The organism is Anabaena sp. CCY 9402-a, assembly GCF_963920945.1.
GTDB lineage: Bacteria > Cyanobacteriota > Cyanobacteriia > Cyanobacteriales > Nostocaceae > Trichormus > Trichormus minutissimus.
The window spans coordinates 1-57671 of sequence record NZ_CAWUDL010000019.1 but is presented as its reverse complement, the minus strand read 5'-3'; the positions used below and the strand labels follow the sequence as shown (position 1 = coordinate 57671).

The following is a 57671-nucleotide window of genomic DNA, read 5'->3' as shown; positions in this document are numbered from 1 at the left end:
CAGCACTCAAAATTACACCCAACACATCACCACGCGCTTGGGAATTGGTAATTTCTGGTGTCAATAAACGGTTAATCAGCAAAAGCACAGAGCCTAACCCACCGACTACCAAGGGTAAGCGTCGCAAAACTCGATTAGGATCAGATTTAGTCATTGGTCATTAATCAATAGTAGAGACGCGATTAATCGCGTCTGTACAATAGCCATGAGTATTAGTAGTGAAACTAAAACTATTGGCTTTTGTACACTTTATTCTTCTCCGGGTTCAATTATCCGTTGAAACAGATAGCCAGTACCTCGTGCTGTGAGAATCAATTCGGGGTTACTGGGGTCATCTTCTAATTTTGCGCGTAAGCGGGAAATATGTACATCGACCACACGGGTATCTACGTGACGTTCTGGTGTATATCCCCAAACCTCTTGCAGAATTTCAGAACGGGAAAAGGCTTCTCCAGAACGGCTGACTAGCAATTCTAAGAGGCTGAATTCCATACCTGTCAATCTGATGCGCTCATCGCCTTTGTAGACTTGACGCTTGTTGGTATCGATTTTGATATTCCCAACATGAATCACTCCCGAACTGGGAATACCAGACGCGCCGGTTTTATCTACTCGTCGTAGCACTGAGCGAATCCGTGCTTCTAGCTCTTTGGGAGAGAATGGTTTAACTACGTAGTCATCAGCACCCAATTCTAAACCGGTGATGCGATCGGCTACGTCACCCAAGGCTGTTAACATAATAATAGGTACGTCTGATTCTTTACGTAACTCTTGACAGACACCATAACCATCTAGTTTTGGCATCATCACATCCAAAACTACCAAGTCAGGATCAGACTTACGAAAAGTTTCTAATGCTTCTTCTCCATCGCCGGCTGTGACTACATCGTAGCCGATCATCGAAAGGCGCGTTTCCAAAATCCGGCGAATGCTGGCTTCATCGTCTACTACCAGAATTTTTTCTTTATGACTTTCCAAGTTTCTCAACGCTCCTTAACTAAAATTTCTCATGATTAATTTTTAATACCATAATATTAAGATATCATTCCCTCAATTGATTTGGAAAAAGCTGCAAATCCTTCTATTAATGGGATTTTTAATTAGACCAGAAATTAAGGAAAAATTAACATATTTAATAATATTTAATATTTAACAATGGCAAAGCCTAAAACTTTTTACATTTGTAACGAATGTGGAGCAGAATCTCCCCAGTGGTTTGGTAAGTGTGCCGCTTGTGGTACTTACAACTCCCTAGAAGAACAGATTAGCATTCAATCTTCAGTAGATATACCCAGTGGGGGAGTAAGTGCTTGGCACGCAGCACAAGGCCATGGGAAAACTGGTAATAAGCCAAAACCAGCAAAACCAAGAGCTTCCTTAACCTTTGACCAAATTAGCGATCGCCAACTCACCCGTTGGGAGTCTGGTTATGAAGAATTGGATCGGGTGCTTGGTGGTGGAATAGTACCTGGTTCGATGGTGCTAATTGGTGGCGATCCGGGTATTGGTAAATCTACTTTGCTTTTACAAGTATCCAATAAATTGGCTCAGAGATACCGTATCCTTTATGTTTCTGGGGAAGAATCAGGACAACAAGTTAAGTTAAGAGCTTCTCGCTTAGGAGTGACAAACCTGCTCAATGTTGTTAGTGATGAAAATTCCGAAGAAGAAAAAGCAGTAGCATTGGCAGCAGTATCACCGGAAGGTATCGGTGCAGATTTATACGTCTTGCCAGAAACAGACTTAGAGGAAATTTTGAAAGAAGTAGATTCTCTCAAACCAAATGTAACCGTAATTGACAGTATTCAGACTGTATTCTTCCCGGCTTTAACCTCAGCACCTGGTTCAGTAGCGCAAGTCAGGGAATGTACGGCGGCGTTGATGAAAGTGGCAAAACACGAAGACATCACAATGTTAATAGTGGGACACGTCACCAAAGAAGGAGCGATCGCCGGTCCGAAAGTTTTAGAACACTTAGTAGATACGGTACTGTATTTTGAAGGCGATCGCTTCGCCTCCCATAGATTATTAAGGACAGTCAAAAACCGCTTCGGTGCAACCCACGAAATCGGCATCTTTGAAATGGTAGAACATGGGCTGCAACAAGTTCTCAACCCCAGCGAGTTATTTTTAGGCAACCGTGACGATCCCTCACCGGGTACAGCTATTGTCGTGGCGTGCGAAGGGACTCGTCCCATTGTCGTAGAATTGCAAGCCTTAGTTAGCCCCACTAGTTACCCCTCACCGCGTCGGGCTGGTACAGGTATAGATTATAACCGCTTAGTGCAGATTCTCGCCGTATTAGAAAAGCGGGTGGGGATACCCATGTCGAAACTAGATTCTTACGTTGCATCTGCTGGGGGTTTAAATGTGGGAGAACCAGCCGTAGATTTAGGAATTGCCATTGCCATTGTTGCCAGTTTCCGCGATCGCATCGTTGATCCAGGTACAGTATTAATCGGTGAAGTCGGCTTAGGCGGACAAGTGCGGGCTGTTTCCCAGATGGAACTGAGGTTAAAAGAAGCCGCTAAACTAGGATTTAAGCGAGCGATTATTCCTAAAGGTCAAAAATTCCCCGATTTTGACATCGAAGTTTTACAAGTCTCCAAAGTCATAGATGCAATTATTGCCGCCATTCCCCATCAAGAATTGACAGACGAAGATTTAGATCCAGATGAAGAATAGGTGACAGGTTACAGGTGACAGGTTACAGAAGTATGAAGAAATAATTTTTTCTTTCCCCTACACCCTTACACCCCTACACCCCCATACCCCTACTAAACATGACAGCCATCATCACCCCTAACTACCAAATCACTTGGGAAAAGCTACCCGATGATTACAAGCTACCTGATGAACCAGTGGACAACATCAACCAACCATTTCTCGCCGCAGCACTCACCCAAAGCCTGGAACTAGCGGGAAAACTGCCACTCAACGCGCTGTCACCTACAAATTATGGCATTTGCGCCACATTAAATGGTAAAACTATCGTTAAAGCCCCAGATTGGGCATATATTCCTAACATCAAAGTCAGTAGAGAAGAAGTAACCCGCAGTTACACCCCTCAATTAGAGGGAGACATCCCCGTAATTGTTATAGAATTTTTGTCTGATACAGATGGGAGCGAATATTCTAGTAAACCCACTTACCCCCCTGGTAAATGGTTTTTTTACGAGTGTGTCTTAAAAGTACCTAATTACGCCATTTTTGAACCCAATACAGGGGAGTTAGAGGTATATCGCCTAGATCAGAAGACAGGTAGATACAGCCCACAAACCCCCAACGAAAACCAACATTACTGGATAGCCGAAATGAATCTCTACCTTGGCGTATGGCAAGGTACGCGTGAAAATCGCACAGGTAATTGGTTACGCTGGTGGAATGAAACCGGACAACTATTATTATGGGGTTCAGAGTTAGTTGAACAAGAACGCCAACGCGCTGAACAAGAACGCCAACGCGCCGAAAGGCTAGCAGCACAACTACGCGCCGCCGGAATTGAGCCGCAAGATTAGACTTATCGCCTATTGTCGTGGATCTTCTGGTGGAGGATGAAAACCTGCTTTTATCCAAAGTTGTCGAGATTTTTGAATGAAGCGATCGCTACGACGTTGATCATTTAAATCTAATCTATTACAAGTTGCCCGACCTGTAGATGTAATACCAATAACTTTTGTAGCGTCTGCTGACCAAATAAAGTGTTCAGACCATTTTTGCTGACGGGGATTAAATAAGGCTACTTCCTGGTTAGTTTCTGCGTCAATTCCCACCGTAAAATTATAATGACGTTCGTTACAGCGACGACAAGCTAGAGCTAAATTATCCACATCATCAGAACCACCTAAAGATTGTGGATAAATATGATCGATTGTCAGAGGAGAAGTGCTTAATGATTCGGAATAATGGCAGTATTCACAACGGAAGCCAGCACGTTTACGGATAAACTCTTGGATATGATTAGGAATTGTCATGTCTGAGATGCAATGATGGCATTGATGTAGCTAAAAATTTCGTCTAATTCCCCAATCGCTTCTAGTTCAGCCGCTTCTTCTGGTGTGAGAGAGTCTGCTTTTTTTCTCTCTAGCAATTCTTGCATCCGCAAACCCAATTCGTCTGTAAATTTAAAAAGATTCAAATTATTGACTTTTTCGACTCGGATACCAGTCGTTAGCCAAGATGAAGGTTTAACTACTGCTGGTGTCATAATTTTATGGCGATTGAATATATTGCTATTGTAAGCTTCATCCCTAGCACCTTAAATCTTTCTGGCTACAAGAGTAAGTTTTGCCTATGCCAAAATAGAATATCAGTAAAACTACGGTTTGACCTATGGTGTGGAATCCAGGGCGGCAGTTATTTGGCGATCGCTACATAATCGAGAGAAAATTGGGTGAAGGTGGCATAGGCATTACCTACTTAGCAAAAAATCGATGCGGTGAATTGCGAGTTATCAAAACCCTCAGAGAACAAATCCTCAATCATCCCGCCTGGATAACCAAGCAAGAGAAATTACGCTATGACTTTCGTGACGAAGCTTTGCGACTCGCTTTGTGTCGCCATCCTCATATCGTGCAGGTAGAAAACGTCTTTGATGAGGATAAGTTGCCATGTATGGCAATGGAGTACATTGAAGGTCAAGATTTGGGTGAGCAAATCACCGCAACAGGAGCATTGTCAGAAGCAGAAGCACTGCAATACATCCGGCAAATTGGCGATGCTTTAACTTTAGTTCACGAAAAAGGCTTGCTGCATCGAGATTTAAAACCAAATAACATCATGATCCGTGCGAGTAAGCCAGAAGCCGTACTGATTGACTTTGGAATTGCTAGACAATTTATTCCCGGTGGAGTCCAACAACATACACAAAATCTTACCCCTGGTTATGCACCTCCTGAGCAGTATGTACCCGATGCGGAACGTGGAGAATATATTGATGTTTACGCCTTAGCCGCCACATTATATTCTTTGCTGACTGGAGATTTACCGATGCCAGCACCAGCTAGACTACAAAACTTTACCCTCAAACCACCAAAAGACTTTAATCCCAGTATCGGTGACAGGGTGAATGATGCAATTATGCGGGGTATGGCTTTAAATTACAAGTATCGTCCCCAGTCGGTGCAGGAGTGGTTGGATTTGTTGGGTGCAGGGACAGTAGCACCAACACAGTCAGTAAAATCTTCACTTCACCTACCTGCATCTTGGGAATGCGCCCACATCATCCCAGGTATTTCTGGAACAATAGCCCTTAGCCCCAAGGGAGATATCTTAGCCAGTGTAGCCGGTAAAGTTATTCACTTATTTTCATTAACTACAGGTGAACTTCTCCCCATCCTCACTGGTCATTCCGCCTCAGTTAATTCCGTAGCTATCAGCAGTGATGGGCAATTCTTGGCTAGTGGTAGTGAGGACAAGACTATCAAACTGTGGGATGTGGCAACAGGAACAGAAATTCATACCCTAACTGGTCATTCCTACTCGGTTAATTCCGTAGCTATCAGCAATGATGGGCAATTCTTGGCTAGTGGTAGTGAGGACAAGACTATCAAACTGTGGGATGTGGCAACAGGAACAGAAATTCATACCCTAACTGGTCATTCCTACTCGGTTAATTCCGTAGCTATCAGCAGTAATGGGCAATTCTTGGCTAGTGGTGGAGACAAGACTATCAAACTGTGGGATGTGGCAACAGGAACAGAAATTCGCACCTTCACTGGTCATTCCAGCAGTGTTTTTTCCGTAGCCATCAGCAGTAATGGGCAATTCTTGGCTAGTGGTAGTGGGGACGAGACTATTAAACTGTGGGATGTGGCAACAGGAACAGAAATTCGCACCCTCTCTCGTCATTCCAAACTGGTTCGTTCCGTAGTCATCAGCAGTAATGGGCAATTCTTGGCTAGTGGTAGTGGGGACGAGACTATTAAACTGTGGAATGTGGCAACAGGGAGAGAGATTTGCACCCTCACTGGTCATTCTAAAGTGGTTCGTTCCGTAACCATCAGCAGTGATGGGCAATTCTTGGTTAGTAGTAGTAGAGACAACACTATCAGACTGTGGGGACTATCAAAACACTGGCTACAAAAGATAAAAGTTAGAGAAATTCGCACCCTCACTGGTCATTACGGCTCGGTTGATTCCGTAGCCATCAGTAATGATGGGCAATTCTTAGCTAGTGGTAGTAGGGACAAGACTATCAAACTGTGGGATATGGCAACAGGAACAGAAATTCGCACCTTCACTGGTCATTCAAAATCGGTTGTTTCCGTAGCTATTAGCAGTAATGGGCAATTATTGGCTAGTGGTAGTGGGGACAAGACTATCAAACTGTGGGATATGGCAACAGGAACAGAAATTCACACCCTCACTGGTCATTCAAAATCGGTTTTTTCCGTAGTCATCAGCAGTGATGGTCAATTCTTGGCTAGTAGTAGTTATGACCAGACTATCAAACTGTGGAATGTGGCAACAGGAACGGAAATTCGCACCTTCACTGGTCATTCAAAATCGGTTGTTTCCGTAGCTATTAGCAGCGATGGGCAATTCTTGGCTAGTGGTGGGGACAAGACTATCAAACTGTGGGATATGGCAACAGGAACAGAAATTCGCACCCTCACTGGTCATTCCAACATGGTTAATTCCGTAGCTATTAGCAGCGATGGGCAATTCTTGGCTAGTGGTAGTTGGGATAAGACTATCAAACTGTGGGATATCGCAACAGGGAGAGAAATTCGCACTCTCACTGGTCATTCCAACATGGTTAATTCCGCAGCTATCAGCAGTGATGGGCAATTTTTGGCTAGTAGTAGTTATGAAAAGACTATCAAATTGTGGGATATCGCAACAGGGAGAGAAATCTGTACCCTCAGTCATTTTGATGGCGTTTTTTCCGTCGCCTTGAGCCGCGATGGCAATTGGCTGGCGGCTGGAGATGGTAGCGGCAATATCAAAATATGGCGACGCAGCTAGTTTGGCAATAACAGCGTCACAATAGTAAATTAAGACTTGCAAACAATTAATTTGATGTCATAACAATGCTAGAAATCACCAAAAATTATGTGATGGACGAAAATCAGCAACCTATTGCTGTACAAATTCCCATAGCTGAATTTGAGAAAATTGAAGACATTTTAGAAAATTACGGCTTAATCAAACTCATGGCAGAGTCAGAAGACGATGAACATCTCACTAAAGATGAAGCCTGGAAATATTACCAATCATTAAAACAAAATAATGTGGAAAGTTGAATATACTAAAAAGTTCTTAAAAGAATTAGCAGATTTACCACAAGATATGCAAGCTAGGATTGAACCAATAGTCTTTCAAGAACTCGAATCAGAAAACCCCTTTGATTTAGGCTATTTGCAAAAAATGAAAGGCTACGATGATAAATATAAAATTCGCGTAGGTGATTACAGAATAGGTATTAGTGTTGACAAAGAGACACAAACATTAATCTGTCAAAGAGTCGCACATCGTAAAGATATTTATAGAACTTTTCCTTAATACAATCTCTTTGAGATATTTCATATGAATGCTTGCGTTATATGTAAACAGGGCAACACTCAACCAGGATTAGTGACAGACTTTCATAGCTGAAAACTCTCTTTCCCCTACTTCCTACTCCATCTCTAATATCAATATTTATGCAGTTCCACTTATGACTACCTTCCCTAGATACATTCCCCAATCTGACCCACCCCTTCCTGCGTGGGAAACCCTACCTACAATGTATGATTTACCTAGCGACAACCCAGAGGACTCAGGTTTGCCAGACGATTTTCACTTTTTATCACGAGTCGCCTTGAGTAAAGCGATACCCATTGGTACAAACGGCAAACCTGCACCTATTACTTGCGCCATCGGTGAACACAACACATCTAGTAAAGAAGATGAGTTTTGTAGTACAGGTTTTAAGACTGCTAAACTAGCACCCTGTTCTTGCAGAGTTTTTGCAGCCTCTAAAACCGCCTGACTACCTTCAATGGCTGTGTTCACACTCTCTTGTATAGAGAAAGACTCCCGAATATTCTGCCAAATTTGCGATAAGCGTTTGCTCATTCGCTGCTACCCGTGTAATTACTGCTGATATAGAGCCTAGGGTAACATTTTTAGGCAAATTAAACGTGCTACGTCTCTACAATCTCCCTATTCCCCACTACCACCTGATTCCTAAAGTTGGGATATTGGCGATCGCACTCATGGGCTTTTTTGACAATGTGGTTAAATAAAATATTAGCCATTTTTAATTGTCTAAACACCTGGTGCGGGTCGGAAAGATGTGTTTGAGGTAACTGTTGTCCCAGTTCTTTCAGCACTAAACCAATAGGGACATTGATGTCATCTTGGAGTTTGAGATGGCGTGTAAGGAATTTACCATAGGCTGACATCAGCGAACCTACTCCGCCTCTAGCCTGTCCCCAACCAATAAAATATAGTCCTTTGTAATCATCGAAAAACGCACCACCATAACATTTAACTACTGATCCTTCAACGCGCTGAAGTTCTGAGGGTAGAAAGGGATAAGCAACGTAGTAACCAGTACCACAAACAATTAAATCAAATTCTTCTCGACTACCATCAACAAATTCTACTTCTTCACCATCCAAACGACTTACAGCAGGTTTAGGAATAATTCGTCCATGTTTGATGTAGTAAGGAACTTCGTTATTTAAAGTCGGGTGTTTCTCGAAAATGCGGTGCTGGGGTTGGGATAGACCATAATCTTTGTGTTTGCCAAAAGTCAGACGGATGATTGCATATGTTATCAGCCTTTGCCACCATTCGGGCATCCACCATTTAATGACATCAGCAACGGGAACGCCAGCAAATGTTTTGGGAATGAACCACACTGATTCACGCATACTCAAAACACACTTAGCACCCACACGCGCCGCTTCGGCTGCGACATCACAGGCGGAGTTACCACCACCAATCACTAAAACTCGTTTACCACGCAGTTGATTAGGGTGCTTGTAATCTTTGGTATGGATAATTTCCCCGTTAAATTCTCCCTGGAATTGGGGAAACCGTTTGCACCAGTGATGACCATTGCAGATTAATACTCCTTTATACAGACGGTGTTCCCCGTTATTTAAGGTGACTTCCCAGAGGTTATTTTCTACTGGACAGACATAGCTAACTGTCCGATTCAGTTCTATATGCTTCCGCAAATCAAAATGATCAGCAAAAGAGTTTAAGTAATCCCGCATATTTTGTGCGCTGGGGAAGTCGGGATAACTATCCGGCATGGGAAAATGGGTAAATTGGGTAATCTTGCGGGAAGAGACGATATGTGCAGTTTCATACACTCCGTGATACCAATTACCACCTATATCATCACTGGCATCTACTTGATCATAGGGGATATTATCAGCCTGGAGTGCTTGCGCCATACCTAATCCCACAAATCCAGCCCCGATAATTAGATGTTTGTCAGTGGTAGCGACTAGGTTTTGAGTTTTACTTAAGTTACTGACTGTCACCACTTTTTAATCTCCTACCAAACCTAGCATTAATCCAGTCAATTAACTGGGGAAAATATCTTTTGATCAGATGGATACGTTGAGCTGTTTTATCTGGAAATACGTGCAGTTGATTGCGAACAATTCCTTGTATCGTTTCACGCATGACATCGGCTGGGTCTGTCACCAAATCTTCTGGAAATCCCTGAAATTCTTTAGCTAGAGTTCCATACTGTTCTGACTCCAGAATAGGAGTACGGCTAAAGAAAGGATAAACGGCTGTTACTTTAACATTGTAGTCTTTGACTTCGTTAAACAGCCCTTCACTAAACCCACGCAAGCCAAATTTGCTGGCTGCATAATGAGCCATCCCACCAAATCCTACCCACCCGGCTAAGGAAGAAATATTAACAATATGACCCTGTTGACGAGCAATCATATCAGCCGCAAACAAGGAGCTTAAGCGCATTGGTGTTAGTAGATTTATCTGCATGAGACGTTCCCATTTCTCACTAGGAACTTCATCCATACGACCAAATAAGCCAATCCCAGCATTGTTAATCAAAATATCAACGGGGATATCTAGAGCTTTCACCTGATGATAAAGGGTTTCACATCCCTCGCGTGTAGCCAAATCAACATTCAGATAAGCTAGTATCTCACCAGTTTTTACTTCCTGTTGAATTTCTGCAACTCGCCCCCTTAAGACGGCTTCATTTATATCCGTTAATATGAGTCGGCTACCAGCTTTTAATAACTGTCGGGTTAGTTGCTGTCCAAATCCACCGGATGCACCGGTAATGAGAATAACTTTCTGGGATAGTTGAGTCAAGTCGCTGCGCTCCAATTCAAAATTCGTCTTGAAAAGTTTCCTACGGCGGGAAACCCGCCTACAGAACTTTTCGCAAAATTCAAAATTCAAAATTCAGATTAAATTTTAGGGGATTTGAGGGCGGTTAATAGTAAGAGTGACCAAGGTACTTTAATATCAGGGATGAGCCAGGAATGTTTTCTGAGGCTAGGTAGGGCAGAAGGGATGAGAAATCGTAGTGAGCGTAGGGATGCAGGTAGGTTGCCATCTTGATCTACGATTCTGTATTGTTGAGCTAATTCGGCGACAATCTGTACGCGTCCTGTACGGCGGATGATGTTTGATTCTGTAGCTAATTTAGCTATTACCCGTCCTGTGAATAAGGGAGTTTCCCAGTTGTATCGCTCACTGATGACTGAGGTTGTTTGATTATTGGTATTTTGCTCCGCCATTTCTGAGGCGAGTTGGGAAAAGAGTTCTGTACCCACGATTCCTGGCCAGATGGAAACAGCAGTAATATTGTATGGTTTTAACTCTACAGCCATATCAGATGTGAGGCGATCGCAGCCGGCTTTCCCAGCACCATAAGCTGCACCAAATATATAAGACAGACCACCCCAAGAGGAAATATTACAAATCAGCCCCTGTTTTTGCTTGGCCATGATGCGGCTAGCAAATACACTGGCTATATAATGGCTACGCAGACCAACGTTGTTACAAGCATCCCACAGACTCGGTTCACATTCCCAAAAGGGTTTACCTTGAGCATCCGTTAATGCCGGGACTCCTGCATAAACGTTATTTACCAGTAGGTCGAGTTGTCCCTGTTGTTCATCTTGGATACGCTCAAATAGTAAGCGCACCTGCTCATCATCGCTGTGGTCTACCTGCACGGGAATACACACACCACCAGCTTGTTCTACGGCTAATTGCGTCTCACTCAGACTACCTGCAATATCATCGCTAGCGTTTTGGTTTAACCTGCGTCCTGTAATATATACAGTCGCTCCTGCTTCACCAAGTGCGATCGCAATTCCCTTACCAATACCCCGCGTCGCACCTGTGACTAACGCCACTTTCCCCTCAAGGTGTTTCAGACTAGACATTTTGCCACCTATCCATTAACCTAGTGCAAAGGTTATCAGGAAAGCGATCGCCATAGATACCCAAATTTAAGCAATCACATAACTAACCGCAGCTTTTGACCTAGATGATGCGTCAATGGTGTCAAATCCGCTTATCACAAGCAAATCTATACTAGTGAGAAAAGAGGAGTGATTCTATATTTAGTGTATTTACGCCAACATTAATGATATTCGCAACTAATCATAGCATTAATTGATCAGCTTACTGAAAAGCTTTGATTAAAAATTGACATTTATGCCAAATAGAATTAATCTCATCCTTCATGAATTAGCCCAAATTTTCAGCCTGGTTACTTACTCTTGGCACATCATCATAGTCTAATCAATCGACAGGAATTATAAAACCTGGAATTGGATACTAGCAAAAACTTTTATTTAATGCAATGTTAAGATGCCGTTAACTAAATTTTAACAATAGTTAATAAAGGGATGGATATTCTAAGTAAGGAGCTATAAATTTTTGAATAACGAGTGTTATATCATGTTAAATTATCAAAGTTTCAATATCACAACGAACCTATATTTGCAGCAGTTAGTAAGGACATTGGTAAATGCCTAAGCAGAGTCTTCATACCCAAAATATTGATCGATTTTTAACAACTAACCCAGTACAAGTTACTGACAAATTTAGAAAAATATTAGAATTTTGGTGGCTAACATTAATTGAATCAGTGCCGTTTTTGTTAGCTTGTGCTGTATTTTTAAGCGTAGTTAGCTTAAAAAGCCCTTTCTTGCTATTTTGTTTATTGGCTGGTAGTTTAATCGTCATAGTAATTCAACAAATTGGGCAACAGTCACATCTACCAAAACGTTGGTTGATCATCTGTCAGATTTTAGCTGTAGCTATGATCATGAGCCTGTTTTGGTTAGATTATTTTGCCGCTCCGGCTCAAGCACAATTTTTTAAACGAGCGGAAGATTTTTTTAGAACTACATTAACCGAGGGAGCATCAAGCAATAATAATAGCCAAGCCGCAGTTAGTTTAATATTTAATGTGTTACGTGCCATTTATTTACTGTATATAGCTGTAGCTTTAATTGGTGTCATCAACGCAGTTCGTAAAGATGAAGACTGGCAAAGTATAGCTAGAACGCCTCTATTAGTAGTTGTGGCTGTGACTGTTGCAGATGTTCTCACAGGATTTATCATTGGTGATGGTAATAAATGAAATAAACTATAGTTAGTTATGTCTGAGGAACGACAGCAAGATTTTCGCCCAGTCAATCAGATTTTAGGCTCTCAGCCATCCTTAGGCCCTATTCCTGCCGATCAAATATTTCCTTGGACAGTAATTGTTCTAGCATCATACTTTATCATCAATGGAATTTTTGGGGGATTATTCCAAGATGACTTTCAACGATGGTTATGGACTGCATTAATTGCTGGTTGGGGAATAGCAACTTGGTGGATATTAAGTGGTGGTAGGAGTTGGCGTTTTTTAAGTAAATTCATCGGAGTTCCCACTTGGACAAGAGGCTTTGCTCGTTATCAAAGCTTGTTAGAAGTTAACCATGAAGCAAAAAATCGGAAAACAAAGCGTCGGTATCGCCGGACAAGAAAGTAGATTAACGCCTTTTGAAGATGCTCTGCATTTGTCAACCATGCTACGCATTTTATTAGATGGGCGTGATGTTGGCGCATATATTTTAACTAAAGGAACTCAAAAAGATAGATTCTGCTTTGTTTTTGGTTTTGAATGTCGAGGTATCCACACCACCCTCAGAAGTGAACAAATAGACACGATTTTTAACAATATTGAATCTGGATTAAAAGACATCCCCGAAGGGGAAAGAATGACATTACACATGGGTTCGTTTAGTTCTGATGAACAGCGACAAACAGAACTGACAGACTTAATTAAATCTGCACCTTCGCGGGATATTAAATATTTATTGATGGCAGAAAGAGCCAGAATCAAAGAACTGACTAACGCGGGACTGCGTAAGCCAAAATTCCTCAAAATTTATGTGACATACACCATTGAACCAAATTCCACCAATGCCAATGATTGGATTGAAAAGCTATTAGGTCAAGCTGAAGGCTGGTGGTTAAAATTTAAGGGTGATCTTGCAGATATTGAAAATCAACGGATAGAAACAGTTATTATCAAAGCTTACCAACAAGGGTTTTGTCGTTGGGAACAATTGCTATCTAACAAAATGGGTTTGGATATTAAACCCCTGAATGCTGGAGAACTTTGGGAACATATTTGGCGGCGGTTTAACAATACCCAAGCAATACCAATTCCCCAGTTAGTTAACTTAGATGAAAACGGACTGCACGAAGAAGTCTCTTCAGACTTACCTAGTACAAAATTGCTGATGGAGAATATCCACAGTACAACCATGCTGATGGATTCTAGCGTACCTTGTGCCGATCGCAGATGGGTAAATGTCAACAATAAGTACATTGGGGCGTTAACTTTCTTAGAAAAACCCGGTGGTTGGCCGAATAAATTTGCACAACTGCGGTATTTATGGGAACTACTCGCCAGAGAAACAATAGTAGATACAGAAATTGTTTGTGAACTAACAGCAGCAAATCCAGCTTTAGTCAAAACTACCTTGCAGCGAGTGCTGAAGCAGTCAAATATGACAGCAATGATGGCGCAAGAAAAGAGTAGAACTATTGATGTAAATGCCCAATTAAAGTTAAAAAAATCCGTTGCAGCCCAAGAACAATTATATGAAGGTGCAGTTCCCATTTATACGGGAGTAGCGATTTTTGTCCATCGTCCCACAGTGGAAAAATTAGACGAGGCGACAAGATATATTGAGAACTGTTTCCAACGTCCAGCCCAGGTAGTGAGAGAAATAGAATATGCCTGGAAAATTTGGTTACAGTCTCTACCCATAGTTTGGGAAGGTTTATTAGTCAAACCTTTTAACCGTCGTCAGTTGTATTTAACTAGTGAAGTCGCGGGGTTGATGCCTTTAGTATTAACCAAAGCTGGGGATAAACAAGGCTTTGAATTAATAGCCGAAGAAGGCGGTACACCGATACATCTAGACTTATTTAATCAGCACAAAAATTTAGCTTTATTTGCTACCACCCGTGCAGGTAAATCAGTATTAGTTTCGGGAATTTTAACTCAAGCCTTGGCGCACGGTATTCCTGTAGTTGCCTTAGACTTCCCCAAACCAGACGGCACATCAACTTTTACCGACTATACCGAGTTCATGGGAGGGAACGGGGCTTACTTTGATATTTCTAAACAATCCAATAACTTATTTGAGCAACCAGACTTGCGATCGCTCGATCCTGAACAACAACGCGATCGCCTGCTCGATTATACCGCCTTTTTAGAATCAGCCCTAATGACAATGATATTAGGGTCATCCAGCGATAATCAACTCCTCACCCAAACCGTGCGTTCTCTAATTAACTTAGCGTTAACTGCCTTTTTTGCTGATAGGGGCATTCAAGAACGCTATCGCATGGCCATAGAAGCAGGCTTCGGTTCTCTAGCTTGGCAAAAAACCCCTACCCTCAAAGACTTTTTGTCTTTTTGTTCCCCCGAACATCTGCAACTAGATGCTGTCAGTGGCAGAGTTGAAGATGCACTGAGTCAAATTCACCTCCGGTTAAGATTTTGGCTATCTAGCCGTGTCGGACAAGCCATCTCTGCACCATCCAGCTTTCCTACCGATGCACAACTATTGGTATTTGCACTGCGAAACCTCTCTGATAACGAAGATGCGGCTGTACTCTCCTTGAGTGCCTATTCCGCCGCCTTACGCCGTGCTTTAAGTAGTCCAGCTTCCATATTCTTTATTGATGAAGCTCCAATTTTATTTGAATTTGACCAAATTTCTGACTTAGTGGGCAGAATGTGCGCTAACGGGGCAAAAGCCGGGATTAGGGTGATCTTATCAGCCCAAGACCCCGATACCATCGCTAAATCTAGAGCCGCCTCCAAGATTTTACAAAACCTCTCCACCCGATTAATTGGGCGGATTCAACCAGTTGCCGTAGATAGTTTTGTCAGCATCTTGAAATATCCCCGCGAAATTATTTCCCGCAACGCCAGCGAAAGCTTTTTCCCACGCAAAGAAGGAGTATATAGTCAATGGCTGCTAGACGATAATGGTATCCCTACCTTCTGTCGTTACTATCCCGGCTACGAACAATTGGCAGTAGTTGCGAATAATCCCAATGAACAAACTGCACGTCAACAAGCAATGCAAACTTATAGCAATAAATATGAAGCAATTTCTATATTTGCCCGTCAGTTAATCGCTTCATTGCGAGGTAGTTAGTCTTATCAATTCAGATTGTCGAGAAATATAAGTATGTAACTCCGAGGATAGGTAAATGAAAAAAACTATTGCATTTACGTTAGCTTTTTCCGCCTTATTAATTTTGCCTGCGATCGCACAATTAGGTAAAGTTTGGGTAGACTTTCAATATTACTCTACAGACTTTCAAAACTACCTGAGCAATAACCTCAGTGACAGTTTAGAAAATAACTCACAAAATGCGCTGAATAATTCTCGTGGTGATTTGAATCTACCTAATCCAGTAGATGCAGGAAAACAAGCCCGGCAAGGTATTTTATTTTTTAATTCTATCCCTGATAAATTTGAAAACAATCAAGCAGTGCATTCTAATTCAGTAAGTAACGAAATCAATCGAGTAATTACTCGTAGTTCAGTAGTAGGTGTTTTAGGTAGAGATGCCCAAATCAGAACAAAAAATAAGCTGGAAAATACCGAACGCACCATAGACAATATTACTAATATTTATAATGACTCTAATAGTATATTAAATAAAATTGGCGGTATTTTAGGTGGTGCTAATACAGACAACATTGTCAGAACAGAAGAGTCCAACTTACAGCTTCAAAGTATTAGAATCCAGAGTGAACAATCAAAAATAATAGCTGAAAACTTAGCCCAAACTTTGCAAACGAATCAATTTATTCAATACTCCAATTTAAACTTAGCCAACATTTCCCAACAAATGGAAGAATCAAATCGAGCGAGGAGATTAGATTCAGCCACAGAAGCATCCAGACTATTACGCACCACTTCCCAGATAGAATTATTTGGTACAAAACCAGAGAATTAATCATAAATACCAAAGTATACAGATAAATATGTATGACTACCTTTGCGCCTTTCCTACAGAACGCTCCGCGAATGCGCCTACCCTTCGGGAACAACTCCGTTGAATGCGCGAAACAAATCCTAGCTGAAATTGGCATCACCGACACCCTAAATAGTGGTGCAACAACTGCTCGCCGCCTAGCCGAGAGTTGGGACAATCAATGGCTAGACTTACTACAAAATGATACCAATAACAACCTCTATGGAGCATTAACCAACTTAGGTGTATTCTTCGCCGTTGGCACACTCCTATTTTTCATGATGCAATGGCTCAAAGATGTTATTCACAGTGAATATTCCCGTCCGATATCGGCACTTGTCTGGCCTTTTATAGTCGTAGTGCTATTAAGTAATGCTGGTAATGGTAGCATTCTGTCAAATTTGACTTTGGGAGTCAGAAATTTTATTAATACAGTGAATCAGCAAGTAATTACTACAGCCAATGCCAATCAAGTTTATCAGCAAGCATTAAATATGAGTGTAGCCGAAGAAGTAGCTGGTTCATTACTACGTCCTTGTCAGTCACTAACTGGAGAACAACAAACCCAATGCTTAACTAAAGCCAGTGAGAGAATTGATAACCTCTGGAGTGAATATAGAAATTTATACGGTGATCAAACTTGGATTAGTAGACTAGAAACTCAAGTTAATCAAATTAGATTCGGCACAGGAATTGTTACTGAAAATAACTTTAATTCCTTGTTAGGTAATACGGCTCAAACCACGATTAAAAACTTTTTAATCTCCTTGCAGTTTGCTTTTCAAAATTTAATTGAAGCTACTATGTTGCTAATAGCAGCTTTAGGCCCTTTAGCTGTAGGTGGTTCTTTACTACCCGTTGCTGGTAAACCAATTTTCGCTTGGATAACAGGATTTTTAGCGGCGGGAATTGCCAAAATTTCCTTCAATATTATTGCCGTCTTAACTGCCGCAGTGATAGTGAATGGCCCAGCACAAGACCCTAATGCTAATCCTGATTTAATGTGGTTTATCATCTTTTTAGGAATCTTAGCACCACTATTATCTTTAATTTTGGCTGGTTTAGGGGGAATGTCAGTATTTAATGCTATTAGTAATTCATCGGAATTAGTCAGAGACAGAATATAAAAAGATAGGGGTAAAGTAGCGATGGCTAATTTATTGACGAGAAAAAAAGAACAAAAAATTAGTGCTTTAACAGTATTTGCGATCGCCACTTTTGGTTTACACTTCTTAGTATTATTAATTTTTCTGGTACAAGGTTTGAATATCCGCCAATTGAGCCTGCGAAAACCCCCTACTTTTGTGCAGACAATTGATGGTCAACCGATTAATAATATTGATGAATTAGCTAGAGAACCCCAAGCTATTCGTCAGTTTGTCAGTAAAACGATGATGTCAATGTTTAATTGGTCAGGAACTTTACCCCCACAAACTATTGAAGAAGTCGCCAAACCCAAAACCGACACGGGAATTTTAGTCAGAACACCAACCGGTGGTAGCCAAAAGGTTACTACTAGCAGTTGGGTAGCCAGTTTCGCCATCTCTGAAGATTTTCGCAAAGGTTTTTTGAGTGTGGTAGCTGACATGACTCCACCAGAGGTTTTTGCTACTAACCCCAATCAAATTATGACCGCACAACTAATTATCAAGCGAGTCTATCCCCCCGTACAAATCTCTCCTGGTCAGTGGCGGGTAGGGATGGTAGCTGACTTGATACAAAAAAAACAAGCTGATGGTCAAAGATTAATTACACCTTTTAATAAAGATTTATTGGTACGTGCAGTAGATTATTTTCCCTATCCTTTAGTAGAAAATAGCACCGACTTGCAAAAAGCCATTTATAGTAGTCGCACTGACAAATTAGAAATTTATGAAATTCGGAATTTATGTTTGATAGATAACTATAACAATGGAGATGCAAATCAATCAAATCCATGTACAAATGATAGTTTCATTAAATAAATTCAAGACTATTTTTTCTCTGTGTCTTCCCTGCGGGACGCTCCGCGAATGTGCCTCTGTGGTGAAAAAGATTTAACCCCAGAGACACAGAGGCACAGAGTAAGACAGCTTCTATTCTCTAGTCACTCTTATTATGCAATTACTGAAATCTGAAACTAGAAAAAGTAGTATTCTCCCTCTGTTGGCTGTCGGCACATTTGGGTTACACCTGTTTACCTTACTGTTGTTGATGTTTCACGGGTCGATGTTAGAGCTATTAAATCAGCGATTAACACCGCGCAGTTTAGTGCAACTTGTCAACGGTAATGCGATTACAGTAGACCCAAAATCAAGTATAGAGAGACATCCAGAAACAATTCGCCGCTTTGTGGGTGAAACCATGACTCTGATGCTCACTTGGTCATCCAAACAGCCACAAGCAACCATCTGGGAAACTAGTTCTTCGTTATTAGCTAGTAATTTTCAATCAAAATTTTTATCTGAGATTAATAATTTGAATTTCTCTCGGAAATTTGGCAATACTAATAGAAGTGATGAACATATATTCATCATCCAGAGAATTTCCCAGCCAACCCCCGTTGGTGAGGGAAAATGGAAGGTAGAAATTTTAGCTAATCAATTAATTTTTAATAATTCTGACAACTTAGGTAGGTCAATTTCCTTTAATAAACAAGTTTTAGTAAGAGCTATAGATGAATCAGTAATTTCTCTACCCCCTACACCCCTACCCTGGCATTTAGCTGCTTACCGTTTGGGTGAAGCTCGGTTAGAAATTTACAATATCTGCGACCTCGAAGACAAGAACTGTTCAGGTAATTCCAACTAAGCATTACACCATGACTCCCTATTCTGCTATTTCCGAAACACCCCCGAAACCACTCACCCCTTTAACCACTGAGGATTACCAATTAGATGATTGGGAATCAAAGATGGCGAAGTTGGTTGGCTTGGAAGAAGAATCTATAGATGTTAATCGTCAATCTCTGGGAGATGAAGTATCTCCTTCTGCACCACAAGCAGCTCCAACAGAACAACCTCTAGCCTCTAATCCCTTCGCCAAATTAGCCTTAGTGGGTACGGCTACCTTAACTATCGTGGTGGTGGCTGGGATGTTTTTATCGCAAATGATGAGCGGTAACAATCAAAAGCCAAAACCTATAGTTGCGTCACCCACTCCATCACCAGTGGCCAATTTATCTCCAGAACCAAACCTAGAGCAAGAAGTAGAAACCCTCAAGACTAAATTAGCTCTGGCTGAACAAGCCCAGGCGGTGAAGACTGCACAACAAAATCTGAGAAATGCAACTACACCTCCAACTGTCTCTCCCACTGTACAAAATAACCCTCGTGCAACAACTGATAGATTGTCGGCGCAACCTGCACCACGGACTGTGATAGTTGAGCGAGTTGCAGCCAACCCCTATTTACCCCCACCCATCCCTGTAGCAAATTCTGCTATTCCACAGCTACCACCACCCCCCCCAGTGCAACCAACGACTGCACCACCCACACCCAACCCCTTTGGAGAATGGTCAAGGTTAGCCAAGTTGGGTAGCTATGGAGAGGTAAATATTGGTGATGCCCCTAGAGTAACGGCCTCTGTTCCACCACAGGAAAATAATAGCTATGTTCCACCCCAGGCTGTAAATCCTAGGGTATCCGAATCACCACAAAGAACAGCTCCAATCAGCCAAGCAAGATATCAAACCCCTAAATCTCTCAAGGTAGGAACTAGTGCCAAAGGTGTTTTGGCAACGGCTGTGTTTGGTGAAAATACTAGAGGTAGAGGGAATGAGAGTAATAACGACAATCCCAACTTGTTTGTTGTGCAGTTGCGAGAAGCACTTAAAGACGGAGAAGGCGCGATCGCTTTACCTGCTAAAACTGAGTTATTAACCCAAGTAACCTCGATTTCTGAACAGGGTTTAGTCCAGATGAAGATAGTCAAGGTCATCATCCCAGATAACGGCAACCTCAGAGAAAGAGACATACCTGAAAACGCCCTCCTCATCCGTGCTTCTGGAGGTCGTCCCCTGATAGCACAGCAATATCCCAATCGCAGCTCATCAATAGCCTCAATGGATACAGGATTATTTGTGTTAGGTGGGATTGCCAAAGCCGCAGAGTTGTATAATCGCAACGATTCCACAGTCACTACTGGTACAGGTACTGTTACTATTGTCACCAACGACTCCAACCGCAGAAACATCTTAGCTGGGGTAGTTGAAGGTGGTTTAAGTTCCGTTGTTCCCCAAATTTCCCAGCGCAATCAACAAGCGATCGCGCAAATGATGCAAAAAAGCAATATTTGGCTGCTATCTGCTGGAACTGAAGTTGAGATATATGTCAATCAATCAATGCAATTTTAAAATGAAAGAATGCAAGCTTACGCACCCTCTTTCCCTAACGAATACCTGGTTACATCGTCATTTCTGCAACGGTGTTTCTCTGATATTTGCAGGAGCAATCTTATTATTAGCAGGTCGTGCTACAGCTAATAACGCTGTTCTCCGGTCAATTTTTTCCTGTCAAGCGCAGGGTTTAGGGGGAGTTGTACCTACTATCAAAGTTTGGTATCAGCAAGGAACAAACTTAAGCTTTATCCCCGCAGGCGAAACCATTAGAAAGGTTTGGCTCAACGACCCATCACAAGTAATATTAGACTTTGATGGCCCTATGTGTATGCAGTTTGGTCAAGAAAGTGGTGCTACAGGAGATTGTAAAAACTCAGGAGCTAATGTCATTCAACTGCGACGCATTGCCAAACTGAAAATTCCCGGATTGCCCAACACTAATAATACACTTTTAACAGTAATTACCGAAGCTCAAGGTCAACCAAAACTATACACTTTTAGAGTTCTCTATGGAAATGAAGAACCGGAATATCATACCTTAGCAGTTTTTGCTGATCCGTCTCCTGGTGGAGCATCATGCGTCAGAGTTTCTCGCTAAGGAGTATTAATTAGATGCAGAGGTTGGTAGAGAGTTGATATGTGTGTAGGTTTTTTACAGATAAAGTAAATAAATGCCAGAAAAAAATTTTGAATTTTGAATTGGGATAAAATTCGCCGTGGTGTGAAAAACCTACACCTGCAACTTTTAGTAAATAGTTCAGTAATCAATTTTGGCTAAAATTAAACAACGGTTGTCTTAACAAAAGTACATTTTTGCGCTTGCGCTTATGCTTATTTTTAACAGTAGTTAGATAATTATCAGCATAGCGGAAAGCAGCTGCACCATCGTAAGCAGCGATCGCGATCGCTTGAAAGAAAACTTTGGTAGGGACTTCTTCATCGGATAGCTTTTCTGTCAAAATCAATAAATCTCTATCTGTTGCCGGAAAAGTAGTCTCTTCTGACCATTCGGGATCGTAAAAAATATCTTCAATTACAGCTTTGGACATTTTGCACCTCCCCAAAAGCAAAAGATGCAAAACCTGTAATAAAATTTAATTGCTGTTCTCGTGTTTGTAAGTTGTCAGGAAGTTCGTTATCGCTACATCCAATTTCCTTAAGAATTTCTAAACAATAAGTTCTCAGCTCGCTACATGAAGCATTTTCCCATTTGAGACCTACCTCTTTAGCTTTTTGTACATTGCATCGAATGACATTAGTTACAGGGCTAATCATAACTGTACCCTCATAAACTTGATGATTGCAGTGTTGATCGAAACCACAAATTAGCGTAACCGTGTTTCTGCGGAATTTATGAAGATGGGATACTAAACCATCAGCGCATTTGCGGAAAATAGATTTGAGGCGATCGCGGTTTCCTCTTAAAAATATTATTACATTCACAAAAAATCTTATAAGTGTTGCTGGTATTACACTGAGTATTTACTCAGTAGTAGCGATAATTTTTTGCCGTGATTTTACTGATACAAGAACCTCTGTCTGAAGTAATAGAGAATTATTGATTTGAACTTATTTAAAGTTATGCCTTTTAGCAAAACAAATAAATCTATTTAGTCGATATATCACAAGAATGATTTTATTTTTTAGATGAATACAATAAATTTATTTCTATGGGTCGATTTTTAATATAATTTTTTCAGTAACAATATAATCATTGCGTAAACCTTGTTAGCCAAAATATCCTGAAACACAATTAATTTATTATTTGCCTATTTAAATCATATAGGAAAATAGCAGGATTTTTCAACAGGGTTTAAACAATCATAACTTTCTCAAAAAAGATAGATAGAAACTATGTTTTAATTCAACAAAATTCTATCAAGTCAATTAAGTTATGAGTTTTGCAAAATGTAATAGAGGATTAACAATGAAGATTTTTAGCTCTGTTCTAAGCCAAGTCAAGTTTTTAATTATCGCCTTTACCTGTGCGTTGCTATTGTTATCTAGCACCATTCCAGCTTTTGCAATTGAGAGCTACCAAAGCGAATCAACAGAAGGTACTACACAACTTCTAGAAACACAACGCCAAACTGACGAAATGGCTAAGTCTCCACCTGCCACACTGAAAGAAGTGCAAAAAAAATCCAACGAGGGACTTAATGAAGTACAAGGGGCTGCTGATATCGATAAGATGAAGCGTCCAGCAAATTCCCAAGGTGCAACTTCCGTAGAAGATGAAGTTAAGAGTTTCTTAGAAAAAGTTACAGGTAATAAGTAATTAGGTGACAGGTGACAGGTGACAGGTAAAAAACTGTTATCTAAACATTGAGCATAAACCTAAAATACTAGGACAGTAGATGCCTTAATATCTCATAAATAAGGTATCTACTGCTACTTTAGTTATAGTAAATCGTCATTTTATAATCTTTCCTTTGATTGATGTAAATAAAGCCTATTTTTTGGGAATTTAGTAAGTAAGTTAGCTTAGGAATTAAAAACCATGCGTACTATCAATATTGGTTTAACAGAAGAACAGCGTCAAGGTGTAATTAATTTGTTAAATCAAGATTTAGCAGATTCTTACCTCCTATTAGTAAAAACCAAAAAGTACCATTGGGATGTAGTTGGCCCTCAATTCCGTAGTCTGCATGAACTCTGGGAAGAACATTACCAAGAGCTAACAGAAAATATTGATGAGTTGGCTGAACGGATTCGTGCTTTGGGTGGTTATCCTATAGGCACAATGGAGGGATTTCTCCAGATGACAACTCTTAAAGAACATGGTGGAGATGTTCCCACTGCTACTGAGATGGTAGCGCGACTGATGGAAGATCATGAGCAAATCATTCGGAACTTAAGAGATCATGTAGACCGCAGTGGTGAAGAGTTCCATGACCAAGGAACTGCCGATTTCCTCACCGAACTCATGGAAGATCATGAAGAAATAGCTTGGATGCTGCGCTCATTTATTGAAGGAGAAGCATTACAACCAAGTGGTACACAACCAGCAACAGAAACTAAAACCCCTGTAGGCGTGTAAGAAGGGAACAGGGGACAGGTGACAGGGAACAGGAAAGAGTAGAGACGTAGGATTGCTACGTCTTAATATCTGGTGGAATAACTCACCTAATATCTATCTCAGTGTTGGGTTTCCTTACGTCAAACGCCACTCGCCCCAAGCCGGGAGACTCGTCCAAGGCGGTGGCTTCCCAACCTGCGGATTTGTGAGACATCCGGTCTGTCACCTGTCACCTGTCACCTCTCACCTATTACCTATCCCTTATTTTCAAGGAGCATACAAGTGCCAGAAGTTTATCAAGCAGAACGGACAATTTCCGCCGTATTTAAAGAACAGAAGCAAGTTGATGATGTAATTCGTCGTTTATTAGATAGAGGTGTACCCAGAGATCATATTTCAATCATGGGTAGAAACTTCGAGTCAGAAACTCGCATTGCAGGATTCATCTCTAAAAGAGATGTAATTTTGGGAGGTTTAAGAACAGGGGCAATCTTTGGTTCTTTGTTTGGTTCATTTCTCAGCTTGCTGACAGGTGTCGGTGTACTGTTTATTCCTTTTGTCGGCCCTATTGTGGCAGCCGGCCCCATTAGTGCCTTGTTGTTAGGGGCTGCTAGTGGTGCGATCGCAGGTAGTGCTGGTGCGGGTTTAGTATCAGTTTTGACTACCTTGGGAATGCCTGAAGATAAAGCCGCCATCTACCAAACCCGCCTGCAAGCCGGCGAATTTTTACTCATGGTAGAAGTCCCAAGCGATCGCGCTGGTGAATTTCAGTTACTACTCGAAAGTGCTGGTGCAGAAGAAATTAATACCATTGACAAAACTTTAACTCATCCCTGCCCAGGGCCTTGCAACAGTCCAGAAGACTTGTCTCCTGAAGTTCGTTCTCATCTTTCATCAGAAGCTCAAAACACATTTATTCAACGCTATAACGCGGTGTTAAATGAAACTAGTGATGAGTTTACAGCTGAACAAGCAGCTTGGGCAGATGTCCATCAAAAATTTGATGAAGATGAAAACGGTGTTTGGTCAAAAGCTAAAGTTGGTGTTTAAGCTATTGTTTTAGCTTTAGTGATTATATTTGTGTAATCTATGAGGAATGGTTGATGAACTTTAGTTCATCAACCATTCACTATTTCTGCTGTTTTTCATCTATCTTAGGTGATGAAATAATAGATCAGAGAATCTATCTAGTGGTAGTGATAAAAAATATTTGATTCTGATAATTTATCTTATGTGAATGGTTCTAAAATTTTGAGGTTATTTAATATGAGTAATGAAAAAAGAGTTGAAGCAACAATCAAAAATATTGAAGGCAAACTACAAGAAGGAATTGGCGAAATTACTGGAAACCCATCTGATAGAGCAGAAGGCAAAGCAAAGCAAGTTGAAGCTCAAGTAATTCACACTACAGAAAACATCAAAGACGAGTTGAAGAAAGCTATTGACTAATCAATCAAAAAGCAGAAATCAAACAAATTTATTTGAAAATGCTGTTTAGTATGGCGGAGCGCAAGCCTATGCGGAATAAAAATCCCAATCCCTAATAAAATTTTCATGCTTGGCTGTGAAACTAGTTTCATCAGGACTGTTTTCTGCCAGCTTAATTTTAGACTCCACCCTTGATACTAAGCAGTGGAGTTTTTATATTTTATGTAATTAAATAAAGGTTAGTTGAGAATAAATTCACTCTAACCATAAGAATTTTATACTTTCTTAGTGACTGGTACGTCCAGTTATTAAACCCCAGATAAAAATAGCAATTATTGCACCGATAATAGCAACAATCAGACCAGGAATACTGAGAGTAGCTGCTGTCAGTTGTAGTCTTCCTGTTTCTAAAAGAGTGACTATAGTACCGCCAATTAAAGCACCAATGATACCTAAAATCATTGCTGACACGATACCACCGCCCTGACGACCAGGATAAATAGCCTTGGCGATCGCTCCGGCAATAATACCAAGAATTATCCAAGCGATAATGTTCATAATTTAATTTTGCAAAACACTTACCAGTAATTTATTAATTAAATTCTGTTTTTCCTTCTGCCGGAAGAAATAAGTATTAATTACTATAGTAAGCTGCTGTGATTTTTGTTCCCGTAGTGTGGTGTAGCCATACTTGTTTTGCGTAGGTAGGGATTAGGGAATGAGCCTGTGCGAGTTTTACGGAGTTGGCGATCGCCACTAGATTAATAAACACAAAAGTATCACTTAGCACCCCAAAGATAGGATGATCAATATTATTTTTTAAATTGTTTAATACTACAATTGACGTTTATAATTTTCAGGAAGTATTTCTAAAGAGGTAAACATTGTCAACCTCATTTAGAAGCTTTTAAAACCTTTTTTCAGGGAAATTAATGCGGAATCATTCTAAATCTTCCCCTTGGGAATATATCCCCACCCTATATTTTACTTCTGGTGTACCTTACGTCATTATCAACACCGTTTCTGTTATCTTTTACAAAAAACTTGGTATAAGTAACTCACAAATTGCCCTATGGACTAGCTTTCTGTATCTACCTTGGGTAATCAAGATGTTTTGGGGGCCAATTGTAGATATTTACTCAACAAAAAGAAAATGGATGCTTTCTACCCAGTTAGCAATGTGTTGCTGTTTGGGTATAGTAGCTTTTTGTTTACAATTGCCAAATTTCTTTTTTATCTCCCTGGCTGCTTTGACATTAGGAGCATTTATTTCAGCAACTTATGACATAGCTACAGATGGCTTTTATCTTTTAGCCTTAACTCCAGAAAAACAAGCCTTCTTTTCTGGTATTCGCTCATTATTTTATAGACTGGCTGTTATCTTCGGCTCTGGGTTTTTAGTGATTATAGCTGGTTTACTTGAAGGTTACCTAAATAATATTCCCTTAAGTTGGACTGTAGCAATTGGTTTTTCTGCTGTCATACTGGCAATACTGTTTATCTTTCATCGTCTAGTTCTACCCTTACCGGAGTCTGATCAACCCAGACAGCCTAAAGAAATTAATCAGATACCATTTATCAAAATTATTACTTCCTATTTTCAGCAAGAAAAGATTTTCGCTATCTTAGCTTTTATATTGCTCTATCGATTAGGTGAAGCAATGCTTGTGAAAATAGCCTCCTTATTTCTGTTAGATAACCCAGAGGTAGGTGGACTAGGGTTAAATACATCAGAAGTTGGTTTAGTATATGGCACATTTGGCGTAGTATCTCTAATTTTTGGTGGCATACTTGGTGGTTTAGTAATAGCTAGATATGGGTTAAAAAAATGTATATTGCCTATGGCTTTAGCTTTGAACTTACCAGATTTATTTTATGTTTACATGGCTTATACTAAACCTTCAATGAAATTAGTCTATCCCCTAGTTTCCTTAGAACAATTTGGCTATGGTTTTGGGTTTACGGCTTTTACTGTGTATTTAATGTACATTTCTCAAGGAGAATATAAAACCTCTCACTTCGCCATATCTACAGGCATTATGGCATTAGGAATGATGCTACCGGGGATAGTTAGCGGCTATTTGCAAAATTCATTAGGATATCCCTTATTTTTTGTTCTGGTTTGTCTCCTGACCATCCCTGGAATGATGACTTTATTTTTCATCCCTTTAAAAGCAGATAGGCGAAATTAAATTCGTAGTAAGGACTTTAGTCCTGATTTATCTAAGCACTAAAGTCCTTACTACAAACACAAGAATTAATACTACGAAAACCATGCGTTATGTCTTAGGAATAGACGGCGGCGGTAGCAAAACAGTGTGTATCTTAATGGATGATACACATCAAATCATTGATCGCGGTCAAGCAGGTGCAGCAAACTATCAGAGTATAGGCAAAGCAGCAGCATTAAAATCTATTGAATCAGCAATTTATCAAGCAGCGAATGAAGCATTAAAATTAACAAATTCAATCAAAATTACCTCGCTATGTCTTGGTTTAGCTGGTGTCAGTCGTGCCGAAGATATGAAAATAGTCAAAGATATAGTCAAAGAATTACAAAACAATCATTCTTTACCTATTATTTGGGATTTTCAGCCATCTAATATTGTTATTTGTAATGATGCTTTGATTGCTTTAGTTGGCGGAATTGGTCATGCTGTAGGAATTGTCGTCGCAGTCGGTACTGGTTCTATAGTTTTCGGTCGTAATTCTCAGGGAGAAACTAAGCGAGTAGGTGGCTGGGGGTATATTTTAGGCGATGAAGGTAGTGCCTATCAAATTGCCGTTGGCGGGATGCAAGCAGCATTAAAAGCTTATGATGGACGGGAAAAATACACCAGACTTGTAGAAGATTTTCAACAGCATTTGAATTTGGCAAGTATCGAAGATTTAATTGAAGTCATCTATCGCCGTGGGTGGGGAGTTAAACAAATAGCTGCTTTAGCACCAATTGTAGATTCAGCCGCCGCCTCTGGTGATGAAGTAGCTAATCATCTCATTGATGATGCTGTCCAAGAATTAGTAAAAGCGACATCTACAGTAATTGAAGCCATTTTCGACTCTGACTCAGTGTTTGAAATAGTCACAACAGGAAGTGTATGGCGGGGTAAATGTGAGATGCAAGCGAGATTTAATACATCTATTGTGAAGAAATATCCTCAAGTAAATATCATCTTTCCTCGTTTTGAACCTGCTTATGGTGCTGCTTTGTTGGCTTTGCAGAGACTAGTAGAAACAGAACAATAACGCCGTCTTAAGGTGACACCCGCCAAATTTTTACAGTCTCATCTCCACCACTACTGACAAGAGTTTTACCATCAGGACTAAAGGCCAGAGAGAAAACCCCAAATATATGTCCCTTGAGACTGCGAATTTCTTCTCCTGTTGTGACATTCCACAGTTTAATATCGTTGTCTCCAACGCCATGACTGATGCTTTGAGTTGTGTTGGTTGCACTTGCGAGAATTTGACCATTAGGATGAAAGCTCAAAGAGTTAGCACTAAGGCCTTGTAAAGTGCGGATTTCTTGTCCTGTTGTGAGATTCCACAGCTTGATAGTGTTATCATTGGCAGCACTAGCAAGAGTTTTGCTATCAGAACTAAAAGCGATCGCTCGCAGTGTAGATGAATGTCCTGTTAGAGTGCGGACTTTTGTACCTGTTTCTACATCCCAGAGTTTGATAGTTTTATCTATTTCCCAACTAGGACTAGCAATAGTCTTACCATCAGGACTCAAAGCTATGGAAGTAATCTTGAGTTCGTCTTCTTTTACGGTATGTATTTTTTCACCTGTGGCTACATTCCAGATTTTAATAGTATTATCCCAACCACCACTAATCAGCTTTTTACTATCGGGGGTAAAAACTACGGAATTAATCCCCAAGTTATGTCCTTTAAGAGTAAGTATTTCTTTTCTTGTTCTCAGATCCCAAAGTTTGATAGTGTCATCACTACCACCACTAGCCAAAATTTTGCCATCTGGACTGATAACTGCCGAATTAACACCCCAAGAATTTCCACTGATAATATCAATTTCTTCTCCCGTTTTTAGGTTATAGAGTTGGATGTTTTTTCCGCTACTAATAGTGATAGTTTGTCCATCAGGACTGAAATCAATAGAATCAACTGTAGAGTTTACAGGTAAGGCTTTTTCTAAAAAGAAACTACTGGGCAAGCTATTAATCAAATATATGGGATTGGCAATAAATCTATAGCGGAAATAACTATATGAAGAAGTGATAAATAATCCCAACATTAAGGCAGTAACACCTTGTAATAATCTTTGCCGAAACTTGAAGACAAGCATAATTTTACTCTGCTTAAAGATTTTGAAAAGCAGAAATTATTCTTTTTTATCTGCTTTAAGAAGTTACTACTGCTTAACACTGGGTATTTACGGAAAGAATTAAATGTCAGCTTGATAAAGCCCTTATTTCTCTGTGTTCTCTGTGTCTCTGTGGTATGCGCTACGCGCACGCTATTCCGTAATTTGTGCGTAAGTCCTATCCATTACAAATGAGTTAAGGGGATAGATGACAAGCACCTACCCCCAAATAGCTGCCCAGATGACGAACCTGGAACTTTAGAATCTGGTATCTAATAAACCCAGTATCAGCCGTGATATATTGATTGTCACTGGGAGAGATACGGATTTAACAGATTTTTGTGAACAGATGATACTGATAAGTAGTTGTGCAAAATTAAATTCATTAAAATTTAGACTTCGCCAAAAGTGCTGTTCCATAGGCGGCTTCTGTATTCACAGACGAGACTACTGGCACTTTTAAACACTGTTGACGAATTGCATCCCAAGTAGGGTTTTTTGCACCTCCACCGGCTGTATAGACTCGATTTAAGCTATCAGAACCTAATTGTTGTAATAATTCATAGCCTCGCGCTTCTATACGAGCGATACTTTCTAACAAGCCATGTAGAAATTCCACTGGATGATCTGGGCGTGGTGTGAGTCGTGGGAGTAAATTGGGATCGTTAATGGGGAAGCGTTCCCCTGCTTTCAACAAGGGATAATAATCTAACTTACTGGCCTGCGAACTATCAATTTCACGACTCAGATTTTCTAACTCTGCATCAGTGAAAAATTCCCTTAACACCGCACCTCCAGTATTAGAAGCACCACCCGTCAGCCACAAATCACCTAGCCGATGGCTGTAAATACCATATCGCGAATCTTCTACACGGGTACGACTCAAAAGTTTGAGTACCAAAGTTGAACCCAGGGAAGTCACGGCTTGCCCTGGCGATGTTGCACCACTGGCTAAAAAGGCCGCAATACTATCAGTAGTGCCGGCACAAACTAAACAATTAGGAGGAAACAAAAACTGATTGGCAATTTCAGCACGTAATTCTGCTATGGGAGTCCCAGGCGTTAATACTTGGGGTAGTTGAATCGGTAGTTGCAGACTTGTCAGCCATTCTGGGTATTGTAATTGTTCCACGTCATAACCCAGCTTTAAAGCATTGTGGTAGTCACTGATTCCCAACTGGCCATGTAGCAGAAATCCCAACCAATCAGTTTGATGTAAGAAATATCTCGCTTCGCTAAAAGTGGGTAATTGCATCATCCAAAAAAGTTTAGCCAAGCTGGAAGTTGCGCTGAAAACGGTATGATTTGGCGGTGCTATCTGGCTCAATTTATCCAGCACCAATGATCCCCGCGCGTCGTTGTAGAGTAAGGGTGTAGATATGGGGTTGCCTGCATCATCGCACAATAACACAGTTGAGGAAGTACCGTTAATAGCGATCGCTCTCATTTTTCGCCGCCAATTCTCCGGTATTTGCGCCAGCAGCGTCCATAATGCCGTCTCCCATGATGTTACATCAGCGATCGCCCCTGTTGCCCAAGGATATCGTACTTGTGTCTGGATTTGGGCTGCTTCATCAATTACCACTGCCCTCGCCCCAGAAGTACCAAAGTCGATCCCCAAATAAAAACTCATAGTTTTATAAATTTTTTTGCTGAAAAATAACCCAAACTACCGAATTCATCACGGATTTTGTTACAAGATGCAACAAGATGTTCCACAATTTTGGCAAAACAAGGAAAAGTAGTAAACGAACTCTTAAAAATTAGTTTGACGCTCAGGAGGTTTACAACCATGCCTATCTCTGACACTCAAGTTTACATTGCGCTAGTTGTGGCACTAATCCCAGGCATTCTGGCTTGGCGGTTAGCTACAGAACTTTACAAATAACGCCACCATACGTTATCAAGAGTGGAGTCTAATTATTTATGCTCCACTCTTGGAAGCATCAAGGCAGGAGTCGCGTCGCTGCGCTCCAGATTCAAAATTCAAAATACCCTACGGTTATTCTTAAACCTGATTCAAAAAGGCCAGCCTACAAAATTCAAAATTAATTACCCTTGTAGCCTATAGACAATTTCGGCGATTACTTAAGGTTTTACCCTATTACACTTGTCATAATTAACTTAGTATAATTTAGAACTAACTTTATTCAAAAATAACCTTATTAATACTGAAATAATATAACTGAGATCATTAGCTAAAAGCTATGACAATCAATATAAATACAGACGTATTAACAGGTATTAGCAAATTAAAATTGACAATAACAAGATTGTTTTGATACCTTGGAAGCAATTAGTCCCATCTGAATACAGGTAAAGACTAAACAAGCACAAAAAATACATCATACAACAACTTGTGATTTACCAGTGAGAATACGGTTTGGAATTGACATTAATTACTAAAAGAATAATAATCCTGGCAGATCAGGTGCAGTTTTCATAAACTGGTGGACAAATACCATTAAGTTAAACCAGTTACTTACGTGTGGTTTGTTTTTTTTGACAATTAACATACGTGTAGCAATTTGGAAAAAATGAAGTAATATGTCAGCTAATCTTAGTCGTAATAATAGCTAATAGGCTCTTTATGACTTGCTTTATTCATCAGGAAATTTCTCTTTTTAAGAAGCATCATGAACGCTTTTCAACCTTCTAGACCTCCACAACAACCACCTATACAAAAACAACAAGCTATTCCTCGGCCAAAACGCCATCTTCGCCAACGTTCTTACAAGGTGATGGCTGTAGAAGTTTCAGCCAAGGTAGCTGTCAATTTCGTTATTTCAGCAACAGCAATATCCGCATTAGTTCAACTTGTACCAAATCATTTTTCACAGCAAAGTAAGTTGCGAGAAGTTAGTACAGAAGTTAAGCAAATAGAAAAACGCGTCAGCATTTTACAGGCTGAATTTAGCCGTAATTTTGATCCGCGCCAAACTAAAAGTGTTATGCAGCAACAAACATATAAATTTGAACCTGGTCAACGTCCGATTGTTTTAACCAATCAATATGGACAGCAAATAGACATTTCAGAGCCTTCACCCTAAGCAAAATATTCAATTGGTGATTGGCATCATACAAGTTGCTGACAGAAGTAATTATTGCTAAAAAATAGCCCTGGGTGCAAATTTCTTATAGTTATTAGTTAACATCTAACGCCGTGTGCAACTTTCTCTCAAACCTAACCCCCAACCCCTTCCCTACATTCTCTACGAGAGGCTACGCCAACGCGCAGCGTGTCGGAGACAGGGAAGGGGAGCAAGATTTAAAGCCTCTCTCCTTGCAGGGGAGAGGTTTGGAGAGGGGTTTCAAAAATAAGTTGCACATCGCGTCATCTAAACTTTTTCTAGTGTTATTTTATTTATCATCTATCGCTCTTCTGTCACTTTCCAGATTCACTAAATTATCCAGAAGAATAAATTGATTCATTGCACTAATTAGGTGAATGAATCCAAGCAATCAATCAGAATGGGGGAAAATACCAAGCCAAGCCCCACAGCCAGCCATCCTACAATTTTCTGGAATATACTGTCTAAATTTGGTAGTCAATGTTGCAAATGTTAGCGATCGCTAGCTATTTTCACAGTTAGCGTTAGTATGGCTATGTATTTTTCTACAGTATAAATATGACTCAAAATCTTTACGTAAATCCAGTTATAGGCAGCGACACCAACCCCGGTAGCCAACAATCCCCCTTTAAAACGATTACCCAAGCCCTGAAAGTTGCTACACCAAATACTGTCATTCAACTAGCCGAGGGGAATTACAAAGCCGATAGCGGTGAAATTTTCCCCTTCACGATTCCCTTTAGTGTCAAAGTTATCGGTAATGAAGCCAACAAAGGCAACAATATTTTCATAGAAGGTAGTGGAAGCTACCTCAGTCGGACTTTTGCTGGTCAAAATGTTACCTTTGTGATGTTAGATGGGGCGGAACTAAGAGGGGTGACTGTTACTAATCCCGCTAGTCGTGGTAGTGGTGTCTGGGCAGAATCAACCACCCCCACCATTACTAATTGCACCTTTATTAATTGCAAGCGCGAGGGTGTATTTGCTACCGGTGATGCCAACCCAGTGATTATTGGTAACGTGTTTACCGAGAATGCCGCCAATGGAATTGCGATCGCTAAAAATTCCCAGGGTAAAATTCAAGGTAATGTCTGCTTTAAAACAGGTTTTGGTATCGCCATTAGTGACACTGCATCACCCACACTTATAGATAACAAAATTTACGAAAACCGTTCTGGGATAATTGCCTCTGGTAATTCCCGTCCCATATTGCGTAATAATCTCATTGAAAACAATACTGATGATGGTTTGACTGTTATCGTTAATGCCCTACCTGATCTTGGCAATACTGATACCCCAGGCGGTAACATTTTACGCAATAACGCTAAATTTGATGTACAAAATGCTAGTGCCAATAAATTGGTGTCTGTCGGTAATCAAATAGATAAAACTAAGGTTTCAGGAAATATAGAGTTTGTAGATATTCAAGTTATCACTCCCACACCGACACCAACACCGATACCAACACCGACACCAACACCGACACCAACACCGATACCAACACCAACACCAACACCGACGCCAACGCCGACACCGACACCGATACCAACGCCGATACCAACACCAACACCAACACCAACACCGACACCGATACCAACGCCGATACCAACGCCGACACCAACTCCGACACCAACTCCGATACCAACTCCGACACCGACACCAACCCCGACACCAACCCCGACACCAACACCGATACCAACGCCGACACCGACACCAACTCCTATAGACTTAAAAGATATTGGTAATCATTGGGCAGCCCCATTTATTCAAGAATTAGTCAAACAAGAAATAGTAGCAGGTTTTCCAGATGGTACATTTAAACCTGATGCCACGATGACACGCGGACAATATGCCGCCTTATTAGTTAAAGCTTTTAACCCACCACCAAATCGCGCTGTCATCAGATTTAAAGATGTACCTGAAAACTTCTGGGCATTAAAGGTTATCGTACAGGCGTATCAAGGTCTATTCCTTGCTGGTTATCCCGATGGAACTTTTAAACCCAACCAGAATATTCAGCGTGTACAAGTGATAGTCTCCCTAGTCAATGGACTAGGGTTGGGTTTATCTACTAACGTTACCAACGCCATCAAACTTTTTGACGATTATGCCAAAATTCCTGATTATGGTAAAGATCAGGTAGCCAAAGCCATAGAAAAGAAAATAATCGTCAATTATCCCAATGCCAAACTACTCAATCCTACCCGCGATGCTACACGCGCAGAGGTAGTAGCCATAGTGTACCAAGCTTTAGTAGATGCTCGTCGTGTAACGGCAATTAACTCACCTTACATCGTTAGTTAGGGAATTGGGAATTGGGGGAAATTTCTAACTTGTCTCTTTTTTCCTCCTATTCCCTACTCCTCACTCCCTGAGTATCATATGTTTTTTCGAGTCAAAACTAATTAGTCCTTGTTGTTGCAATTTACCTATCAATCTTGTAATTGTGACCCTAGTAGTACCACACGCACTAGCAATCTCTTCGTGAGTGAAGCGAACATTTAAACGAGTTCCTTCCGCTACTGGTTCACCAATTTCTTGTTTCAAAAACTGTAAAAGATGATGCAACCTATCTTCTACTCGTCGTTTGCCAAAAATAACTAACAAGGATTCAGTTTGCTTTAACCGTTGATTGATTTTTGGTGAGAGAATATGACTGATTATGGGATTCAAAGCTACTTCAGTTACATGAATAGATACTAACTCTACATCTGACAAAGCTGTAGCTTGATAAATAGGTAAAGATGTCATACTAGAGCTAAATACCATTTGTGGTGTCGCTAAACCTACTAAAATTTCTTCCCCTGTTTCACAGAAAGTATTTAATTTCACTAAACCTTGGCAAATATAGAAAATTACTAAAGGATTCAGGGGAATATCTTCGCCCTTAGTATACTTATATACTGGACGAGCCTCACTGATAAACTTTTCACGGTTGATTAATCCTACACCCTGTTGCTGATGTTGATTAATCTGACGCAGTAACCAGCGTAAAGATGTTGGTTTACCATGATGATTACGAACTACCGCTACTGTAAAAGCCCCATCAAAAGGTTCACCATTATCTGGCTGTAAACGCAATACTAACTCTTTATCTCTATCAGACTGAAATAGCTGGTTTAGTTCACTGCGAAAACTTTCTCGTTCTTCGATGCGGATGAAGCTAATCATCGATTGACTGTATAAAGTCTGCTTGGGAATATTCAGCAATTTAGCTGCGGCTAGGTTAACTTCTTGAATAATGCCTTCTGAATTAGTAACAAAATAGGCATCTGGTGCAAATTCAAATAAATTGTAATAATATAAGCGTTCTGCTTCTAACTTATTTCTTGTTTGTAAGAGTTCCTCATTTTGTTGATAAAGTTCTTCCGCCGCTAACTGTACCATTTTAGAGTTACTATAGAGTTCCTTAAAAGCTTGCGGTAGTAAGTCAGGCGGAATCCACGGTAAAACGCTAGCAGTTTGGTACAAATCTGCTAGCTGCTTGTGTAGTGCTTCCGCTTGTTGGATAAATAATTCTATATTCACTTTAGATGCTCACGACTTAGTAGCAGCCCTGGAATAGATCAACCAACTTAATTAATAGATAAAGCAACTGCATCTACCTTAAAGCTGCGAGTTGTGAAACTTGAAGTAAAGTGCAAATCTACATTTATCCTGAGAGTTAGGCGATTTTAGAACTTAGTATAAAACAGCCAGCATAATTATTAAACCACTAAAAATCACCATTAAATCAATATCAGCAGCAGATATTATTTGAAGAATTGTGTAAAACCAATCTCATGAGAAATTACTGGATATAGGGTGCTAACTCTCAAGAATAACGAAAAGTTTAGAGCTATACTTCCATCACTAGCATCAAGCAACTACTACTTTAGACATAGATGAAATTTTAAGTTGATTTGTATCCTTCAACACACGAAAATATAAGGATATTGAATTATTGGCGATAGTCAGAATCCTAATATCTTCAAAATAATGGAATTATAAGGTCTTTAGCAAATAAGGTAGGAATCGCAAGATAAATAAAAAATAATTAAATATTTGATTAAACTTCAGTAAACAAGATTATATTAATCCTAAATTAGCTGTTAATTCAATTGCTTTTTCAAAAGTGATACCTTGTTTGGTAGCAATATACAATAGTGCTATTGCTGCTGAACGTATTGAGTTATCACAATGAATCAGAGCAGGTTTAGGTAACTCATTAATGATTTTTAAGACATGGAGTGTACTTTGATGGTTAATTTCATCAACTTTGGTAGGTAAATTGAGATAATGCAATCCTAGAAATTCCAGTTTATCTTTTTCATCATCTAACCAGCCTTTTTCATCAGGCGATCGCAGGTTTACTATAGACTTATAACCATCAGCAATAATTTGAGGAAATTGCTCTGGGGTAATTTGCCCTGCGACAGATAATTCATTGTTAATTTTTCTGACGATATCCATATCACCACTTTGCTAATAGTCAGTCATCAATTTTGCAGATAACTTTAATAGTAAGAACTCAAGGCTGAATAATTACTTAAAATTTCTGCCTGAGTTCTTACTACGAATTTTCATGTTTAAAAATCTTGTTTTTCTGGTATATCCCCCTCAAAAGGCTGAACACCTGTTGCAGGGTAGTCATCATCTCTCACACCAAAGATTCTTGCAACACCACCTGAGAGATAGTTAATTACTTGCTGTCCTAATGTTTGAATTTTTTGGAGTAAATTTTTAGAGGTATTCATAAATGTTTCTCCTTTTAAATTGGTATTAAAGGTTGATGGGAAATTATTGCCTAATGGCAGCTATTTGATCAGGGCATTTTCACTAATATTCCAACATATCTCGAACCACTGAATTAGGTCATAATTCCAACATTTCTCTAACCTCTGCCGATTTTGGTAATTGTGCCAAAATCTGATGGGATTCAACACTGTTTCCGTAGTAAGAAGTGGTTGATTACAGAAATGGTACATTGCTAAAATTATAGTTTTTAGATAATTGTGATTTAACATGGCAGATATGGGCAGAAAATGCTGTGAATATCGTATTTTTAGAGCAAAATAGTAAAGCAGGAAAGCCAGCATAGCCTTTCGATGAACCCAATAGCGATGTTGGATTCTCATAAGCTAACTGCTACAAATTTTTGACTACAGAAATTACTTCCTTGTAAATAAAATATTGTCTAAAGCAGGATAAGACATAGATGCTTACTGAAGTATATTTATAAGCAATTTAAGTATGAAGCAAGCTATTGAGATTATCCAAATTACGGCTGACGTTTTCTACACTTTTAAACTTATGTCAACAAGTTGAGGAACTTGTGAGGAAATTGCCAACAGGAGAATTTTTTTTGGTGTTGCAGAGTTAGAAGCTAGGGGTAGTCCTGTGAAATCTCTGATTATTTTTCTGTGGCTTCCCTGCGGGACGCTCCGTGAATGTGCCTCTGTGGTTTAAACGTTCCGATCTCACCTAATAGAAAACCAGAGGCTAGAGCAATATCATGTGTGAAATATTCTCCTCACAAGTTCCTCAGATTTTCTGCCTAACTTTAAAAAGGAATATCTCCAGTCCGTAGTTCCCAAATCTCTAAGGACAACAAGATGAACAAGAGACACTTTGCAACTATAGACGGTAATCAGGCTGTAGCTCAAGTTGTCTATCGACTAAATGAAGTCATCGCCATTTATCCAATTACACCTTCTTCACCGATGGCTGAATGAGCGGATGCTTGGGCTAGTGAGGGTAGACCAAATATTTGGGGTACTGTGCCAAGCGTACAACTATTTCCGACAACGCCCCAGAATTTGTCCGCGATGTACTGGTTAAAATCATTGCCCGTGCAGGGGGTGAGTTACCTATCAGTGCTTTACCTGTTGACGGCACATATCTCACGGGGACGGCAAAATGAGAAAAACGCAATATTGCTCAAGAAATCCCGGTATGGGATACCAATGTCTGCATTCAATGTGGTAAATATGTGATGGTACAGTCATGCAGAATCAAAAAGCGTCCGTTGATTCTGGCAGATGGTTGTGGTATCGCTATCATCCAGACCTAGTTAAACAAGTTGACACTCCCCGGAGTAAACGCACGGGGATTCTTGGTTCAATGAAACCACTTAAATTAGATTCCTTGCAGTCTCTAACCCAGAGGTGGGATTCTCCCCAAGCGTTAATTTGGGTATGCCCTACCCTATTTGCTTTTGCAATTCCTGTTTAATTTTGAAGAAAATTCGCTTCAAAATGCTGTTTGTCTAGCCCCTCTGAATCTTTTACCTACTGCGAGGCGGAGTCTAGAAAAATGCAGTAGAACCGCATAGATTCAGTTTTCAAGGTTCAGCTCTTTGTCTTTCGACGGCTAGGTTTTTTAAGTGGTTGATTACCTTGCCACTGCAATTAGTATACCAGAAAAGCCGTCCTAAAAGGACGGGGCTTTAGACCCAAATTTCTGGTAAAAATCCCCTCCAACTTGACTCACATACACCAAAGCTACCTGTAGAAGAGTCAATGTATTGAGAAAACCGCTTCAAGATGTTAACAAAAATTAACCCAGAAGTAGCTAAACAATTACTCCAAGAAGCGCAAAATGATGTCAGTATCCGGTGGCAAATGTATCAATATTTAGCAGCGCGATAAATTGCAAATGCGACTCAACAACCAGCTAGTTCATCTGCGAAGGGTATAGGAGTGAGAGGTAGTTACTAATTCATAATTAAAAACTCAATGACAACTTACGAACTAAAAATTAGTAATTATTTTGAGAAATTTTATTTATTCGTAAATCTGATTAAATAACAGGAAAGATATTCATAATGGACTTAAAAACTAGTTATATGGGGATACAGTTGCGATCGCCACTTGTGCCGTCAGCATCTCCCCTGACAGGAGAAATTGATAACATTATATGGATAGAAGATGCTGGTGCAGGCGCGATCGTACTTCCTTCGCTGTTTGAAGAACAGTTAAGCATGGAAAGTTACGAACTGCATCATCATCTGACCTATGGTACAGAAAGCTTTCCTGCCTCTTTAACCTATTTCCCTGAACCAGAAAACTTCCGTCTAGGCCCTGACGAATATCTGGAGTTGATTTACAAAGCCAAACAAAAGGTGAAAATTCCCATTGTCGCCAGCCTCAACGGTTCTTCACTAGATGGCTGGACTGACTACGCCAGAATGATTGAGCAAGCTGGTGCAGCAGCACTGGAATTAAATATTTATTCTGTACATACTGATCCACAACTGACAAGCGAGCAGATAGAGCAGAGCTATATCAATATGTTAAAGGTAGTCAAAGCTGCCATATCCATTCCTGTAGGAGTTAAGCTCAGTCCTTATTTTACCAATATGGCAAACATGGTAAAGCGTTTCGATGATGCTGGGGCTGATGCCTTGGTGTTATTTAACCGCTTTTACCAGCCAGATATTAACCTAGAAACCCTAGAAGTTCAACCCCACGTGCTTTTAAGCACCCCCCAAGCCATGCGTTTACCCCTGCGCTGGATTGCCATTCTTTATGGTCGTATCAATGCTGATTTAGCTGCTACCAGTGGTATTCATACTGCCCATGATGTTTTAAAGATGCTCATGGCTGGCGCAAACGTCACCATGCTGTGTTCTGTTTTATTACGACATGGTATCAACCATATTCGATGTATAGAACAGGAAATGCGCGAATGGATGGAACAACACGAATATGAATCTGTACAACAGCTTCAAGGCAGCATGAGCCAGAAAAACTGTCCTAACCCCAGTGCCTTTGAACGCGCTCAGTATATGCGAGCCTTGCAAACTTACAAACCAGAATGGGGCAGAATTTACGAACCTTCTCATTATCACGGCTAGGGAACTAGGAATTTTAGATTTTAGATTTTAGATTTTGGATTGAATAATCTAAAATTCACTCATTGCAAATCCAAAATTGAAAGACTGGGGACTGGGGACTGGAGGTAGACAAGGTAGATTTTTTCAGAATGCCCAATGCCCATCTGAATATTACGAATAGGGAGTAGGGAGTTTTGTCCACCCCATAAGATGGATAATTTATTTCTGGGAAACCCCTAAAATCGCAATATTTGTAACAGTATTTGCCACTTGAGATTATAGCTACCAAAATAGTATGCACAAACCGCGCGTCTGAATACGGGAGTTATTATTGTATGAGTGATACTAAGCACAATTCACCACGTCGTCGCCGTTCCTGGGCAGAACCATACAAAATCAAGGTGGTTGAACCATTAAAAATGACCTCTTGCGCTGAACGTGAGCAGGCGATCGCCGAAGCTGGGTACAATACTTTTTTATTACGTTCCGAAGATGTCTACATAGACTTACTTACAGATAGTGGTACATCTGCCATGAGTGACTCCCAGTGGGCGGGGATGATGATGGGGGATGAAGCCTACGCGGGGAGTAAAAACTTTTATCACTTAGAAGCAAATATCCAGAAATATTACGGTTATCGCTATATTGTCCCCACCCACCAAGGACGGGGTGCAGAAAATATTCTGTCGCAAATTCTGATTAAACCAGGTGACTACATCCCCGGCAATATGTATTTCACCACGACTAAGCTACATCAAGAGTTAGCCGGCGGTACATTTATTGATGTGATTATTGATGAAGCCCATGATGCTAAATCATTGCATCCCTTCAAGGGCAATATTGACCTAGAAAAGCTCACAGATTTAATTCGCCAAGTTGGTGCGGGACGCATTCCTTACATTAGTGTGGCGGGGACTGTGAACATGGCTGGCGGACAGCCAATTTCTATGGCTAATATGCGGGAAGTGTTCCAAATAGCTCAAAATCATGGCATTAGAGTAATTTTAGATGCTACCCGCGCTGTAGAAAATGCGTATTTTATCCAACAGCGAGAACCGGATTATCGTCATCAAGCGATCGCTACTATCTTACGGGAATTCTGCTCTTACACTGACGGTTGCACAATGAGCGGGAAAAAAGATTCCCTAGTCAATATCGGCGGTTGGCTAGCACTAAACGATCCTGATACTTACGAAGAAGCCCGTAATCGCGTAGTCATCTATGAAGGCTTACATACTTATGGCGGTATGGCTGGACGCGATATGGAAGCAATGGCGCGGGGGATTGAAGAATCAGTCCAAGATGATCATATCCGCGCCCGTGTGGGACAAGTTGAATATCTCGGTCAGAAACTCATAGATTGGAACATTCCCATTGTGATGCCCATTGGTGGTCACGCCATTTATTTAGATGCCAAACGCTTTTTACCCCACATCCCCCAAGACCAATTTCCCGCCCAACGCCTAGCAGCAGAATTATATGTAGAAGCTGGAATCCGGTCTATGGAACGGGGTATTGTTTCCGCCGGCCGCAACAAAGATACAAGCGACCATTATTATCCAGATTTAGAATTGGTGCGTTTGACGATTCCGCGCCGTGTTTATACTCAAGCCCACATGGATTTAACAGCTGAAGCCGTTGATGAAGTATATTACAATCGCGATCGCCTGGGTGGAATGCAGATGATTTACGAACCTAAATATCTCCGCTTCTTTCAAGCCCGCTTTGAACTGCTGTAATCTGATTTTAGCTGCATGGAATCTATAATTGTGGGGGCGCAAGAATTTGCTCCCCTACGAAAAATGCACCTTACTCATTTAATTGTTAAAAATAAATACATCAAAAAATACATTTATCTACATAACAAAGTTTAATGTTGAACCTCTTGCTTTCCTCAATTTAGACTGTAATGATTACTATATGAATTCTGAAAATCCAGTAACATTTTTATACTTGAGTTAAAAAAATTAAATATCTTGCGTGCATCATTAATTCTTGATGGCGATCGCTTGTAGTTTCAGAATAATGCTGTTAATAAAATATAGTTTTGTAAACTTTTTATAGCGTTTATACAACTATTTCTCAGTATTATCTGAGCAAAAAAGAATTAGAGCAACTTAAATCCAACTACCCTCATGTGCCATCAAAGCTCTACTGGTAGTGCTTAACTAACCGATAGTAGCTATAAGTATAAATGCTCTGCTTTGGAACTTTTAGTTTAACTGTCAGTCTTCTAAATGTGGCAGAAATATTTAAGTAAAATTCCGCAATTGCCACCAGGACAATTGAATGTATATCATGGCATCTTTAACAAGAAAATCAGTATCTGGCAGTGTTTTTCCCCAGCGATAAGTATTGCCAAACAGTTTTTATACTACTTTGTTCCTCACTATGGCTGATAAACACGACAAAATTAAATTTCCTCTTTGGCAGTACCTCAACCAACCGTTATTTAGCCGTGATTCTAGATTAGAACTCAATCCCCGTCGTTTTGCTTATAGCTGGCGCATTGGACTTTTAGAACGTTGCTGGTATAGAGAATGTGATGCTAAAGGGCCACAACAGCATTAGATTTTCAAAATCACCTACACTAACTACATATTGCAAACTAAGCCTCGTCTATAGAACGTGGCTTTTTGCATTTTCAGGCGTTAGGGGATAGGGGTGTAAGGGTTTATGGGGTGTAGAGGCAGAAGAACTCATGATTAATGTAACTCTTAATACACTAGATGCGGAAGTGAAATTTTCGTAAACACGTTACCCTGGGATGCTGTTGGTGACAAAATCATTCTCCCCAGAGATTTGTGCTTTAAAATTGCATAGTACTAAGAGCCAGGATGCTTGGCATCAGTAATTTCTTTCATTTTTAATTTTTAATTACTTCGTATGTCCTTTGTACCTTTACATATTCACAGTGACTACAGTCTGCTTGATGGTGCAAGTCAGCTACCATATTTGATTGATCGCGCGATCGCACTGGGGATGAAAGCGATCGCCATCACTGATCATGGTGTGATGTATGGTGCTGTCGAACTTCTGAAAGTCTGCCGCAGTCAGAATATTAAGCCAATTATTGGCAACGAGATGTATATCATTAACGGCGATATCGAAAAGCAGGAACGCCGTCCTAAATATCATCAAGTTGTGTTAGCTAAAAATAATAAAGGTTACAAAAACTTAGTTAAACTAACTACAATTTCTCACCTTAACGGTGTACAAGGCAAAGGTATTTTTTCTCGCCCTTGTATTAACAAAGAATTATTAAAACAATATCGTGAAGGGTTAATAGTTACTAGTGCGTGCTTAGGTGGAGAAATTCCTCAAGCAATCATGAGTGGTAGACCAGATGCAGCCAGGAAAGTAGCTCAGTGGTATAAAGATGTATTTGGGGATGATTTTTATTTAGAAATTCAAGACCACGGCTCGCAAGAAGACCGCATTGTTAACGTCGAAATTGTCAAAATAGCCAGAGAATTAAATATAAAATTTATTGCTACCAATGACTCTCATTTTATTTCTTGTTTTGACGTAGAAGCACACGATGCTTTGCTGTGTATTCAAACAGCCAAGCTGATTAGTGAAGAGAATCGGATGCGTTATAGCGGCACAGAGTATCTGAAATCTGCGGAGGAGATGCAGATACTATTTCGTGACCACTTACCAGATGATATCATTGCGGAAGCGATCGCCACAACTGAAGAAGTTGCAGATAAAGTCGAGCCTTACCAAATTATGGGTGAGCCGCGTATTCCTAATTATCCCATTCCGGCTGGTCACACTCCTGATACTTACGTTGAAGAAGTTTCTTGGCAAGGACTATTAGAAAGATTAAATCGCAAATCCCGCAGCGAAGTTGATCAAGTCTACAAAGAAAGACTGGAATATGAACTAAAAATGTTGCAACAGATGGGTTTCTCCACATACTTTTTAGTTGTGTGGGACTACATCAAATTTGCTAAAGATAATAATATTCCCGTGGGGCCTGGACGTGGTTCAGCCGCAGGTTCACTAGTCGCCTATACAATGGGAATTACTAATATTGACCCAGTGCATCACGGCTTACTATTTGAGCGTTTTTTGAATCCAGAACGTAAATCAATGCCTGATATTGATACAGATTTCTGTATTGAACAACGGGATAAAGTGATTGATTATGTAACTGATAAATACGGTAAAGATAAAGTCGCGCAAATTATCACCTTTAACCGTTTAACTTCTAAAGCAGTATTAAAAGATGTCGCCAGAGTATTAAATATTCCCTATGGGGAATCCGACAAAATGGCGAAACTTATTCCGGTGGTGCGGGGTAAACCAACTAAACTCAAAGTGATGATTTCTGATGCTACCCCAGCACCAGAGTTTAAAGAAAAATATGATAATGACCCCATTGTGCGCCGTTGGCTGGATATGGCGATGCGAATTGAAGGGACGAACAAAACCTTTGGAGTTCACGCCGCCGGGGTAGTAATTTCTGCCGACCCATTAGATGAAATAGTCCCACTGCAAAGAAATAATGACGGGTCTGTAATTACGCAATATTTCATGGAAGACCTGGAATCAATGGGTTTGTTGAAAATGGACTTTTTAGGTCTAAGAAACTTAACCATGATTCAAAAAACCATTGATTTAATTGAAGAAAATCATGGTTTTACAGTTGACCCCTATGAAATTACCAATCAAGAACGCAAAGCCCAAAAAATATTAGCTAAAGGTGAGCATAAAACTCTGCCTAAAGATGTGCAAAAAACCTATGAATTATTAGAATCAGGGGAATTAGAAGGAATATTTCAGTTAGAATCTTCAGGGATGAAGCAGATAGTCCGAGATTTGAAACCTTCCAATATTGAAGATATTTCTTCCATCTTGGCACTATATCGACCAGGCCCCTTAGATGCAGGATTAATTCCTAAATTTATTAACCGTAAACATGGCAGAGAAAATATTGATTATGACAGCCAGATTTTAGAACCCATATTAAATGAAACCTATGGCATCATGGTCTATCAAGAGCAAATCATGAAAATTGCTCAAGATATGGCTGGCTATTCTTTAGGACAAGCCGACTTGCTGCGCCGTGCTATGGGTAAAAAGAAAGTTTCTGAGATGCAGAAGCAGCAAGAAAAATTTATTGATGGGTCAACTAAAAACGGCGTGAAAAAGCAAGTAGCCGAACAGCTATTTGAAGATATGTTAAAATTCGCCGAATATTGTTTAAGTTATGAAACGGAAATTTTAACAGTTGAATATGGCTTTTTACCTATTGGTAAAATTGTAGAAAAACAAATTGAATGTACAGTATATACTGTTGATAGTAATGGCACTGTTTACACTCAACCCATTGCTCAGTGGCATAATCGTGGTCAACAAGAAGTGTTTGAATATTGCTTAGAAGATGGGTCAATTATTCGGGCGACAAAAGACCATAAATTTATGACTACAGATGGTCAAATGTTACCGATTGACGAAATATTTGCACGAGAATTAGATTTATTACAAGTTAAGCAAGCAAATGTATTTGCTCAATCTTAAGGGTGTAGTAAACATTAAATTATAGTGGCGTGGCAAGGCTAACTTAGCTTGAATTGTTGACGGTGCGTTGCGCTGTGCGACAACACACCCTACATTAAAATTTCTTAACATACTTTGAAATATGAAAACTGACTTACTTACTATATAAAGTATGTTTAAAAAACTTCCTTAATCTATAAAATAATTTCTAACTTTTGTTAGATGAATAACTAGCTTTTTACCTCTAATTTTAAATAGTGAATGGCAGCTAAATGGGCGATGTAAGCAATATGCTTTTACTGAATGTCATCCCTAGTTAAGCTTATTAACTAAGCAATACATTTCTGCCAACTTGAAAATTATTCACCTTTAATTAATGGAGTGTAACGATGAAGAATTTATTTACTAAGGCAATTAATTTGATCAAAGTTATATCTCAAACCTTTGAATTTAAGCGGTTTTTTGCTATTGCCTTAGTTGGTTTTTTAGTGCTAACAACAAGCTTAAATTCTAACATTGATACTGGACGTAGCCGCGATACTGTCATTAGAAGACTAGACAAAGTTGTACATCAGGATGATGCTGATAGACCCAAAACCACAGGAGAATGGAATAAAGAAGCGCGTCAAACGGAAGATGCTCCTGGTGAAAGAGCTAAAAGAATTGCTAAAGAATCTGGCGAAGCTTTAAAGCAATGGGGTTCTGTGTACCCAGATACAGCTAAGAGAAGTGCTAACGAACTCCAAGACAATAATAGATAGGTAAAAACTATCTTGTATTCAACAGAAGTAAATAATTAAAGGTTTGTAGTAAGGGCTTTAGTCCTTCTTTTCAGAAGAATTTCCTTACTACGAACTCGATTACAATAACTTTACATTAATTAAGTTAGTTAGGTTTATTAACGCCGACTTACTCATTTTCTTTTAGGAATAACATTCCTCATACCACTTTTTACACCAACACTATCACCTTGGTAACGAGGAATGATATGAATACTAGTGTGCATAATATTTTGCCCTCCAGCGCGATTGATGTTCATCCCTACATTAAAACCATCGGGTGTGAATTCAGCTTTAATAATTTCTTGGACTTTATTCACCATTAACCAACACGCAGATTGCTCTGGAAATGGTAACTCAAAATAATTACTCACATGACGCTTAGGAATTACTAAAACGTGTCCTTTGCTGATAGGATAAGCATCAAAAATTGCATAGGCTGTTGCTGATTCAGTTAATAAATTTAGATTTTTACGTGGATTGCAAAATATACAATAATTATCTGAATGTCGCTGATGATTGTAATGAATATATTCATATAATTCCCGCATTTCATCCAGATAAATGGAATTGAAGGGAAGTTTTACAATACATTGATATGTAGGCTTTTTATGGACATAATGCTCTCTAAAACCTTCTTTTTTCAGATCCCGTCTAACAGCATAATAAGCTTTACCTCCTGGTTTTAATAAATGGGCTATTTCCATCATCGCATTCGCTTGTTCTTCAGGAGATAAAACATTTAAAACATAAAAGCAAATTATCGTATCAAATTTATTGTGAGGGTATTGGGGAAAATAGTAAGGGTCATAGCCTGTAATATCAAGGCCTTTTTGTCGTAATAATTTAACATCATTACCAAAGCCACAACCAAAATCTAATATTTTGCCTTGTAGTAGATTTTGATTTAATAACAACTGTGCAGGGAATGACAGGTAGTTTCTTTCAATTGCCGTAAGATGGCTGAATTGATTCTTTTGCTGCTTCATGCAATTTGGTGTTGATTTTCCCTGCTTTTAATTAGCGATCGCGTACTTGCTGCCACAGGGAGTCTATAATTAATTATTCCCTGATAGCATTAGGCGATCGCATCAGGGTCAACACCTAGCTCACGCAACTTAGCAGCTAATCTATCCGCACGTTGACGTTCTTGCTCTGCTTGCTCGCCGCTCCACAATAATAAATTTCCTGCTCCATCCCACCACCGTAGCCAATTTATAGTTTGGCAAAGTCTTTCACCTTGCCAAATTCCCAGAAATAACTCCAACTCAGGAATCCAAAAATACCCGTTAGTATCTGGTGGCTGCAAAACATATTTTTCATCCTGCAAGCACCGTACTTCTAAAATCAGTTCGTAGGGGTCGTAGGTGACGTAGGTGGGAACTTGGAGAATCTTTTCATAAAAATAGAGTTTACCGTATGGGGGACTGGAGCGTACTGATAGTTCTCCATTCTCCGTATCTGAGAGAAATTCCATCACCACAGACACAGCCGCGCCTTCTAAATGGGGTGTGTAACTACGACGAATTACATCAGTTGCTACAGGTTGTACTTGCGGTACGTAAAACCAATCAGGTGCTTTGACAACGATTTTTTTATTAACTGTCGCTACTAGTCCGAAATTAGAGCCGATGAGCATTTCGGGTTGAATGCGTCCGTTAGAACCTAAAGCATCTGTCAGTGCTGCTGCAAGAGGCGGTTGCTGAATATTTTCCACAGGGTCGTCAGGTAAAATAAAATCACTTGGGAGTGCTTCCCAGGAGACATTTAATTCTTTTTGGGTGGGGCTGATTTGTAAAACCATAAATATATTCTCAAGAAATGAGACAAGGGAGACGATGCCCAATACTTTAATATTATGGAAACTTTCGCTCGCGTACTTCTATAGCGTAATCTTGCACAGCTTTGGTGATTGTTTCCCGCAAATTTGTATAAACTTTAGCGAATGGTGGTTGTTTTTCTGATAATCCCAGGATATCTGAAGTGACTAAAACTTGACCATCACAATGAGAACCTGCACCAATACCAATTGTAGGAATGGTAAGTTTTTGTGTAATCTGCATTGCTAAATCTGCGGGTATATGCTCTAAAACGATCGCAAATACACCCGCTTGCTCCAGTGCGATCGCTTCGTGTAAAATTCTCTCGGCTGTTTCCTCAGTCTTCCCCTGTTGTCGCAAACCCAACTGATGTACTGACTGCGGTGTCAAACCTACATGACCCATCACCGGAATTCCCGCCTGCACCAACCGCGTCACCGTCTCCACCATTGCGGGATAACCACCTTCTAGTTTGACGGCTTGCGCTCCTGTTTCCTTTAATACCAGCCCAGCCGAGCGGATTGCTTGTTGGATACTTTCTTGATAGGTCAAAAACGGCAAATCCACCACCACCAAAGCACGTTTTACCCCCCGACATACAGCTTTGGCATGGTGCAACATTTCTTCTAGGGTAATTGGCAGCGTATTTTTGTACCCCAGAACCGCCGCCATCGAGTCTCCCACCAGGATTAAGTCTACACCAGCTGCATCGAGAATATGAGCGATCGCGTAATCCCAAGCAGTCAACGCCACAATTGCGCGTCCCTGTTGTTTGAATTGAATTAATTGTTGCGTAGTAATTGCCATAGAGGTTACAGGTGACAGGTTACAGGTTGTAGGTTACAGGAGAAAACTGTCACCAGTCATCTATCACCTGTTTCCTCATTTCACAGCACGACTGAAAGCTAGATGAGGTGTTGCACTCTTCATTGTGGGCATTAACCAAGCTAGACCTTCAGTAGTGCCAATCCATAATTTATTGGCAACGTCGGGTACAATCGTCAGCACTCGACTAGACGGAAGTCCGGCTACTTCATCTAACACCGCGCCTGTATTTGGATTTAATCGTAACAAACCATTGTGAGTCCCTACCCACACACTACCATCTTTAGCAAAACGAACTGCTGTCACATTCTTGCCTCGCAATCGAGCTACAGAACGTAACACTATTCCAGTTTTGGGATTAATTACTAGTAAATTATTAGGCATTCCCGCCCAAATTAACCCTTCTGGACTAATAGCTAAAGCTTGTACTGTCGTACCGGGTAAATCATTGATTCGCTTCATAATCAACGCACTGGCGGTATTAACTCGTACTAAACCATCTAAAGTCCCAACCCACAGTTGACCTTCCGCATCTAAAGTCAGAGTATTGGCACTCACACCAGGCAAATTCTTGACTGTGGTCATAATTAAACCTTGGTCGGGACTAATTAAAGCTAAACCGTTGTCAGTTCCAGTCCACAAATAACCTCGCCTGTCAATAAGCAATGACAAAACCCGTTTAGAAGGCAAAAATAAATTCTGGGCTGTAATTTCATTGGTGCGCGGTTCTACGCGTATCAAACCTTCATAACTGCCTACCCACAACCGACCTACTTTGTCTTGTGCTAAAGCACCAATGGCAGTATTAGGTAGACTAACACGCGCCAAAATTTTCCCCGTTTTAGAGTCAACGCGAGATAATCCCCGCCAAGAACCCACCCAAAGATTACCTGCAAAATCTGCTAGTAAGTTACTAACACGATAATCAGTTTCTACTGAACGCTCTTCCAACTCCCGTTCATCTGGTAAGGGGGCTACTCTTGATGGTGGCGCAGTTGCAGGATAAGAAGGGGCTAAATCTGACGGATTAACAGAATTAACCTTAGAGGTTGTTTGTGCCTTGACTGAAATATTTGGCACAACCATTAACCCCAACAATATTGAAGTAATCAGTAAACTAGTCTGCTTGTGAAATAATACCACGGCGAAATTCCCTTTAGAGACAATACCTATAGCCATTGCCTAAACTGGCTAGCTAACAATTGATCTCAGTTTTCCCGCAGTTGGTAGTTTTTAAACAGGTAGAACGGAGAAGCGAGGGGAGAAACAATTCAAAATTCAAAATACTCATTCGGCGTTCGCGATAGCGTTGCGTAGCAAAGCAAGCTACAAAATTCAATCAACACAGGCTAAACGCCGCGCTACCGCTAACAGCACTCTCTACAACTAAAGAATACTTTTGTAAAGTCATTGTAACAAAATGTTTAAAAATTTATGTAATAACAAATTCAAATCAATAAGTTAAAAACTTTCAAAGTTTAACTTATGCAATTTCTTGATATATTGTGAGACAAGTTACAAATTACGCGGTGTGCAATTTTGATCTTTCGCTCATCACTCTACTGGATTTTGCGTCAAGCAAATTCTCTCCTGTTCAATGTTTCCCGTAAATCAGGAAGACATCAGGAAAGTATGGGCGGAAAATCGTGAAAAATAGCCCAATTTCCTAAATAATCTGGAATTCAGGGATATAAGTCATACTTTCTGCCTAGCGCGAAGGTAGCGATTAGCAAAAGAATTTTCCTGTTTTTCTCCTTGCTGATAGTCAGGTAGAGCGAACGTGAGAAAAATTTACACAAAACGTGATTTGATAAATAAAAAGAGTGACATCTTGGAAGGATAAATATGTCGTACGCTCAAACGAAAACTCAGGCTAAATCTGGGTATCAAGCCGGGGTTAAAGATTACAGACTAACTTATTACACACCTGATTACACACCTAAAGATACAGATATTCTTGCTGCTTTCCGGATGACTCCCCAACCCGGAGTTCCACCAGAAGAAGCAGGTGCTGCTGTAGCTGCTGAGTCTTCCACTGGTACTTGGACCACTGTATGGACAGACTTACTTACCGACCTAGATCGCTACAAAGGTCGTTGCTACGACATCGAACCAGTTGCAGGCGAAGACAACCAATACATCGCTTACGTTGCTTATCCTCTAGATTTGTTTGAGGAAGGCTCTGTCACCAATATGTTGACCTCGATTGTAGGTAACGTATTTGGTTTTAAAGCTTTGCGCGCATTGCGTTTAGAAGACTTACGGATTCCCGTAGCATACTTGAAGACTTTCCAAGGTCCTCCTCACGGTATCCAAGTTGAGCGTGACAAATTAAACAAATACGGTCGTCCTTTGTTGGGTTGTACAATCAAACCCAAACTAGGTTTGTCTGCTAAGAACTACGGTCGTGCTGTATACGAATGTTTACGTGGTGGTTTGGACTTCACCAAAGATGACGAAAACATTAACTCTGCACCTTTCCAACGTTGGCGCGATCGCTTCTTGTTTGTAGCAGAAGCCATCCACAAAGCACAAGCAGAAACCGGCGAAATCAAGGGTCACTACTTGAACGTCACCGCACCTACCTGCGAACAAATGTTGGAACGGGCTGAGTACGCTAAAGAACTCAAAATGCCCATCGTCATGCATGACTACCTGACCGCAGGTTTCACAGCTAACACCACCTTGGCTCATTGGTGTCGTAAGAACGGTATTTTGCTGCACATTCACCGGGCGATGCACGCCGTTATTGACCGTCAAAAGAACCACGGTATTCACTTCCGTGTATTGGCTAAAACCCTGCGGATGTCTGGTGGTGACCACATTCACACCGGTACAGTTGTTGGTAAATTGGAAGGCGAACGCGGCATCACAATGGGCTTCGTTGACCTGTTGCGTGAAAACTACGTTGAGCAAGACAAGTCTCGCGGTATCTACTTCACCCAAGATTGGGCTTCTATGCCTGGTGTAATGGCAGTTGCTTCCGGTGGTATCCACGTATGGCATATGCCCGCGTTGGTAGAAATCTTCGGTGATGACTCCGTACTACAATTTGGTGGTGGTACACTTGGTCACCCCTGGGGTAACGCTCCTGGTGCAACTGCTAACCGCGTAGCTCTGGAAGCTTGTATCCAAGCTCGTAACGAAGGACGTAACATGGCTCGTGAAGGTAACGACATTATCCGCGAAGCGGCTAAGTGGTCTCCAGAACTAGCCGTTGCTTGTGAACTGTGGAAAGAAATCAAGTTCGAGTTTGAGGCAATGGATACCGTCTGATAAAGCCTGAAGGTGTAAGGATGAAGGTTAAACAAAAATCTCTTCATCCTTTGTACTTCATACTTTAGAGGGGCTGGGTCAAGCATGGATCTCAAGCAAATTGCGAAAGACACAGCCAAGACTCTCCAAAGTTACCTGACTTATCAGGCACTAAGGACGGTTCTGGCACAGCTGAGCGAAACTAATCCTCCGTTGGCATATTGGCTGCAAAACTTCTCCGCAGGTAAAATTCAGGACGGAGAAGCATACATTGAGCAGCTTTTTCGTGAGCAGCCAGATTTAGCATTACGAATTATGACTGTCAGAGAACACATTGCCGAGGAAGTTACAGAATTTTTACCTGAAATGGTTCTGACTGGCATTCAAAAAGCCAACATAGAAAAACGTCGCCAGCATCTAGAGCGGATTACAAGCATAGACACATACCAACCCAGTCCACCAGCAGAACAGCCAACCAACTCAGATACGAACTTGGATAACTTATCCAGTTAGTTGGTCAACGTACTACAAAAATCCCACCCCATTATCAACAGCCATGCAAACTTTACCAAAAGAGCGTCGTTACGAAACCCTTTCTTATCTTCCCCCCCTCAGCGATGCTCAAATCGCCAAACAGGTTCAGTACATCCTCACTCAAGGTTACATCCCAGCAGTTGAGTTTAACGAAACTTCTGAACCTACCGAACTTTTCTGGACAATGTGGAAATTGCCTTTGTTCGGTGCTAAATCCACTCAAGAAGTTCTGGGTGAAGTACAAGCTTGTCGTTCTCAATATGGTAACTGCTACGTTCGTGTTGTAGGTTTTGACAACATCAAGCAGTGTCAAGTTCTCAGCTTCATTGTTCACAAACCCAGCAGATACTAAACAAGGTAAAAAGGTAAAACTTTTAATACCTTTGTTTTTGTTAACGCAATTTAGATAAGAGAGGTAAGATTAAATGCCTCTCTTTTTTATTGTTCGTAGTAAGGACTTTAGTCCTTAGAAAAATCAGGACTAAAGTCCTTACTACAAACTTGCTTTTAAACTTGACTCACTAGCACTAGTAAAGATGTTGCAATGCAACGTCTCTACAGTTTCACAACACCATAAAATTTTATTCATGAATTTAAAACATATATCACAAATCAGAATTTGCTTTCTGGGCGAATCATTTGTTAATGGCACAGGTGATCCAGAATGCTTGGGTTGGACAGGTAGAATATGTGTAAATGCTAGTAAAAAAGGTCATGATATCACCTACTATAATTTAGGCGTAAGGAGGGAAACGAGTACAAAACTGAGACATCGTTGGTTCAGAGAAGTTTCGTATCGTTTACCCAAAGAATACGATGGTAGGGTAGTATTTTCCTTTGGAGCAAACGACACAACTATCGAAAAAGGTCAACCTCGTGTTGATATCACAGAATCATTGGAAAATATCCATAGCATTTTGAGTGAAGCTAAACAGTTATATCCTGTTTTAATGATTAGCACTGCACCGTGTGGCGATGAGAAACAAAATCAAAGAATTGCTAATTTATCTGAAGAATTTGCAGTAATTTGTCATGAATTAAATGTTCCTTATCTTAACGTTTTTCCCATATTGAATAAGTCCAATATTTGGTTAAAAGAAGCCAGAAATTATGATGGCGCACATCCTAGAGCCGAAGGTTATAGAGAATTTGCCCAAATTGTTGACAATTGGGATGCGTGGATAAATTGGTTTAGATAAAAATTGCCTATACTAGATGCAGCGACACTCATTTGAGGAATCGGCTAATGACATCATCGGTAGAAAAAAGCTTGGGTAAAAGTATATTCCATCCTTAGAAAGTGGAGACAAGCTCACTCGCCACGAATTTGAGCATCGATAAACTTCAAGTAGAAATTCAGCACAGTATCCACACCTGACTTTACTATTCAAAGGCAAAAATCATGACACAAATTACTTTAGCTGAAGCATCTCAACATTTGTCAGACTTGATTGATGCAGCACTTGAGGGTGAAGAAATTATCATCATTAAAGATAATAAACCTGTTGTAAAATTAACTCCTGTATTGCCAATTAAACGCCGTCTTAAATTTAGTCGTGCTAAGGGAATAGTTACAATATCTGATGATTTTGATGAACCACTAGAAGATTTTAAGGAGTATATGGAATGAGACAACTACTGGACACCCATACGTTTATTTGGTTTATTATGGGTGATCCTAGAATAACTGGTAATGTGCGATCGCAAATTGAAATGAATGAAAATATCTTAAGCATTATCAGTGTTTGGGAAATCGCAATCAAACACCGTATTGGTAAACTCAACTTAAATTCGAGTTTTGCTGATTTTGTCGAACAGCAAATAATTATGACTGATATTCAATTAACTACTATCAAAATTGATCATGTTTTAGCTGTTTCCCAACTACCTTTACATCATCGTGACCCCTTTGACAGAATGTTGATTGCACAAGCTATCGCAGAAAATATACATATTCTCAGTGCGGATGCAATTTTTGATACCTATCCTATACAACGATTATGGTAGAACTTTTTAAAGTATACCGAAAGACAAATAAACATTAGACACCAAAAAAACTTAGCATTAATTTTAATAAATATTAACCAGGGATAAATTTGTGGCTTATTATATTGCTCCGCGCTTTCTAGACAAACTTGCTGTTCACATCACCAAGAATTTCTTGAATATTCCTGGTATTAGAGTACCGTTGATTTTAGGAATTCACGGACGCAAAGGCGAAGGAAAAACCTTTCAATGTGAGTTAGCTTTTGAAAAGATGGGTATAGAAGTCACACTCATATCTGGCGGTGAATTGGAAAGTCCAGATGCGGGAGATCCAGCACGGTTAATCCGCCTACGCTATCGGGAAACAGCCGAACTCATCAAAGTACGCGGTAAAATGTGCGTACTGATGATTAATGATTTAGATGCAGGTGCGGGACGCTTTGACGAAGGGACTCAATACACTGTAAATACTCAGTTGGTGAATGCCACACTGATGAATATTGCTGATAATCCTACAGATGTGCAGTTACCTGGAAGCTATGACTCGAACCCGATAAGACGCGTCCCCATTATTGTTACAGGTAATGATTTTTCCACACTCTATGCGCCATTAATTCGGGATGGACGAATGGAGAAGTTTTATTGGGATCCTAACCGTGATGACAAAGTGGGGATTGTTGGCGGGATTTTTGCCGAAGATGGAATCTCACCCAGGGAAATTGAACAACTAGTTGATACATTTCCCAATCAATCCATTGATTTCTATAGTGCATTGCGATCGCGTATTTACGATGAACAAATCCGTGAATTTATCCATCAAATAGGGTATGAGAGTATATCTTCACGTGTCGTGAATAGCTTAGAAGGCCCACCAGCATTTAAAAAGCCCAATTTTAACCTCTCTCACTTAATCGAGTCCGGGAAATTCATCGTGGGTGAACAACAACGAGTAGAAACTTCCCAGTTAGTGGATGAATACAATCGTCTGAATCGAGGTAGAGGTTATCAACCCGCACCACCACCTGAAGTTACACCAAAGAGTCAGCCTTCACCTAATGGTTCGCCAAAACACCAGAGTGCTAGTAGTACCCACTTGAGTTTAGAGACACAAGAACAAATCCGGCAAATTTTATCTCAAGGTCATCAAATTAATTTTGAACACGTAGATGAACGCCGCTTCCGCACTGGTTCTTGGCAGAGTTGCGGTACTATTCACATTGATGCTGAATCTGACGCTATCTCCGCTTTGGAAACTTTTTTAGCTGAATATAACGGTGAATACGTGCGTTTGGTCGGAATTGACCCCAAAGCCAAGCGGCGGGTAGTAGAGACAATTATTCAACGACCGAATGGGAAAAATTAGGTGACAGGTGATAGGTGATAGGTGATAGGTGACAGGTGACAGGTGACAGGGGACAGGTGGATTAATACTTTTGACTTTTGACTTTTGAATTCCCCCAAAGGGGGTTGACTTCTCTGCTTCTTTCTTACCAAAAGCGATCGCTTTTCTATCATCAGCTATCCTAAGTCAGACTATCAGCATATTTAATCACGGGATCGCTTGCCGTATTGTTCACATTTTGTTACAAAAGTACAAAGAACTTCTAGAGACCCACAACCAAATGTTCGGCGGACTAACTGGTTTACAAGATCCTAAAGGCACTGATTGGGGCGAAAAAATGCTCAACACGGTCGCCAGCCAAACGATTCGCCACTTATTCACCCAAAGCGAGTCGGTAGAAGTCCTTGTGCGCTGCTATCCCTCCAGCAAACTGTTGCAAGGCAGCATTGATAGTTTCAAAATGAGTGGACGTGGCTTGGTTATCCGTAGGGATTTTGCTGTAGAAGAGATGTCTTTTGAAACGGATGCGGTGGCTATTGACTTTAGTGCGGTTTTGAGTGGCAAATTAAATCTCAAGCAACCAACTCAGGCGATCGCTCAAATAGTATTATCGGAAGACGGGATCAACCAAGCTTTTAACGCTGAACTAGTCAAGAAACGCCTAGTTAATCTCTCTGTACCTGCATTAACAGAATTATCCGGTGGTAAGCCAGTATCGTTTACCGAGGTGCAAGTACAGCTATTACCACAAAATTGTCTGCGACTGTCAGCTAAGGCAGATTTAAACAGTGGAGAACTGATCCCACTGCAAATGACTTTAAGCCTTTCTGTAGAAAAGCGTCGGCGGATTGCTTTTAAAGATCCCAAAATTGAGCTTGACCAAGTACCAGAAGCCCAAAAAGAAATATCACAAACACTAAGCCTAGCACTAGCGGAAATTTTAGATAATATGGTCGATTTGGATCGCTTTGACCTAGATGGGGTAAAAATGCGACTCAATCGCTTAGAAACTGAAGGTCAGAGGTTGATTTTTAGTGGCTATGCAGAAATTGAAAGGATTCCGCGTAGTTCGTAGTTCGTAATTCGTAATTCGTAATTCGTAATTCGTAATTCGTAATTCGTAATTCGTAATTCGTA

60 protein-coding genes and 3 pseudogenes (1 of these 63 running past the window's edge) are annotated in these 57671 nt (G+C 40.4%); 41 read left to right on the top strand and 22 right to left on the bottom strand.

What is annotated here, in order from left to right; genetic code table 11:
• Both ACM0OR_RS09420 and rpaB read right to left on the bottom strand, forming a co-directional pair.
• A protein-coding gene (locus ACM0OR_RS09420) for a cofactor assembly of complex C subunit B (protein ID WP_414576012.1) crosses the window boundary here: on the bottom strand, positions 1-154 show its beginning. 494 nt of this gene lie to the left of the window's left edge; the window shows 154 of its 648 coding nt (coding positions 1-154); the start codon lies at positions 152-154; its stop codon lies beyond the left edge, outside the window.
• Between the two features lie 95 nt (positions 155-249).
• A complete protein-coding gene (rpaB, locus tag ACM0OR_RS09415; RefSeq protein ID WP_011318678.1) occupies positions 250-978 on the bottom strand; it encodes a response regulator transcription factor RpaB in 729 nt (242 codons plus the stop codon).
• Between the two features lie 177 nt (positions 979-1155).
• Between rpaB and radA the strand changes: the two genes are divergently transcribed.
• Both radA and ACM0OR_RS09405 read left to right on the top strand, forming a co-directional pair.
• Entirely contained in the window at positions 1156-2685 is a 1530-nt protein-coding gene (gene radA / locus ACM0OR_RS09410; RefSeq protein ID WP_414576011.1) for a DNA repair protein RadA, read from the top strand.
• A 98-nt stretch (positions 2686-2783) separates the two neighbouring features.
• A complete protein-coding gene (locus tag ACM0OR_RS09405; RefSeq protein WP_414576010.1) occupies positions 2784-3518 on the top strand; it encodes a Uma2 family endonuclease in 735 nt (244 codons plus the stop codon).
• Between the two features lie 9 nt (positions 3519-3527).
• Here ACM0OR_RS09405 and ACM0OR_RS09400 read toward each other — a convergent pair whose 3' ends face one another.
• Positions 3528-3974 carry an HNH endonuclease gene (locus ACM0OR_RS09400; protein ID WP_414576009.1) on the bottom strand — a complete coding sequence of 149 codons (447 nt, stop codon included), beginning with the start codon at positions 3972-3974 and terminating at the stop codon, positions 3528-3530.
• Positions 3971-4207: a hypothetical protein gene (locus ACM0OR_RS09395; protein ID WP_414576008.1), complete on the bottom strand. Its 237-nt coding sequence runs from the start codon at positions 4205-4207 to the stop codon at positions 3971-3973. The genes ACM0OR_RS09400 and ACM0OR_RS09395 overlap by 4 nt, the downstream gene beginning before the upstream one ends.
• Positions 4208-4332: 125 nt before the next feature.
• Here ACM0OR_RS09395 and ACM0OR_RS09390 point away from each other — a divergent pair, with 125 nt between their 5' ends.
• The 4 genes and pseudogenes from ACM0OR_RS09390 to ACM0OR_RS09375 form a co-directional block, all read left to right on the top strand.
• On the top strand, positions 4333-6969 hold the full coding sequence (locus ACM0OR_RS09390) for a protein kinase domain-containing protein (protein ID WP_414576007.1): 2637 nt from the start codon (positions 4333-4335) through the stop codon (positions 6967-6969).
• 65 nt (positions 6970-7034) lie between these two features.
• Positions 7035-7247, top strand: coding sequence for a hypothetical protein (locus ACM0OR_RS09385; RefSeq protein WP_414576006.1), 213 nt, complete (start codon positions 7035-7037; stop codon positions 7245-7247).
• The gene (locus tag ACM0OR_RS09380) at positions 7234-7506 is read left to right on the top strand and encodes a type II toxin-antitoxin system RelE family toxin (RefSeq protein ID WP_414576005.1); all 273 of its coding nucleotides are present in this window, start codon (positions 7234-7236) and stop codon (positions 7504-7506) included. The genes ACM0OR_RS09385 and ACM0OR_RS09380 overlap by 14 nt, the downstream gene beginning before the upstream one ends.
• Positions 7507-7660: 154 nt before the next feature.
• Positions 7661-7807, top strand: a pseudogene (locus ACM0OR_RS09375) (Uma2 family endonuclease); the annotation flags it as partial.
• Here ACM0OR_RS09375 and ACM0OR_RS09370 read toward each other — a convergent pair.
• The 4 genes from ACM0OR_RS09370 to ACM0OR_RS09355 form a co-directional block, all read right to left on the bottom strand.
• Positions 7783-7863, bottom strand: a complete 81-nt coding sequence (locus ACM0OR_RS09370) for a hypothetical protein (RefSeq protein WP_414576034.1) — start codon at positions 7861-7863, stop codon at positions 7783-7785. The pseudogene ACM0OR_RS09375 and the gene ACM0OR_RS09370 sit on opposite strands and share 25 nt — an antisense overlap.
• A 266-nt stretch (positions 7864-8129) precedes the next feature.
• Positions 8130-9488, bottom strand: a complete 1359-nt coding sequence (locus ACM0OR_RS09365; RefSeq protein ID WP_414576004.1) for a flavin-containing monooxygenase — start codon at positions 9486-9488, stop codon at positions 8130-8132.
• Positions 9472-10296, bottom strand: a complete 825-nt coding sequence (locus ACM0OR_RS09360; protein WP_414576003.1) for an SDR family NAD(P)-dependent oxidoreductase — start codon at positions 10294-10296, stop codon at positions 9472-9474. Before ACM0OR_RS09360 ends, ACM0OR_RS09365 begins: the two co-directional genes overlap by 17 nt.
• 98 nt (positions 10297-10394) lie before the next feature.
• Positions 10395-11372 (bottom strand): SDR family NAD(P)-dependent oxidoreductase, encoded by a 978-nt coding sequence (locus ACM0OR_RS09355; protein ID WP_414576033.1) that lies wholly within the window; start codon positions 11370-11372, stop codon positions 10395-10397.
• Between the two features lie 599 nt (positions 11373-11971).
• Here ACM0OR_RS09355 and ACM0OR_RS09350 point away from each other — a divergent pair.
• The 9 genes from ACM0OR_RS09350 to ACM0OR_RS09310 all read left to right on the top strand — a co-directional run bounded on the left by ACM0OR_RS09350 (position 11972) and on the right by ACM0OR_RS09310 (position 21425).
• Positions 11972-12589: a hypothetical protein gene (locus ACM0OR_RS09350; protein ID WP_414576002.1), complete on the top strand. Its 618-nt coding sequence runs from the start codon at positions 11972-11974 to the stop codon at positions 12587-12589.
• 18 nt (positions 12590-12607) lie between these two features.
• Complete coding sequence (locus ACM0OR_RS09345; protein ID WP_414576001.1) at positions 12608-12985, top strand: hypothetical protein; 378 nt, start codon at positions 12608-12610, stop codon at positions 12983-12985.
• Complete coding sequence (locus ACM0OR_RS09340; RefSeq protein WP_414576000.1) at positions 12933-15680, top strand: hypothetical protein; 2748 nt, start codon at positions 12933-12935, stop codon at positions 15678-15680. Before ACM0OR_RS09345 ends, ACM0OR_RS09340 begins: the two co-directional genes overlap by 53 nt.
• A gap of 55 nt (positions 15681-15735) precedes the next feature.
• The gene (locus ACM0OR_RS09335; RefSeq protein WP_414575999.1) at positions 15736-16491 is read left to right on the top strand and encodes a hypothetical protein; all 756 of its coding nucleotides are present in this window, start codon (positions 15736-15738) and stop codon (positions 16489-16491) included.
• A gap of 71 nt (positions 16492-16562) precedes the next feature.
• Entirely contained in the window at positions 16563-17636 is a 1074-nt protein-coding gene (locus ACM0OR_RS09330) for a hypothetical protein (RefSeq protein WP_414576032.1), read from the top strand.
• Positions 17637-17657: 21 nt separating this feature from the next.
• A complete protein-coding gene (locus ACM0OR_RS09325; protein ID WP_414575998.1) occupies positions 17658-18473 on the top strand; it encodes a hypothetical protein in 816 nt (271 codons plus the stop codon).
• Positions 18474-18606: 133 nt separating this feature from the next.
• The gene (locus ACM0OR_RS09320; RefSeq protein WP_190705332.1) at positions 18607-19299 is read left to right on the top strand and encodes a hypothetical protein; all 693 of its coding nucleotides are present in this window, start codon (positions 18607-18609) and stop codon (positions 19297-19299) included.
• A 10-nt stretch (positions 19300-19309) separates the two neighbouring features.
• Positions 19310-20842 carry a TrbI/VirB10 family protein gene (locus tag ACM0OR_RS09315; RefSeq protein ID WP_414575997.1) on the top strand — a complete coding sequence of 511 codons (1533 nt, stop codon included), beginning with the start codon at positions 19310-19312 and terminating at the stop codon, positions 20840-20842.
• Between the two features lies 1 nt (position 20843).
• The gene (locus ACM0OR_RS09310) at positions 20844-21425 is read left to right on the top strand and encodes a hypothetical protein (protein WP_414575996.1); all 582 of its coding nucleotides are present in this window, start codon (positions 20844-20846) and stop codon (positions 21423-21425) included.
• Positions 21426-21591: 166 nt separating this feature from the next.
• On the opposite strand, the gene ACM0OR_RS09305 is transcribed toward ACM0OR_RS09310, so the two are convergent.
• Entirely contained in the window at positions 21592-21876 is a 285-nt protein-coding gene (locus tag ACM0OR_RS09305; RefSeq protein WP_190705339.1) for a hypothetical protein, read from the bottom strand.
• Positions 21857-22102 carry a hypothetical protein gene (locus ACM0OR_RS09300; protein ID WP_414576031.1) on the bottom strand — a complete coding sequence of 82 codons (246 nt, stop codon included), beginning with the start codon at positions 22100-22102 and terminating at the stop codon, positions 21857-21859. Before ACM0OR_RS09300 ends, ACM0OR_RS09305 begins: the two co-directional genes overlap by 20 nt.
• 652 nt (positions 22103-22754) lie before the next feature.
• On the opposite strand from ACM0OR_RS09300, the gene ACM0OR_RS09295 reads away from it, so the two are divergent.
• Positions 22755-23105 carry a hypothetical protein gene (locus tag ACM0OR_RS09295; RefSeq protein WP_414575995.1) on the top strand — a complete coding sequence of 117 codons (351 nt, stop codon included), beginning with the start codon at positions 22755-22757 and terminating at the stop codon, positions 23103-23105.
• 222 nt (positions 23106-23327) lie between these two features.
• Complete coding sequence (locus ACM0OR_RS09290) at positions 23328-23867, top strand: Dps family protein (protein ID WP_414575994.1); 540 nt, start codon at positions 23328-23330, stop codon at positions 23865-23867.
• 82 nt (positions 23868-23949) lie between these two features.
• Here ACM0OR_RS09290 and ACM0OR_RS09285 read toward each other — a convergent pair whose 3' ends face one another.
• A complete protein-coding gene (locus ACM0OR_RS09285) occupies positions 23950-24072 on the bottom strand; it encodes a hypothetical protein (RefSeq protein ID WP_414575993.1) in 123 nt (40 codons plus the stop codon).
• A gap of 56 nt (positions 24073-24128) precedes the next feature.
• On the opposite strand from ACM0OR_RS09285, the gene ACM0OR_RS09280 reads away from it, so the two are divergent.
• Positions 24129-24896, top strand: a complete 768-nt coding sequence (locus ACM0OR_RS09280) for a ChaB family protein (protein ID WP_414575992.1) — start codon at positions 24129-24131, stop codon at positions 24894-24896.
• A 216-nt stretch (positions 24897-25112) separates the two neighbouring features.
• Complete coding sequence (locus tag ACM0OR_RS09275) at positions 25113-25295, top strand: CsbD family protein (protein ID WP_190705351.1); 183 nt, start codon at positions 25113-25115, stop codon at positions 25293-25295.
• Positions 25296-25559: 264 nt separating this feature from the next.
• On the opposite strand, the gene ACM0OR_RS09270 is transcribed toward ACM0OR_RS09275, so the two are convergent.
• Both ACM0OR_RS09270 and ACM0OR_RS09265 read right to left on the bottom strand, forming a co-directional pair.
• Positions 25560-25832: a GlsB/YeaQ/YmgE family stress response membrane protein gene (locus ACM0OR_RS09270; protein ID WP_190705353.1), complete on the bottom strand. Its 273-nt coding sequence runs from the start codon at positions 25830-25832 to the stop codon at positions 25560-25562.
• A gap of 76 nt (positions 25833-25908) precedes the next feature.
• The gene (locus ACM0OR_RS09265; RefSeq protein ID WP_414575991.1) at positions 25909-26046 is read right to left on the bottom strand and encodes a hypothetical protein; all 138 of its coding nucleotides are present in this window, start codon (positions 26044-26046) and stop codon (positions 25909-25911) included.
• 160 nt (positions 26047-26206) lie between these two features.
• Here ACM0OR_RS09265 and ACM0OR_RS09260 point away from each other — a divergent pair, with 160 nt between their 5' ends.
• The gene (locus ACM0OR_RS09260; protein WP_414575990.1) at positions 26207-27466 is read left to right on the top strand and encodes an MFS transporter; all 1260 of its coding nucleotides are present in this window, start codon (positions 26207-26209) and stop codon (positions 27464-27466) included.
• 82 nt (positions 27467-27548) lie between these two features.
• A complete protein-coding gene (locus ACM0OR_RS09255; protein WP_414575989.1) occupies positions 27549-28520 on the top strand; it encodes an N-acetylglucosamine kinase in 972 nt (323 codons plus the stop codon).
• A 7-nt stretch (positions 28521-28527) separates the two neighbouring features.
• On the opposite strand, the gene ACM0OR_RS09250 is transcribed toward ACM0OR_RS09255, so the two are convergent.
• On the bottom strand, positions 28528-29580 hold the full coding sequence (locus ACM0OR_RS09250) for a WD40 repeat domain-containing protein (RefSeq protein WP_414575988.1): 1053 nt from the start codon (positions 29578-29580) through the stop codon (positions 28528-28530).
• Between the two features lie 403 nt (positions 29581-29983).
• Positions 29984-31231: an FGGY-family carbohydrate kinase gene (locus ACM0OR_RS09245; RefSeq protein ID WP_414575987.1), complete on the bottom strand. Its 1248-nt coding sequence runs from the start codon at positions 31229-31231 to the stop codon at positions 29984-29986.
• Positions 31232-31390: 159 nt separating this feature from the next.
• Here ACM0OR_RS09245 and psaM point away from each other — a divergent pair, with 159 nt between their 5' ends.
• The 4 genes from psaM (at position 31391) to ACM0OR_RS09225 (ending at position 34973) form a co-directional block, all read left to right on the top strand.
• Entirely contained in the window at positions 31391-31486 is a 96-nt protein-coding gene (psaM, locus tag ACM0OR_RS09240; protein WP_027404816.1) for a photosystem I reaction center subunit XII, read from the top strand.
• A gap of 748 nt (positions 31487-32234) precedes the next feature.
• A complete protein-coding gene (locus ACM0OR_RS09235; protein WP_414575986.1) occupies positions 32235-32648 on the top strand; it encodes a hypothetical protein in 414 nt (137 codons plus the stop codon).
• A gap of 398 nt (positions 32649-33046) precedes the next feature.
• Positions 33047-33175 (top strand): hypothetical protein, encoded by a 129-nt coding sequence (locus ACM0OR_RS09230; RefSeq protein WP_414575985.1) that lies wholly within the window; start codon positions 33047-33049, stop codon positions 33173-33175.
• A 52-nt stretch (positions 33176-33227) separates the two neighbouring features.
• A complete protein-coding gene (locus ACM0OR_RS09225; protein ID WP_414575984.1) occupies positions 33228-34973 on the top strand; it encodes a DUF1565 domain-containing protein in 1746 nt (581 codons plus the stop codon).
• Positions 34974-35033: 60 nt separating this feature from the next.
• Here the strand turns inward: ACM0OR_RS09225 and ACM0OR_RS09220 are convergent, their stop codons facing one another.
• The 3 genes from ACM0OR_RS09220 to ACM0OR_RS09210 form a co-directional block, all read right to left on the bottom strand.
• Positions 35034-36197, bottom strand: a complete 1164-nt coding sequence (locus tag ACM0OR_RS09220; protein WP_414575983.1) for a helix-turn-helix domain-containing protein — start codon at positions 36195-36197, stop codon at positions 35034-35036.
• 540 nt (positions 36198-36737) lie between these two features.
• Complete coding sequence (locus tag ACM0OR_RS09215) at positions 36738-37121, bottom strand: hypothetical protein (RefSeq protein ID WP_414575982.1); 384 nt, start codon at positions 37119-37121, stop codon at positions 36738-36740.
• A gap of 116 nt (positions 37122-37237) precedes the next feature.
• Positions 37238-37405, bottom strand: a complete 168-nt coding sequence (locus tag ACM0OR_RS09210) for a hypothetical protein (protein WP_323265099.1) — start codon at positions 37403-37405, stop codon at positions 37238-37240.
• A 1040-nt stretch (positions 37406-38445) separates the two neighbouring features.
• Between ACM0OR_RS09210 and ACM0OR_RS09205 the strand changes: the two are divergent.
• The 8 genes and pseudogenes from ACM0OR_RS09205 to ACM0OR_RS09170 all read left to right on the top strand — a co-directional run.
• A pseudogene (locus tag ACM0OR_RS09205) lies at positions 38446-38649 on the top strand (hypothetical protein); the annotation flags it as partial.
• A 5-nt stretch (positions 38650-38654) separates the two neighbouring features.
• On the top strand, positions 38655-38882 hold the full coding sequence (locus ACM0OR_RS09200; protein WP_414576035.1) for a hypothetical protein: 228 nt from the start codon (positions 38655-38657) through the stop codon (positions 38880-38882).
• Between the two features lie 221 nt (positions 38883-39103).
• A pseudogene (locus tag ACM0OR_RS09195) lies at positions 39104-39298 on the top strand (hypothetical protein); the annotation flags it as partial.
• 176 nt (positions 39299-39474) lie between these two features.
• Positions 39475-40506: a dihydroorotate dehydrogenase-like protein gene (locus tag ACM0OR_RS09190; RefSeq protein WP_414575981.1), complete on the top strand. Its 1032-nt coding sequence runs from the start codon at positions 39475-39477 to the stop codon at positions 40504-40506.
• A 314-nt stretch (positions 40507-40820) separates the two neighbouring features.
• Entirely contained in the window at positions 40821-42224 is a 1404-nt protein-coding gene (locus ACM0OR_RS09185; RefSeq protein WP_414575980.1) for a tyrosine phenol-lyase, read from the top strand.
• Positions 42225-42876: 652 nt separating this feature from the next.
• Positions 42877-43056 (top strand): hypothetical protein, encoded by a 180-nt coding sequence (locus tag ACM0OR_RS09180; protein WP_190705392.1) that lies wholly within the window; start codon positions 42877-42879, stop codon positions 43054-43056.
• Between the two features lie 315 nt (positions 43057-43371).
• On the top strand, positions 43372-46014 hold the full coding sequence (locus ACM0OR_RS09175) for a DNA polymerase III subunit alpha (RefSeq protein ID WP_414575979.1): 2643 nt from the start codon (positions 43372-43374) through the stop codon (positions 46012-46014).
• A gap of 368 nt (positions 46015-46382) precedes the next feature.
• Positions 46383-46754: a hypothetical protein gene (locus tag ACM0OR_RS09170; RefSeq protein WP_323265105.1), complete on the top strand. Its 372-nt coding sequence runs from the start codon at positions 46383-46385 to the stop codon at positions 46752-46754.
• 152 nt (positions 46755-46906) lie between these two features.
• Here the strand turns inward: ACM0OR_RS09170 and ACM0OR_RS09165 are convergent, their stop codons facing one another.
• From ACM0OR_RS09165 to ACM0OR_RS09150, 4 genes are all read right to left on the bottom strand, one after another.
• The gene (locus tag ACM0OR_RS09165) at positions 46907-47761 is read right to left on the bottom strand and encodes a bifunctional class I SAM-dependent methyltransferase/HIT family protein (RefSeq protein ID WP_414575978.1); all 855 of its coding nucleotides are present in this window, start codon (positions 47759-47761) and stop codon (positions 46907-46909) included.
• An 89-nt stretch (positions 47762-47850) separates the two neighbouring features.
• Positions 47851-48576 carry a Uma2 family endonuclease gene (locus ACM0OR_RS09160; RefSeq protein WP_414575977.1) on the bottom strand — a complete coding sequence of 242 codons (726 nt, stop codon included), beginning with the start codon at positions 48574-48576 and terminating at the stop codon, positions 47851-47853.
• Positions 48577-48628: 52 nt separating this feature from the next.
• Positions 48629-49399, bottom strand: a complete 771-nt coding sequence (gene panB, locus ACM0OR_RS09155) for a 3-methyl-2-oxobutanoate hydroxymethyltransferase (RefSeq protein ID WP_190705404.1) — start codon at positions 49397-49399, stop codon at positions 48629-48631.
• Between the two features lie 75 nt (positions 49400-49474).
• Entirely contained in the window at positions 49475-50596 is a 1122-nt protein-coding gene (locus ACM0OR_RS09150) for a two-component regulator propeller domain-containing protein (protein WP_190705407.1), read from the bottom strand.
• A 666-nt stretch (positions 50597-51262) separates the two neighbouring features.
• On the opposite strand from ACM0OR_RS09150, the gene ACM0OR_RS09145 reads away from it, so the two are divergent.
• From ACM0OR_RS09145 to ACM0OR_RS09110, 8 genes are all read left to right on the top strand, one after another.
• A complete protein-coding gene (locus ACM0OR_RS09145; protein WP_237989057.1) occupies positions 51263-52693 on the top strand; it encodes a form I ribulose bisphosphate carboxylase large subunit in 1431 nt (476 codons plus the stop codon).
• Positions 52694-52777: 84 nt separating this feature from the next.
• Positions 52778-53185, top strand: coding sequence for a RuBisCO chaperone RbcX (rcbX, locus tag ACM0OR_RS09140; protein ID WP_190705412.1), 408 nt, complete (start codon positions 52778-52780; stop codon positions 53183-53185).
• A 43-nt stretch (positions 53186-53228) separates the two neighbouring features.
• A complete protein-coding gene (locus ACM0OR_RS09135) occupies positions 53229-53558 on the top strand; it encodes a ribulose bisphosphate carboxylase small subunit (protein ID WP_190705415.1) in 330 nt (109 codons plus the stop codon).
• A 235-nt stretch (positions 53559-53793) separates the two neighbouring features.
• The gene (locus ACM0OR_RS09130; RefSeq protein ID WP_414575976.1) at positions 53794-54405 is read left to right on the top strand and encodes a GDSL-type esterase/lipase family protein; all 612 of its coding nucleotides are present in this window, start codon (positions 53794-53796) and stop codon (positions 54403-54405) included.
• A gap of 203 nt (positions 54406-54608) precedes the next feature.
• Complete coding sequence (locus tag ACM0OR_RS09125) at positions 54609-54836, top strand: type II toxin-antitoxin system Phd/YefM family antitoxin (RefSeq protein WP_414575975.1); 228 nt, start codon at positions 54609-54611, stop codon at positions 54834-54836.
• Complete coding sequence (locus tag ACM0OR_RS09120) at positions 54833-55213, top strand: type II toxin-antitoxin system VapC family toxin (RefSeq protein WP_414575974.1); 381 nt, start codon at positions 54833-54835, stop codon at positions 55211-55213. Before ACM0OR_RS09125 ends, ACM0OR_RS09120 begins: the two co-directional genes overlap by 4 nt.
• A 91-nt stretch (positions 55214-55304) precedes the next feature.
• Entirely contained in the window at positions 55305-56555 is a 1251-nt protein-coding gene (locus ACM0OR_RS09115; protein WP_323265113.1) for a ribulose bisphosphate carboxylase small subunit, read from the top strand.
• A gap of 259 nt (positions 56556-56814) precedes the next feature.
• On the top strand, positions 56815-57609 hold the full coding sequence (locus ACM0OR_RS09110) for a DUF2993 domain-containing protein (RefSeq protein WP_414576030.1): 795 nt from the start codon (positions 56815-56817) through the stop codon (positions 57607-57609).
• The last annotated feature ends 62 nt before the right edge of the window (positions 57610-57671 follow it).

Excerpts from the sequence above, each read along its gene's own strand:
- ACM0OR_RS09345 (WP_414576001.1), top strand. The coding sequence starts at position 12,608 with ATGTCTGAGGAACGACAGCAAGATTTTCGCCCAGTCAATCAGATTTTA.
- ACM0OR_RS09275 (WP_190705351.1), top strand. The coding sequence starts at position 25,113 with ATGAGTAATGAAAAAAGAGTTGAAGCAACAATCAAAAATATTGAAGGC.
- ACM0OR_RS09380 (WP_414576005.1), top strand. The coding sequence starts at position 7,234 with ATGTGGAAAGTTGAATATACTAAAAAGTTCTTAAAAGAATTAGCAGAT.
- ACM0OR_RS09150 (WP_190705407.1), bottom strand. The coding sequence starts at position 50,596 with ATGGCTATAGGTATTGTCTCTAAAGGGAATTTCGCCGTGGTATTATTT.
- ACM0OR_RS09185 (WP_414575980.1), top strand. The coding sequence starts at position 40,821 with ATGAGTGATACTAAGCACAATTCACCACGTCGTCGCCGTTCCTGGGCA.
- ACM0OR_RS09400 (WP_414576009.1), bottom strand. The coding sequence starts at position 3,974 with ATGACAATTCCTAATCATATCCAAGAGTTTATCCGTAAACGTGCTGGC.
- ACM0OR_RS09120 (WP_414575974.1), top strand. The coding sequence starts at position 54,833 with ATGAGACAACTACTGGACACCCATACGTTTATTTGGTTTATTATGGGT.
- ACM0OR_RS09340 (WP_414576000.1), top strand. The coding sequence starts at position 12,933 with ATGAAGCAAAAAATCGGAAAACAAAGCGTCGGTATCGCCGGACAAGAA.
- panB (WP_190705404.1), bottom strand. The coding sequence starts at position 49,399 with ATGGCAATTACTACGCAACAATTAATTCAATTCAAACAACAGGGACGC.
- ACM0OR_RS09110 (WP_414576030.1), top strand. The coding sequence starts at position 56,815 with ATGTTCGGCGGACTAACTGGTTTACAAGATCCTAAAGGCACTGATTGG.
- ACM0OR_RS09300 (WP_414576031.1), bottom strand. The coding sequence starts at position 22,102 with ATGATTAGCCCTGTAACTAATGTCATTCGATGCAATGTACAAAAAGCT.
- ACM0OR_RS09230 (WP_414575985.1), top strand. The coding sequence starts at position 33,047 with ATGAATCCAAGCAATCAATCAGAATGGGGGAAAATACCAAGCCAAGCC.
- ACM0OR_RS09260 (WP_414575990.1), top strand. The coding sequence starts at position 26,207 with ATGCGGAATCATTCTAAATCTTCCCCTTGGGAATATATCCCCACCCTA.
- ACM0OR_RS09390 (WP_414576007.1), top strand. The coding sequence starts at position 4,333 with ATGGTGTGGAATCCAGGGCGGCAGTTATTTGGCGATCGCTACATAATC.
- ACM0OR_RS09200 (WP_414576035.1), top strand. The coding sequence starts at position 38,655 with ATGCAGAATCAAAAAGCGTCCGTTGATTCTGGCAGATGGTTGTGGTAT.
- ACM0OR_RS09350 (WP_414576002.1), top strand. The coding sequence starts at position 11,972 with ATGCCTAAGCAGAGTCTTCATACCCAAAATATTGATCGATTTTTAACA.
- ACM0OR_RS09385 (WP_414576006.1), top strand. The coding sequence starts at position 7,035 with ATGCTAGAAATCACCAAAAATTATGTGATGGACGAAAATCAGCAACCT.
- rcbX (WP_190705412.1), top strand. The coding sequence starts at position 52,778 with ATGGATCTCAAGCAAATTGCGAAAGACACAGCCAAGACTCTCCAAAGT.
- ACM0OR_RS09310 (WP_414575996.1), top strand. The coding sequence starts at position 20,844 with ATGAAAGAATGCAAGCTTACGCACCCTCTTTCCCTAACGAATACCTGG.
- ACM0OR_RS09175 (WP_414575979.1), top strand. The coding sequence starts at position 43,372 with ATGTCCTTTGTACCTTTACATATTCACAGTGACTACAGTCTGCTTGAT.
- psaM (WP_027404816.1), top strand. The coding sequence starts at position 31,391 with ATGCCTATCTCTGACACTCAAGTTTACATTGCGCTAGTTGTGGCACTA.
- ACM0OR_RS09370 (WP_414576034.1), bottom strand. The coding sequence starts at position 7,863 with ATGGCGCAAGTAATAGGTGCAGGTTTGCCGTTTGTACCAATGGGTATC.
- ACM0OR_RS09330 (WP_414576032.1), top strand. The coding sequence starts at position 16,563 with ATGCGCCTACCCTTCGGGAACAACTCCGTTGAATGCGCGAAACAAATC.
- ACM0OR_RS09405 (WP_414576010.1), top strand. The coding sequence starts at position 2,784 with ATGACAGCCATCATCACCCCTAACTACCAAATCACTTGGGAAAAGCTA.
- ACM0OR_RS09190 (WP_414575981.1), top strand. The coding sequence starts at position 39,475 with ATGGACTTAAAAACTAGTTATATGGGGATACAGTTGCGATCGCCACTT.
- ACM0OR_RS09135 (WP_190705415.1), top strand. The coding sequence starts at position 53,229 with ATGCAAACTTTACCAAAAGAGCGTCGTTACGAAACCCTTTCTTATCTT.
- radA (WP_414576011.1), top strand. The coding sequence starts at position 1,156 with ATGGCAAAGCCTAAAACTTTTTACATTTGTAACGAATGTGGAGCAGAA.
- ACM0OR_RS09250 (WP_414575988.1), bottom strand. The coding sequence starts at position 29,580 with ATGCTTGTCTTCAAGTTTCGGCAAAGATTATTACAAGGTGTTACTGCC.
- ACM0OR_RS09255 (WP_414575989.1), top strand. The coding sequence starts at position 27,549 with ATGCGTTATGTCTTAGGAATAGACGGCGGCGGTAGCAAAACAGTGTGT.
- ACM0OR_RS09210 (WP_323265099.1), bottom strand. The coding sequence starts at position 37,405 with ATGAATACCTCTAAAAATTTACTCCAAAAAATTCAAACATTAGGACAG.
- ACM0OR_RS09315 (WP_414575997.1), top strand. The coding sequence starts at position 19,310 with ATGACTCCCTATTCTGCTATTTCCGAAACACCCCCGAAACCACTCACC.
- ACM0OR_RS09180 (WP_190705392.1), top strand. The coding sequence starts at position 42,877 with ATGGCTGATAAACACGACAAAATTAAATTTCCTCTTTGGCAGTACCTC.
- ACM0OR_RS09290 (WP_414575994.1), top strand. The coding sequence starts at position 23,328 with ATGCGTACTATCAATATTGGTTTAACAGAAGAACAGCGTCAAGGTGTA.
- ACM0OR_RS09145 (WP_237989057.1), top strand. The coding sequence starts at position 51,263 with ATGTCGTACGCTCAAACGAAAACTCAGGCTAAATCTGGGTATCAAGCC.
- ACM0OR_RS09295 (WP_414575995.1), top strand. The coding sequence starts at position 22,755 with ATGAAGATTTTTAGCTCTGTTCTAAGCCAAGTCAAGTTTTTAATTATC.
- ACM0OR_RS09325 (WP_414575998.1), top strand. The coding sequence starts at position 17,658 with ATGGCTAATTTATTGACGAGAAAAAAAGAACAAAAAATTAGTGCTTTA.
- ACM0OR_RS09235 (WP_414575986.1), top strand. The coding sequence starts at position 32,235 with ATGAACGCTTTTCAACCTTCTAGACCTCCACAACAACCACCTATACAA.
- ACM0OR_RS09270 (WP_190705353.1), bottom strand. The coding sequence starts at position 25,832 with ATGAACATTATCGCTTGGATAATTCTTGGTATTATTGCCGGAGCGATC.
- ACM0OR_RS09395 (WP_414576008.1), bottom strand. The coding sequence starts at position 4,207 with ATGACACCAGCAGTAGTTAAACCTTCATCTTGGCTAACGACTGGTATC.
- ACM0OR_RS09215 (WP_414575982.1), bottom strand. The coding sequence starts at position 37,121 with ATGGATATCGTCAGAAAAATTAACAATGAATTATCTGTCGCAGGGCAA.
- ACM0OR_RS09320 (WP_190705332.1), top strand. The coding sequence starts at position 18,607 with ATGCAATTACTGAAATCTGAAACTAGAAAAAGTAGTATTCTCCCTCTG.
- ACM0OR_RS09245 (WP_414575987.1), bottom strand. The coding sequence starts at position 31,231 with ATGAGTTTTTATTTGGGGATCGACTTTGGTACTTCTGGGGCGAGGGCA.
- ACM0OR_RS09125 (WP_414575975.1), top strand. The coding sequence starts at position 54,609 with ATGACACAAATTACTTTAGCTGAAGCATCTCAACATTTGTCAGACTTG.
- ACM0OR_RS09225 (WP_414575984.1), top strand. The coding sequence starts at position 33,228 with ATGACTCAAAATCTTTACGTAAATCCAGTTATAGGCAGCGACACCAAC.
- ACM0OR_RS09130 (WP_414575976.1), top strand. The coding sequence starts at position 53,794 with ATGAATTTAAAACATATATCACAAATCAGAATTTGCTTTCTGGGCGAA.
- ACM0OR_RS09160 (WP_414575977.1), bottom strand. The coding sequence starts at position 48,576 with ATGGTTTTACAAATCAGCCCCACCCAAAAAGAATTAAATGTCTCCTGG.
- ACM0OR_RS09335 (WP_414575999.1), top strand. The coding sequence starts at position 15,736 with ATGAAAAAAACTATTGCATTTACGTTAGCTTTTTCCGCCTTATTAATT.
- ACM0OR_RS09305 (WP_190705339.1), bottom strand. The coding sequence starts at position 21,876 with ATGTCCAAAGCTGTAATTGAAGATATTTTTTACGATCCCGAATGGTCA.
- ACM0OR_RS09165 (WP_414575978.1), bottom strand. The coding sequence starts at position 47,761 with ATGAAGCAGCAAAAGAATCAATTCAGCCATCTTACGGCAATTGAAAGA.
- ACM0OR_RS09170 (WP_323265105.1), top strand. The coding sequence starts at position 46,383 with ATGAAGAATTTATTTACTAAGGCAATTAATTTGATCAAAGTTATATCT.